Below are 56,507 nucleotides of genomic sequence, written 5' to 3'. Positions count from 1 at the left end.
AACGCCTCGGGCTCCCGTGCGGCGGCCAGCACGCCCATCATCCCGCTCACCGAATGCCCCACGAAATAGACCGGGCCCAGCGCGATCTCCCGGCACAGTTCCAGCACGTCGTCGACGTACCCGTCCAGTGACGAATACCGCTCCCGGCTCCACGCCGACAGCGCAGAGTTCCCCGAGCCCACATGGTCGAAGAGGACCACGGTGAAGTGGCGCTCCAGCGCGGGCACCACCAGACGCCACATGTTCTGGTCGCACCCGAAGCCATGCGCCAGCACCACCACCGGCGCGCCGGGACGCCCGGTCACCGTCACGTGGTTCCTGCTCCGCACGTCCATGCGGAACATCCTCGCAGACCAGCTCCCGACCGCCAGCCCGTCGAGGTTTCCCGAACGTGCCGCGGGTAGAAGAGCAGCGGTCGGGGAGCTGACGTGGTCAGGCGAAGGGGTGCGGCGCGATGCCACGGCGGAACGGGGTGCCGACGCCGTCACCCGCGACCACGGCGCGCGGCCGGGACGCCGCCTCCGCCTGTCAAGGGCATGGGGTCGGTACCGCACGACGCCCACCTGGGGTCGTCGTAATCCGTCCGGAATCCCACGATTCACCGCTGACAAGCCTCTGCCATGGCGAGGACTTGCCGTGGTGAGGCCTTCACGACGCCGTTCGCCGGTCGATAGACCCATGGCATGTACTCCCCCTCTCATGCATCCGCCTTCTGGCGCAGGCGCCGGCGGCTGATCTCGGCGGCCACCGCAGTGCCCCTGCTGGCGTCGGGCCTCGCAGTTCTGCAGGCACCCGCACAAGCCGCTCCGAGCAAGCCCACCGTTGCCGCCAAGCCCCCGCCGACCCACAAGGTCACCCTGGTCACCGGTGATGTCGTCACGGTCACCACGACGGCCGACGGCAAGCAGGTCGCCGACGTCGACCGGCCGGACAGCGCCGTCGGCGGCGTGAAGTTCCAGGAGATCAAGGGTGACTTGTTCGTCATCCCGGACGAGGCCGCGCCGCTGCTGGGGGCGGACAGGCTGGACCGGCGGCTGTTCAACGTCACCGACCTGATCGAGATGGGGTACGACGACGCGAAGTCGGCCGCGGTACCGCTCATCGCGACGTACGCCGAGCCGACGTCCCGCGCGGCCGCCGAGCCGACGGCTCCCCGCGGCAGCAAGCTGACCCGCAAGCTCAAGGGCATCCGAGGCGCGGTGCTCAGCACGGAGAAGCGGCAGGCCCGCACCTTCTGGACCTCCGTCGCGCCGCACGGCAGCGCCACGCTGGGCGCGGGTGTCGAAAAGCTGTGGCTCGACGGTCGTGTGAAGGCCAGCCTGAAGGAGAGCGTGCCGCTGATCGGCGCGCCCGAGGCCTGGGCGGCCGGGTACGACGGCAAGGGCGTCAAGGTCGCGGTGCTCGACACCGGGATCGACGTCAACCACCCCGACCTCGCCGGCCTGATCGACGGCACGGCGAGCTTCGTGCCGGGTGAGGGCATCACCGACGTCAACGGGCACGGCACTCATGTGGCCGGCACGATCGTCGGTTCGGGCGCTGCCTCCGGAGGGGACGAGAAGGGGGTCGCACCCGGCGCCGACCTGTACGTCGGCAAGGTGCTCGGCGGCGCGGAGGGCTCCGGCCAGGACTCCTGGGTCATGGCCGGCATGCAGTGGGCCGCCGAGTCCGGTGCGGACGTCGTCAACATGAGCCTCGGCGATTCCTACCCCACGGACGGCAGCGACCCGATGTCGCAGACCGTCGACGCGCTCTCCGCCCAGTACGGCACCCTGTTCGTCATAGCCGCCGGCAACTCCGGGCCAGAGAGCATCTCAGCCCCGGGTGCGGCTGCCTCCGCGCTGACCGTGGCCGCCACGGACAAGCAGGACCGGCTCGCGTCCTTCTCCAGTACAGGCCCGCTGGCCCACTCCGGTGGCATGAAGCCGGACATCGCCGCGCCGGGCGTGGACATCACCGCTGCCCGCTCGCAGGAGATGACTGGTGGTGAGGGCCTCTACCGCACCATCAGCGGCACCTCGATGGCCACCCCGCACGTGGCCGGCGCGGCGGCGATCCTGGCCCAGCAGCACCCGGACTGGACCGGCGCGCAGCTCAAGGAACACCTGATGAGCACCGCGAAGGGCCTGGAGGGCGGGTACTCGCCGTACGAGGTCGGCACCGGCCGCCTCGACGTGGCCGCCGCAGTGCGCAGCACGGTCCGCGGCACCGGATCGCTCTTCTTCGGCCACCACACATGGCCGCACGAGCCGAGCGACGGCGCCGTCACCAAGGATCTGACCTTCACCAACACCGGTTCCGCGGACGTCACGCTCGACCTGTCGCTGACCGGCGACGGCGGCCCGTTCACGCTGGGAGCGACCGCGGTCACCGTCCCGGCGGGCGGCACCGCCGCCGTCCCGGTGACCGGTGACCCGAAAGCCGCCTCCGCCGGCCGGCACGTCGGCTACGTGACCGCCACCGACGCTGCCACCGGGCAGCCCGTGACCCGCACGTCCGTGGCGCTGCTCAAGGAGGAGGAGCGGTACGACCTGAACATCAAGCTGGTCGACCGGAACGGCAAGCCCGCCACCGGCTCCGTCACGATCAACATGGCCGGCGACTTCTGGCCGTGGCAGGTCCACGTCCAGGGCTCGACCACCATGCGCATGGCACCCGGTCACTACACCGTCGCGGCGTACCTCGACGTGGACGGCGAGAAGGCGGACCGCTCGGGTCTGGCCGTGCTGGTCGATCCGGAGACGGTGCTCAAGGACGGCGCCGCAGACGTGGTTCTCGACGCGAGCAAGGCACGACTGCTGCAGACCGAGGCACCACAGCGCACCGAGGACCGCCAGCGCAAGGTTGATTTCAACGTCCACTACAAGGGCCTCGACCCGTTCATGGACTATCGCAGCGCGTACGTGCTGCCGCCGACGTACGACGACGTCTACGTCGCGCCGACGGAGCCGATGAAGCAGGGCGAGTTCATCCTGACCACCCGCTGGCGCAAGGGCGAGCCGCAGCTCGGCCTGAGCACACCGGGCGGCCGGCTCCGGTTCGATGCAATGGTGCAGGCAGGCAGCGCCCTGGGCACCGCCACGGACAGGCTGGACGCCGTCCACGCGGGCAACGGTGCGCCCGCCGCCTACGAGAAGGTCAGGGCCAGGGGCAAGGTCGTCGTCATCGAGCGCAGCGACGAGGTCTCGCCACAGGAGCGCACCGAGGCCGCGGTCGCGGCCGGTGCGAAGGCGCTGATCGTGGTCAACGACGGCGTCGGTGGCCTGATGGAGTACGTCGGCGAGTCGGCCATCCCGGTGGCCACCGTGCATCGCGACGCGGGCAAGTCCCTCGTCTCGATGGCCAAGGCCGGCATCCTGAAGCTGACCGTGGAGCAGACCGAGCACACGCCGTTCGTCTACGACCTCACCCGGGAGTACCCGGGCCAGGTTCCGGACCGTGCCCTGGTCTACAAGCCGACCAAGGGTGACCTCGCCCGGATCGATGCCCGCTACTACTCGGCCGCGGGCGGCGCGATGGCGGAAGGCTACCGGTCCGACTTCACCCTCAGCCCGTCGTTCAACTTCCCCGAGGCCGAGTGGCACCCGGGCACCCGCACCGAATGGGTGACGCCGGGCCAGGTCTGGAGGGAGTTCCACGCGCAGGGTGTCGACGGACCCCTGCCGTGGGTGATGGTGTCGGGCGACAACACGTACGCCAAGGGCAGCACCACCCGGCTGGACTGGTTCGCTCCGGCGACCCGCCCCGGCCAGAGCGAGTCCTTCGGCGTGTACAACTCCCGATGGCAGAACCACATGACCTGGAACGTGCAGGCGTGGGCATCGGCCAGCGACACCATGCGGCTGGGCGGGTTCCTGCCGTGGGGTGAGACGCCGACCCACCTGCAGGTCTTCCAGGGCGAGAAGCTGATCCACGACAACCCGCAGAGCACGGACATGCAGTGGGTGGAGGTACCGGCGGGCAACCTGCCCTACCGCGCCGTCCTCGACGCCGAGCGCCCCGGTGATCACTTCCGGCTGTCGACGCGCACCCGAACCGAGTGGACGTTCATGTCCGACACCGTCGACTCGGACTTCTTCGAGCCGTTCTCGGTGCTGAACCTGGACTACAAGCTGGAGTCGGACCTGCACGGCGACGTGAAGGCCAACTCGACCCAGGAGATCGCGCTCAAGCCGGTGCCGATGGGCCGCGGCACCCTGCCGGGCACCGTCACCACGGTGAAGCTGGACGTCTCGTACGACGATGGCACGACCTGGCAGAAGGTGGCCCTGACCAAGGGCACCGACGGCTCCTGGACGGGTTCGTTCAGGACGGCCAAGAAGCCCGGCGGCTTCATCTCGGTCCGCGCGAGCGCCGGGACGGACAGCGGTTACAGCGTCAAGAACGAGATCATCCGGGCGTACGGCCTGCGATGAACCGCTCTGTCGGGTCCCGGGGAGGCGACTCCCCGGGCCCCTTCCCCCCGCACCAGCTCCCACCAGGGACTATTCAGGGTCTGCCGCCATGGCGCATACTCTCCCCGCTGCGGCAAGCGGAAGAGAGTCGGTCGCCGATGCTGGATGTTCTGGGCCTTGAACCCGATGACGAGCGGGTCTACCGGGCGCTGCTCGGACGGCCGGACTCCACCGCGGACCTGCTCTCCGACCACGTCGTCCTCCCGTATGCCCACGTCGACAAGGCCTTGTCCCGTCTGGTCGGGTGGGGACTGGTGACGAGGTCGGCGGACGACCGGTTCACCGCCGCGCCGCCGGCCATGGCGCTCGGCGCTCTCATCAGCCAGCGCCGGGACGGGCTGCGTATGGCCGAGCACGCCCTCGTGACCTTCGCCGAGGAACACCGAGCGGCGATGACCGGGAGCAGCATCAGCGATCTGATCGAGGTCGTCTCGGGCGTCGACGCCATCCGCCATCGCTTCCTGCAGGTGCAGCAGGCGGCACGTACGCAGGTCCGATCCTTCATCACCGCACCGTTCGTCGCCCTGCCGCCCGACGAGAACACCGCCGAACCCGTGGCCATCGGCCGAGGCGTGCAGTTCCGGGCGGTGCTGGACCAGGCCGTGCTGGCAGAGCCGGGCATCATCGACGACGCGATCGATTCGCTCCGCAAGGGCGTGCAACTCCGTGTCGCCGACCAGCTGCCGATGAAACTCGTGCTGGCCGACGCCGATCTCGGTCTTGTCCCGCTCGCGGTCACACCGGACGGGGAGCCCGGCGCCGTGCTGCTGCACCGCAGCGGTCTGCTGGACGCGCTGGACGCTCTGTTCGAGACGGTATGGCACTCCGCGCACCCGCTCGCGCTGTCGGCCGCGGCCGGAGAGTCCGAATCCACCGTCGCGGTCGGTCCGCAAGGCCCGACCGAGCTCGACCGCAGGATGCTCGCGCTGCTCCTGGCCGGCATGACGGACCTGACGGCCGCGACCCAACTCGGCCTGTCACCGCGCACGCTGCACCGGCGGCTGCGTCGTCTCATGGACATGGCCGGAGTCCGGACCCGCATGCAGCTCGGCGCCTTCGCGGTGCGAAACGGCTGGGCGGAGCCTCTCGGAACGTGACCGGCACGTGGTCAGACCCTCCAGCGCCACACCGAGGGCCGCGGCAGCATCCCGCTCGACAGACGGGAAAAGCCGGGTCGGACGGCGCCGTGGCTGCGACCGCCGTCCGACCCGGAGTCTTCAGGCGGCGGCGCTCACGGCCTGCCCGTTCTCGTGCTCGCAGGCGTCGTCGATTCCGTACGTCTCCCAGTCCGGGAACTCGTCCACGGCGGGCACGTCTTCGCCCGGCCCGAGGAGGCAGGCTTCGAGAGCGGCCCGCAGAGCGTCGGCGCGCAGGCCGGTGCCGATGAAGACGAGCTCCTGGCCCTGCGTGGTGTCCGGTCCGCGGGCGCCCGAAGGTTCGAAGCGGGCGACGGCGCCGGCCTGGGACCAGAGGCCGGTCACGCGAGGGCGGCTGGCGAGCCAGAAGAAACCCTTGGAGCGCAGGATCTGTCCGAACGTGCCGCTGTCGAGGCCCTTGGTGACGAAGGTCCACAGCCGGCCGGGGTGAAAGGGGGCGTCGGCGCGGAAGACGAGCGAGGAGATTCCGTACTCCTCGGTCTCCGGGACGTGGTCGCCGTTGAGCTCCTTGACCCAGCCCGGGGCCTGCTGAGCACGTTCGACGTCGAACAGGCCGGTGCCCAGAACCTGTTCGAGGGCCACCTGGCCGCGGACGGCGGGAACGAGCCTCGCCTCAGGGTTCAGTCGCGAGAGCGTCGCGCGGAGCCCGGCGACCTCGGTCGGCCCGACCAGGTCGAGCTTGTTGAGGACGATGACGTCCGCGAACTCGATCTGGTCCATGAGGAGGTCGCTGACGGTGCGCTCGTCGTCCTCGTACTGGTCGAGGCCGCGGGCGGTGAGTTCGTCGCCGCCGGCGAGCTCCGGCAGGAAGTTCGCCGCGTCCACGACGGTGACCATGGTGTCGAGGCGTGCGAGGTCCCCCAGGGTGGCACCGTCGTCGCGCGGGAACGAGAACGTGGCCGCCACGGGCATCGGCTCGGAAATCCCGCTGGACTCGATGAGGAGGTAGTCGAAGCGCCCTTCGCGGGCCAGCCGGTCGACCTCCTCCAGTAGATCGTCGCGCAAGGTGCAGCAGATGCACCCGTTGGTCATTTCGACCAGTCGCTCCTCGGTGCGGGACAGTGCGGCCTCTCCGCCGCGCACGAGCGCGGCGTCGATGTTGACCTCGCTCATGTCGTTGACGATGACCGCGACGCGCAGGCCCTCGCGGTTGCCCAGGACGTGGTTGAGCAGGGTGGTCTTGCCGGCTCCGAGGAATCCGGACAGGACGGTGACCGGGAGTGGTGTGTCGGCCGGGCGTGCCATCGGCTCAGCCCTCGGGGCGCAGCAGGCCGCGTTCGTACGCCTTCACCAGTCGCTGCGGGACCTGGTACACGGAGCCGTCGACCGTGACCGGGACGAGCTGCGGCGTTGTGGCCTTCCACTGGGCCCGGCGGTGGCGGGTGTTGCTGCGGGACATCTTCCGCTTGGGGACGGCCATCGGGATCTCCTGTGAGGTGTCGAAGGTGCTCGCCGCGAGCTTATATGAAAACGACGACCGTTTTCAATTACGGCCTGACAATGCGGCGTGGGGGAGCAGCGCGGAATCCAGCGCGTGATGTCGTTGCGTCGCTCGCCGTGCTCACGGATCTGGCCGCAGTCCGGCCGGGCACCGCCCCGCACTTTCGGCCAACACTCCGGTCGATCATGGGATTTGACGCGTCGTCCTGCTAGCTTCGGCCTCAGTCTGACGGAGTCGGGGGGGACTCATGGGACGGGAACGGGGCACAGGTGCGTACGCGCACCCCTGCGCGGCGAGCGCCGCGTGGGGAACGGGTGGCACGGGCGGGACGCGCCGGTGAGTACGCCCACGCCGAGCCCGAGCCCGACCGCCACGGCGTCGCCGAGTCCCAGCCCGAGCCCGCAGCCCACCGCGACACCGACACCCGGCACGACGCATCCGCCGTCGCCGGGGCAGCCTTCGGGCACGCCCAGCCCCGAGCCGACACCGTCGCCGAGCCCGAACGCGCCGCCGACCCCTCCGGTCTCCGGCCCGCCGCCCCAGCTTCCTCCGTCCCCCGCGCCCCCGGTGACCAGCCCCTGGACGGGCCCCGGCGGCTTCGACGTCCAGCCGCTTCACCTGTACCAGGTGTCGACGGCCCTCGCCGTGGAGCAGCAGTCGTTCCACAAGGCGCTCGTACAGTTCCTCGACGTCCACGCCGGCTACTCCAAGGTCGGCGGATCCGGCACCGTCACAGCCGAGTTCGCCACCCAGTACGCCGCGGTCGTCGCCCTGCTCATGGAGGTGCACGGCAAGGCCGTGGTCGCCGTCGGCGGCGCGGCGGTCGGCTTCACCACCACGGCCAACAACTTCCGGCAGGCGGACGCGGCCACCCACCCGCTCAATCCACCCTTCACGCCACAGCCGCCGCCGCAGGTCATCACCGCCCCGCCGGGGTACACGGCTCCGCCGCCGTTCGGCGTGCGCGACGGCAACCCCGTCGACGACTTCGCCGACGTCTTCGACGGCGACATCCCCGGCTCCCTGATGCGTACGGTCATCGAGGAGGCGCTGCGCAGCGGCCGCGCGCTGGAGATCCTGCCACTCCCGAACTACCTCAGGGTCAACGAGCTCTCGCAGGCCTGGCTGCCGTACCAGACGGGCATCGGCATCATCCAGGGACAGCTCACCGGCACCGTCGACGCCATCACGGACCATGCCAACGGGGACTGGCACGGGGCGATGCTGCAGTTCGTGTCGTCGGTCTGGGGCACGAAGGCGTGGGGCAAGAACACGGCCGGCTACGAATGGGCGCACAAGCCGCCGACCGGCGCGGGCACGAGCCTCCCGGTCTTCGGTGTCCTCAGCACCACGGCCCAGATCCTGGCCCAGGCCATCCGCTCGTACGCGGAGGCCGCGGAGAAGGTCCGCACCGAGCTGCGCGAGATCCTGTACCAGGCCTTCAAGGACGCCCTGGCTCTCCTCGACGTGACCGACCTCAAGAGCTTCTTCGGGGACTTCTTCGAACGCCTCAAGAAGTTGTGGAAGGGCCTGGGCGCCGCGGTGCTCCTCAGCATCGACACGGACGCCGTCAACAAGGCCGTCGACGCCTACGAGACCACGCTGCGGGCCCAGACGACAAAGGTGAAAGGCCTTCTCGAACCGCTGCGTGAGGCCTCGCGCGCCGTGCCGACCTTTCAGTCGCAGTCAGCCAGGGCGGAGGCGTTCGGCGCGCGCTCGCTCTTCGAGTTCGACCGGTCGATCGTCCCGCTCAACGAGCAGTCGCGGGACCCGAACAGCAGGTTCGGCATCGACCTCGCCTCGATGGAGTGGGAGCGCAACGACTTCCAGCCCCCACCCCCCGAGGCACTCAGGACCGGGAAGGAGGCCCACACGATCGACAAGCACATCGGACTCACCCCCCAGCAGCTGATGCACCGGCTGCGTGACCAGGGCGGCGCCGACGCGTCGACGTTCCGCGACCTTCCGTCCGCTGAGCAGTACGTGCAGAGCGCGGTGAACGACCCGGCGAGGAGGAGCGAGCTGGAAACCTGGATGCGCAACCAGGAGAGGAAGGTCGCCGACGGCACCTTCAAGCCCGGATCCGTCAAGGCCTGGGACTTCCCCGTCACGGACGCGAACGGGCAGCAGGTGGCCGTCGGGACCTCGGTGAGCCAGGCGGACTTCGCCTCGTCGGGATACTCGGCCCAGGCAAAGAACGTGCACACGGTGCACGTGGTCCTCGCCTACTCGCCCGAGTCGAAGTCCTTCTACGTGCTCACCGCCTATCCGAAGGCCCCTTAGCATGCCTCAGGTGACCGAACCGACTGACGCCGTACTCACCAGCGGGGTGCTGGCCCGCCTCGTCGACCTTGCCGTGGCCTCGCGGAACCCGGGGGCCGCCCCGTTGGAGGACGAGCTCCAGCGCTTCTCCCGGCTGATGCAGGACTCGCACACGATCGCCTGGGTGATGCCCTTCGACGCGGTGGCCTCGCTCCTCGACGGACTGGCGAGCGATTACGGCACGGAGCGGTTCAGCACCAGACCGGCCGATTTCCGTGAGCGGCTCGCCCGGGCGGCTGGCGACGACCCCGTCGACGCCTTCCTGCGTTCCCTGGCGGAACTCGTCCGCGACCCCTGGTTCGGCGTCTTCCCGGGCTACGACGAACTGCCGCTCTCCCAGTGGGAGGCGCTCGCCCGTTTCGACGTCGTCAACGAGTTCGCGTCACAACTGCCCACCGGTGAGTACGGCAGCGACCCGGAGGTGTCGGCACGTGAGCTGGTCGCCATGGATCACCCCGACTGCCACGGCAGAATCGCCGATCTGGCCGGCCAACTCCAGCGCGTCCTCTACATGTTCCGTTCGTCCGCCGAGCTCGACGAGGCTTTCGCGCCCGTCATGCCGTCGGTGACGAGCGCACGGCTGCGGCTGCTCCTCGACGCCGTCCACGCCCACTTCGCCGAGCAGCACTGACCCACCGACCCGCCAACCCACCACCCCCTCGCACCGGAAGGAGCCGCCGCCATGCCCATCGAGCCGAACCTCGCCGTGACGGACGAGGACCTGAAGCGTCTCGCGGACGACCTGGACGCCATGCGGACGCACATCGACGGCCAGGTGCGCCGGATGGACGCGCTCGTCGACCGGGCCGAGGCGCGATGGCGCAGCGAGGCGGCGACGGCGTACCGGAAGCTGCACCGCGAGGCCGGGGCCGACGCCGTGCGGGTCCGGGAGATCCTGGGAGTCCTGGCGCAAGCGGTCCGGATGAGCCGGGACGGGTTCACGCGCCAGGAGCTGGACCTCCTGCGGGAGTTCCGGGCGGGGATGAGGAAGGTCGACATCGACGCCGAGGTACGCGAACTGTCCGGTGAGGGGCCGGGGGGCGCGGGCCCCGGCGGCGCAGCGGCGCCGACCAGCAGGATCAACGACATCTGAACATGCATCTGAACGTCCGTACGGCAGGGGGAATCGTGAACGACGACGGCTCGATCACCGTCGACCTGGTCGCGCTGCGCGAGATAGCCGGCGACCTCGAGGACATCGTGAAGAGGCTCAACGAGCGCCTGAGCGCGCTGTACGACCGCACGGTGCCGGTCGTCCTCGCCTGGCAGGGCGAGGCCCGCGAGGCCTTCGTGGACGAACTCGACCGATGGGACCGGCAGATGGAGGACCTGCAGGCAGCGCAGAAGTGGCTGCACGCCGTCGTCACCACCGGGCACGCCAACTACTCCGCCGCTCAGCGGGCCACCCTGCGCGGCTGGGGCGGGGCCTGACATGACGACACCTCCCGCACCCTCCGCAGGACCCGTCCGCGCGCGTGCCGACCGCGCCGCGACCTTCCCGGACCGGGTGACCGCCCAGTGGGCCACCCAGCAGGTGATCTCGCTGAACGAGCAGGTCATCCACCGCTGGCTCGCCCAGTCCACCCGGCAGCGGCTCGTGATCGAGGCCGCCTGGCCCTCGCGGCCCGATCCGGTGGGCACTCTGCTCACCTCCGGGATGGAGCTGGCCGGCCAGGAGCCGATCCCGGTGCGCGCCGCCCGGGTCGTCCTGCGGCGGACCGGATCCGGAGGGCCCGGAACGTACCCCTTCACCGTGCACTCCTCCCTGCCTGTCGACCTGTAGAGGCTCCCGTGTCCCTGAACCCCGCCGAGCACGACCGCAAGTACGGCGAGCTCGACCAGGTCGTCCGCGCCCACCTGGGCCTCGGTCCGTACGCCCCCGAGGCGGTGGCCGGCTATCTGCGGCAGACCTGGCGCACCCGGCCCTGGGCCATCGCCGTCGCGGCCGAGCAGCTCCGCGTCTACGCCGCCAATCCGCCCGGGCGGCTGCGGCAGCGGCTGGGCGAGTACTACCGGCTGCCCGATGTGGGGCTGCCGCCCGAAGACATACGGGACTGGCTCACGGGCCTCGCCGACCGACTCGACGAGAGCCTGGCGAACGGCGAGGCGCCACCGCCCGCCGCGCCCACGACGCCATGGGAGTGGCGGGCCCGCTTCCCCGAGCTGGCGCAACTGCTCGGCGGATGGTTCTCGCAGGACATGCCGGACGAGTTCGGTGATCACGAGGCCGCACTCGCCGACTACCTGGAGGGCACCGACACGGGGCTCGTCGCCCAGCTGACGGGGGAGCTGCACGACCTCCTCGCCCTCGGCCTCGACGAGGACGGCCTGGCCCTGGCGCTGGTGACGCTCGGCGCGGAGGTCGAACCCCCGGCGCCGTTCACGCCCGGCGCCTGGCTCGCCACGCTCGCCGTACGGCTGCGCGGCTGACCGGCCGCTCGCACCTGCTCCAGAAGCCATGCCCCGGCCGTACCGGGTCGAAAAAATGGCTTGAGCCCGGGCGGCGGCGCCGACAGGATCGGGGGGACACCGATGAGTTCTTCCCGGCGCCGCGGTCTGTTGGTGTGACCTGCTATGTGCGGAGGACACTCACATGACGGAAGGCGCCATGCTCGCACCACACGCAACACCCACCCTCTCGCCCGACCGTGTCACCGCCGTGCTGCGGATCCTCGTGCTGTCCACGTTCGTCGTTCTCCTCAACGAAACGATCATGGTGAACGCGATCCCGCGACTCATGCGCGAGTTCGAGGTCACCGCGGCAGCCGCAGGGTGGCTGTCCACGGCCTTCATGCTCACCATGGCCGTCGTCATCCCGGTGACCGGGTGGTTCCTCCAGCGCGTGACGACCCGGACCGCCTTCGGCCTGGCCATGGCGCTGTTCCTCGCCGGCACGGCGCTGGCCGCGGCCGCGCCCGCCTTCCCCGTGCTCCTGGTCGCCCGCGTCATCCAGGCCAGTGGCACCGCCGTCATGATGCCGCTGCTCATGACGACGCTGATGACCCTCGTGCCCCCGCACGACCGCGGCCGCGTCATGGGCAACATCACCCTCGTCATCTCCGTCGCCCCCGCCCTCGGCCCCGCGGTCTCCGGCGTGCTGCTCCAGCTGGGAACGTGGCGCCTGCTGTTCCTGGCGGTACTGCCCATCGCCGGAGCCATGGCGATAGTCGGTCAGCGCAGACTGATCAACATCGGCGAGCCGCAGGCCGGCCCGATCGACTGGTTGTCCGTCCCTCTGGCGGCAGCGGGCTTCGGCGCCCTGGTCTACGGCCTGAGCGGCCTCGGCGCCGGGGACGAAGCCCCGGCGGTCGTGCCCCCGGAGGCCACGACCCTGGTCGGTGCCGTGCTCGTAGGCCTGTTCATCTGGCGGCAGCTTGCACTGCAGCGCTCGTCCACGCCGCTGCTGGACCTCCGCGCCCTGACGTTTCGGCACTTCTCCGTGGCCCTCGGCCTGATGTGCCTGTCTTTCATGGCGCTCATGGGTGCGTTCATCCTGCTGCCGATCTACTTGCAGGAGGTGTGCGGCCTGACCTCACTGCAGACCGGGCTGCTCCTCATCCCCGGCGGCCTGACCATGGGCCTGCTCGGACCGCAGGTCGGAAAGCTCTACGACCGGCTCGGCGCACCACGACTGGTCGTCCCCGGAGCCGTACTCACAGCGCTCTGCCTCGCGCTGTTCGCCCTCACGGGCGCACAGACCTCGCCGTGGCTGGTGCTCGCCCTGCACGTGGCACTGAGCGTCGGCATGGCGTTCGTCTTCACGCCCGTCTTCACCTCCGGCCTGTCCGTGCTTCCGCCGCACCTCTACCCCCACGGCTCCGCCATCCTGGGCTCGCTCCAGCAGGTTGCGGCCGCCGCCGGCACCGCCCTGGTCATCAGCGTCATGTCGGGACGCGCCGCCACGGCGGCAGCCGATGGCGCCGACCCCACGGAGGCCCTGGCCACGGGCATCCGGTGGGGATTCGGTATCGGCGCCGTGCTCGGAGGGCTGACGGTGCTGGTCGCGCTGCTGGTCCGTACTCCGCCCGTTCCGCAACAACCCGATGCGCCAGAGGTTCAGGACGAAGACGGCACCACGACGAAGAAGACCGCCCGTACACCCACCTAGCGGCCTGGAGGTCATCGGTGAGGGGGCCGGCGTGGTCGACGTCGGCACCGGGGGCCACGACAGCCAGATGGGAACACCGGCGGTCCGAGCCCACGGCTGCGGCCGACCAGGTGCTGCCCGGCCTTCGTCCGAACGGAGAGGCCGGGCAGCGCGGCAGGCGTTCCTCAGACCACGGAGAGCAGGTCCACCACGAAGACGAGTGTGGAACCCGCCGGGATCAGCGGCGAGGGGGACTGGTTGCCGTAACCGAGGCGTGGGGGCACGATGATCTCGCGCCGGCCACCGACCTTCATCCCCCTGATCCCCCGGTCCCAGCCCTTGATGACCCTGCCGCCACCCACGGCGAACTTGAAGGGCCGGCCCTGGTCCCAAGAGGCGTCGAACTCCCTTCCGGACTCGAAGGTGACCCCGACGTAGTGAACCTGGACGACCCTGCCCGGCTTCGCCTCAGGCCCGTCCCCGACGACGAGGTCCCGGATGGTCAGCTCGGGGGGAGCGTCGCCCTCCGGAAGGTCGATCTTGGGCTTCGTCGGTTCACTCATTCTTGCCGCCTCATTCCTCTCCGCCGGAAGCCCTCGTACGGGCCGGCCGGGCGCATGGTCGGTCCCATGCGGCAGGTGGAGACGCTACCGAGAACGCTGATCGGCTGAAGCGCATCACGTCGTCGACGGCGCTGCCACAGGCCCCGGGGCCGCGTCCAGCCTCCGCGGACACTCCTCGGAAGGGACCATTTAGGATGACGACCGCGCGTTGATGACGCATGCGGTTGACGTCACACGCGGTCGTGCCGGTTGTTCGGTCTTTCGTCCGTGAGACGTCCGGCCGGATGCGTCCGGGTAGCTGTTCTACGGGGGAGAGTTTCGGTGTTCGGAATCATCAGGCCATGCCGTCATCGGCTGGGCGACGGCTTGCGTACCGAGTGGATGGCGCACTTGTGCGGGCTGTGCCTGACGTTGCGCGGAGAGTACGGGCAGTTCGCGAGGGTGGCCACCAACTACGACGGCCTGATCGTCTCCGTACTGACCGAGGCGCAGTCGGAGCGCACCGGCGACTGGCGGCGAGGGGCGGGTCCGTGCCCGCTGCGCGGGATGCGATCGGCGGACGTGGCGCAGGGCGAGGGCGCGCGGCTGGCGGCGACGGTGTCGCTTGTGCTGGCTGCCGCGAAGATACGTGACCATGTGGCCGACGGCGACGGCCTGTTGGGACGCCGCCCGGTGGCACTGGCGGCACGCCGGATCGCCCACGGCTGGGACCGTGCGGGGGCCGCGGGCGGCGAACGGCTCGGTTTCGACACCGCGGTGCTGCTCGAGGCTGTCGAGCGCCAGCCGCAGATCGAGCGGTCGACCGGCCGAGGCAGCTCGCTGCTGACGGTCACGGAGCCCACGGAGACGGCGACCGCCGCCGCCTTCGCGTACACCGCCGTACTCACCGACCGCCCGGACAATGCGGAACCGCTGGCGGAAGCCGGCCGTCTGTTCGGTCGACTGGCGCATCTGTTGGACGCGGTGGAGGATCTGGACGCGGACGCCGAGTCGGGCGCGTGGAACCCGATCGCCGTGACCGGCGCGGACCGCGCCGAGGTGCGCAGGCTCTGCGACGACGCCGTTCGTGGAATCCGGCTTGCCCTGTCCGACGCCGTGTTCGTCGACGGGCGGCTCGTACAGGCGCTTCTGGGCGGCGAGTTGGAGCGTGCCGTCGATCGAGTCTTCGACCCCCGGCATCGCCACCACCGGCACGGCCGCCAGGAGCGGGGCCTGCGCATGCTGCCTTGGCTGGGTCGCCGCACGGCGACGGAAGAGCTTTCGGAGACCGGCACGGGTGCGGCTTGCGGCGTGGGCGCGCTCGAGGGTGCGGCCCCGGAGGGTGCGCCGACGGCGTCGGGCCGGCCGCCGGAGGGGCAGTGTCGGCGGTGTCGCGAGTACCGCCGACTGTGCGGCGATTGCAGGCTGTGCTCGAACTGCTGCCGCTGCGACGACGACGCGGACCCGGGTGAGGGAGAGTCCTGGCAGTTCGGCGAGGGCAACGGCAGCGGCGGCTCGAGCCGCGATGCTTCCGGCAGGGACGGTTCCAGCAGGGACGGTTCCGGCAGGGACGGTTCCGGGGGTGACGGCTGGTTCGGCGGGCATGGCGGCGGCAACTCGGGCGGCTCCTCCGGCGGTTCGGGCGGAGGCCACGGGTCCGGTGGTTCCGGCGGGGGCTCGGGTGACGGCTGCGGCGGGGGCTGCTGCAACCCGTGCAAGTGCTGCTGCGACTGCTGCGACTGAACAACGGATGCGGGGGCGGTCAGGAGCCTCGGGTCTGCGACGAAGCGCACGCAGGTCGGGCCCATGGACGCGTGCATCCTGAAAGCGCCTGACCCGGAGACGGCTCCTCACCGGCGAGCGGCCCACCAGGCTTCCTGGTGGGCCGCGTCGTTCGTGGGGTGCGCACTCGTGTCCATGCCGCCGTTTGCGTCAACATCAGGCTGATTCCATTCGAAAACCTTCGCACGGCACGGGTGTTGCGGAGTGCTGTTCACTTGGGCGTATTACTCTTCCTTGACTCGTCCATGGGCTTGCTTTGGTGAAGCTCATGGTGGTTCGACCGGAGGGAGGAGAGCGCCGATATGTCGTCCGTCCGTGTGTCCGCGGCCCTGCGCACGGCCCTCCTCCTTGTCCTCGCCCTCGTCTGCGCCGGCCTCCAACTCACCCCCGTCGGGCCCGCGACACAGCTTCACCGGCCCTCCCCCCAGCATGTCGCTCCGGCCGCGGCATTCGAATCCGCACACGCAGGGGGCGGCGAGGCCGACATCCCCAGCGGCTCCGTGCTCCACCGTGACCGGCGGCGGCCCGTCACCGCGACCGCGGGCCTTTCCGGTCCGGCGCTCGTCGCTCGCGCCGCCCCCCTCGCGGATCCGCCGGCCTCCCGCCCCGGTGGCTGGGACACCCGTCCGAGACCGCTCGACTCCCACGACTCCTCCGCCCTGCAGGTGTTCCTCTGCTGACGGACGGCACCACCCTGCGCCGACCTGTCAGCCCGACGCGCCCCACGGCGCGCCAGGAGGAAACATTCATGCAGCCCCTCATCGACAACGCCCGCCGATTCGGACAGCGCCCTGAGGAGTTCGCCCCGCACGCCGCGGGCCAGTCCCCGGCCGTCCTGTTCATCACCTGCTCCGACTCCAGGGTCGTACCCGCCCTGATCACCGGCGCCCGGCCCGGCCAGCTCTTCGAGCTGCGCACGGCGGGCGGCATCGTGCCCCCGTACGGCACCGGCCACCCCAGCGGGGAGGCCGCCACCATCGAGTACGCCGTCGAGGCACTCGGTGTCGAGGACGTGGTCGTCTGCGGGCACTCCCACTGCGGCGCGGTGGGCGCCCTCGTCCGCGGCGACGACCTGAGCGCCGTGCCTGCCGTACGGGACTGGCTCGCCCACGCCGCCCCGGACGGCGCCCCGGGGCGCGCCGACGACCCGGCCGTCACCGACGCCGTGCACGGCCACGTCCTCGCCCAACTGCTCCGCCTGCGCTCCTATCCGTGCGTGGAACGGCGGCTGTCGGACGGCCGGCTCCGCCTCCGCGGCTGGTACTACGAGGTGCACACCGGTGCCGTCCTGGAGTACCGCTCCGGAGCCGATGCCTTCGAGGCGCTGTGAAAAGGGGGCTCCGGATGCTGCGTTCCTTCCCTTTCCTGCGGCAGGACGTCGCCGCCTCGCTCGTCGTCTTCCTCGTCGCCCTCCCGCTCTGCCTCGGCGTCGCCGTCGCCTCGGGCGTCCCGGCCGAACTGGGCCTCATCACCGGCATCGTCGGCGGTGTCGTCACCGGCCTGATGCGGGGCAGCAGCCTCCAGGTCTCCGGTCCGGCGGCCGGCCTCACCGTCCTCGTCCTCGAGGCGGTCCGCTCCTTCGGCCTGGCCGCGCTCGGAGTCATCGTGCTGGTGGCCGGCCTGCTGCAGATCGCCATGGGCCTCCTCCGGTGGGGCCGCTGGTTCCGTGCGATCTCGCTCTCCGTCGTCGAGGGCATGCTCGCGGGCATCGGCCTGGTCATCATCGCCGGGCAGCTCTACGCCGCGGCGGGCATCCCCGCCCCGGACTCCGGACTCGACAAGCTCACCGGTCTGCCGGGAGCCCTGGCCGAGGCCCTGGGCAGCCCGACGGCCCTCGCGTCGCTCGCCGTCGGGGCCGGCACCGTCCTCCTCATCGTCGGCTGGCGGCGTGTGCCGCACCGGGCCCGGGCGGTTCCCGGCGCCCTGGTGGCGGTACTGCTGGCAGCCCTCGCGACCGCCCTGTTCGGCCTTCCGGTGGAGACCGTGCGGGTCAGCGGCGTGCTGGAGGCGGTCCATCTGCCGGGCTCGGAAGCCCTCTCCTCCCTGGCCGACCCGGCCCTCCTCGGCACGGTCGTCGCGTTCGCCCTGATCGCCTCCGCCGAATCGCTGTTCAGCGCGGCGGCGGTCGACCGGCTCCACTCGGGACCGCGCACGGACTACGACAAGGAACTCGTCGCACAGGGCGCGGGCAACACGCTGTGCGGTCTGCTCGGCGCCCTGCCGCTCACCGCGGTCATCGTGCGCAGCTCGGCCAACGTCGAGGCCGGAGCCCGGACGAAGGCGTCCCGGATCCTGCACGGTGTCTGGCTGCTGCTCTTCGTCGCCCTGCTGCCCGCCGTTCTCGCGTACATCCCGCTGGCGGCGCTGGCCGGGATCCTCGTGCACGCCGGCTGGAAGCTCATCCCCTTCAAGGGCGTCATGAGGCTGTGGCGACGTCACCGGGGCGAGGCCTTCGTCCTCGTGGCGACGGCGGCGGCGATCGTCTCGGTCGGCATGTTCGAAGGAGTCCTGATCGGCCTCGTCCTGTCGGTCGGGAAGGCCGCCTGGGAGGCGTCGCACCTGCGGATCGAACAGAGCGACGACGGGCGCGACGCGGTCCGTGTGCGGCTCCAGGGGACGGTCACCTTCCTCCGGCTGCCCCAGATACTCGACAGCCTGGAAGCCCTGCCGAGCGACCGACGGGTGGTCCTGGACCTCTCCGGTGTCCACCACCTCGACCACGCCTGCCGGGCCGCGCTGGAGGCGTGGGCCGAACGGCACAGCGGCGCCGACGCCGAAGCCGTACGCGCCGACACGGCCCCGAACCGCCGCGAGGACGCGACCGCAGCCTCGGTGAGCAGCTCGCACTGACCGCGTCCACCGAGGCGGGACTCGGGGACTCCCGACAGTGGACCGAGCCTGGCTGTCAAGAGGCGCCTGACGGGCAGAAGCCCAGGTCAGGCGCCTCTTGGCGTGCCCATGGAGGAAGCCGAGCTTCTTCGGTGAGCAGCTCACCAGGAAGGTGTTCCTACACGGCAGGCCATGGAAGCCCGGGGGAATGGCTGCCCTCGGGCGCCGAGCCGAGATCCGCCACGATCACCCTCGCCCACCCGGAGGCCCCCTGACGGCGCAACAGATCCGCGACTACGGGCGCGAATCACGGCTGCGCCGGTACGCGGCGCGGGCTCAGAGCTCCGGAGGATGTGTGGTCAGCCAGTGCCGCGCGATCTGTTCCCGCGTCGCGATCCACGCTCCGCCGCGTTGCGTGACGTGCCGCAAGAAGCCGTCAAGCGCGCGAATGCGGCCGGGACGCCCGATGATGCGGCCGTGCAGGCCGACACTCATCATGCGGGGGCGTTCGGCGCCCTCCGCGTGCAGAACGTCGAAGGTGTCGACGAGGTACGTGAGCATGTCGTCCGCTGTCGTGAACCCATGGACGATCAGGAACTTGAAGTCGTTCGCGTCGAGGCTGTACGGCACCACGAGGTGCGGCCGGCCGGATGCCTCCACGTAGAAGGGCAGATCGTCCGAGTAGTCATCGGAGTCGTAGAGGAAACCGCCTTCCTCGACGACGAGGCGCCGTGTCGCGGAACTTGTCCGGCCGGTGTACCAGCCGACGGGCCGGCGTCCGACGAGTCGCTCGATCGTCGCGGTCGTGCGCGCGATATCGGCGCGCTCGACGTCCTCGGGCACGGCGCGGTAGTCGATCCAGCGCCAGCCGTGCCCTGCCACCTCCCAGCCGGCGGCTCCCATCGCCCGCGCGGCATCCGGATTGCGCTCCAGGGCCAGTCCGACGGCGTGGACGGTGAGTGGCACACGGTAGGCACCGAGCGTGCGATGAATGCGCCAGAACCCGGAGCGAGCGCCGTAGGCGAACATCGCCTCGACGTTCAGATCACGGTCGCCGACCACCGGCGGCGCACCGACGACCTCGTGCAGGAACCCCTCTGAGGCCGGGTCGCCGTCAAGGACGTTGCGCTCGCCGCCCTCCTCGAAGTTGAGAACAAGACTGACGGCGACGCGAGCGCCCCCGGGCCAGGCGGCATGCGGCGGCTCGGCGCCGTAGCCGACGAGGTCGCGCTGGTGCTCGGACACGGGCGGCACGCTACCGGTGATCGACGACCGTCCGGGCGACGCGCTGCGACGCCATTCCGGGGATCCACGCGTCTGTCGCAGCACGGTCCGCCATGGGCAGCCCGGCTCCGGTGTGCTGTCCATGGCGTGCCGGCCGGACCTTGCTCGGTCGGGCACGACGCCGTATGCCGACCGGACGGGCTACCGGAACTCACGGACCGTCCGATTCCTACCACTACGCACCTATGATGCCCGCACCATCTCATCGTCCCGAAGGAGTAACTCGTGGCATCTCGTCTCAACCCGTACATCAGCTTCACCGGCGACGCGCGGCAGGCCATGGAGTTCTACAAGAGTGTCCTGGGCGGCGATCTCAGGCTCAGCGGTTACGGCGAGTTCGGCTCCGAGGTGCCGCCTGGATACGACGACAAGATCATGCACGCCATGCTCGAGACCTCCGGCGGAATGACGCTGATGGGCGCCGACGTGCCGCCGGGCATGGAGCACAAGACCGGGACCAACTTCGCGGTGAGTCTGAGCGGCGACGACGCGGACGAGCTCAGAGGCTACTGGGAGAAGCTGTCCGCCGAGGGCGCCGTCTCCGTGCCCCTGGAGAAGCAGATGTGGGGCGACGTGTTCGGCATGTGCACGGACAAGTTCGGCATCACGTGGATGGTCAACATCAGCGAGCAGGGCTGACCGCGACCACGAACCACAGCGTCACCGCAGCGCCCTGACCCGAGCGGGGACGGCAAGCCGCAGCCCGAGGAGCGGGTGCCACCGCCGGGTCCCGGGCGGTAGTCAGGCACGTCAGGCAGCCGTGTTCAGCGCCCGCCAGTCGGGAGGACAGTTCGAGATGAATGACAGGTGGTCGGTCGCGGCGGCTTGAAACAGTTCACGGCGGTGGGCCCGAAGGTCCACCGCCGGATCAGGAGACGCCTCCGGGCACTGACGGGATCCAATCCCGACCGGGCTGCTGTCCATAGGTCCGGAGGTGAGCGCACGGGGAGCGGGTGCTCGCCGTTGCCCTGCACCCCCACCTGATGCCGGGCAGGTCACTGCGTGGGCGGTCCTCACGTCGGGTCCGGCCCGGTGCGCCCACGGGGCGGCGCAGCGCACGCTGGACACGCCTCACCTCCAGTCTCCGAACCTCTCGAAGAACGCCTCCGCGGAGCGCACACTCGCTGCCGCGACGGCGCCCCGTTGCGCCTCCCAGTCGCCGGCGAACGCCTCGACCAGCACCTCCGCAGCCCTGGGCGTACCGATCACCTTGCGCAGGCACTCCTCGCGGCGCGAGCCGTCGAAATGGACGAGCGCCACCCGTGCCACGTTGTACGCGCGGCTCGCGGAGCTCAGACGGTAGGGCGGGTACGGGCGGAACCGGTGCTCCAGCCGTGCCGACGGGACGGCCAGCACGTCGATCCCGGCGCGCCAGGCCCGCAGGCTGAAGTCGACGTCCTCAAGCCCCAGCTCGCGAAAGGTCCCGAAGCCGCCGAGCCGCTCGAACACCGCCCGCCGCACCGCCAGGCAGCCGCCCGGCGCGATGGGCACCGGGTACAGGGCGCCGTCCGGCCGCGGAGGCAGCCAGCGCACCCGCAGGTCGGCGTCGATCAGGCGGGCGCCGCAGCCCAGCGCCGATCCGCCGAAGTCGCGCAGGGCCGGTGCGAGGACGGCATCGGGTCCGGCGGCCAGCGCGGCCCGCAGCCGGCCGAGGCAGTCCCGCTCCAGCCGGCAGTGCGCGTCCAGGAACAGCAGGTGCGTGCCCCGGGCGAGCCGGGCGCCCGCGTTGCGGGCCGCTGCGACGCCGCTGCGCGGGATGCGGCGTACCACGACCCCTCGCGCGCGCCACTCCTCCACCTCCAAGGCGGCACAACTGCCGTCGGTGCCGCCGTCGTCGATGATGATGGTCTCGTCGGCGACGTCCGACCCGGCGAACACGGACCTCAGGGTCTCGTGCAGCTCCGCGCCCTCGTCCAGGCTCGCGATCACCAGCGAAACGGTCACCGACCCCCCAACAGGCCCCCGCTCCGCCCCGGACGCCGTGCGGGTCATTCCAGCGGGGGGCCGGGCGTGCCGGGCGGAACTCCCCCGGGAGGAGAGGTGGCGACCAGGTCGATCAGCCCGGGCAGCATGGCCGCGTACCGGATCGAGTCCTGCAGGTAGGCCGTGAGCCCGGCGCTCAGCGCGAAGTGGTAGGAGCTCAGCCGGTCGAGCTCGCCGCCGTCCAGGCCGAGTGCCAGCAGGTCGCCGAGCCTCAGCCGGCCCAGGCTGAGCGCGTCGAGCACCTTCTGCGGCGCCGCGGAGAATTCCAGGTAGTCGGCGAAGTCGGTGGACGACTGGAAGTCGGCCTCGGCGAAACCGGCCTGCTCGAGCGCGCGCTCGAGAGCTCGGTCGCCCTGGCGGACCAGATATCCGGCCGACGGCACGTTCGCCGCGCGCAGGTGCTCCAGCAGTTGCTTCGTCACGGCACCGACGAGGCCGATGTTGGTGGCGTTCCGCAGGTCCGTCAGGACGGGGGTGAGATGGGCCCGGTTCTCGCTGCCGATCAATGCGATGCCCACGGCCTCGACGGTCTGCGACCCGATGCCCTTGGGCGGCCACGGCCGCTCCGTCGTGGCCAGCGCCAGCACCAGGCCGCTCCGGGACAACAGCGGCTCGAGGACCTCGGAATAGAGGTACGGATACCGGTTGCGGCGACAGAACGCGGCGAGCGCGGTCCGCGTTTCGACATCGGTCTCCTTCGTCACCGTCAACCGGACCGACTCGTTCGCGGGGGAGTGCTGGGTCATCGCGGGCCTCCAAGAGCGGGGGAGTCTGCACTGGACATCCACCCCGCGACCGCGTACCGCGTGCCGTCGCGCACGGTCGCCACCTCGTGCATCAGGGAGGACCGGAACAACAGCAGCATGCCGGGCTCCGGCACCACGACCACCCGGCGGTCGCGCAGGCCCGGGTCGGTCTCGTACACGGTGAGCGCGCCGCCGTCGAACGTCGGCAGGGCCTCGCTGCCGTCGCGCCCGTTGAGGTAGAGCAGCAGCGACCACCGGTGGGCGGCCAGCCGGGGCGGATCGTCCTTGTGATTGGCCACATCCCGGTGCGCGCGGAAGTAGCTGCCCTTCTCGTACGACATGAAGTACGGACCGTACAAATAGTCCGCATCCGAGTCGAACTCCGCGCGGTGGTCGACGAAATAGGACGCCATGCGTTCGCCGATGCGGCGCTTGAAGTCCTCCGGGAAGTGGTGGTCGAAGCACAGGCGCAGCGACTCGTCCAGGATCGATTCGCCCGCACGCACGATCTGGGCCGGCTCCCGCGGCGCCTGCGCCATGGCCCGGATGACGTCATCGCATTCGTCGACCGAAAGGAATCCACTGGTCGACGCGATGTTCTGCGTCCTGAACTGGGGCTGCATGTCGTGGCGCCTCCCGGTCGCGTACGTCTCATGGGGTGGCACGAGACGCCTCCAGACAAGCGCCGGCGACGGCGACCCGCACGCCGGATTAGCCCGACCGGCCGACACATGGGTACGCCGGACCTGCACCGCCCAGCGACTCGGCCAGTTCGGCGACGCCCGTGCGCAGCCGGGTCGACCGGAGCGACTGGCCGATCTTGAAGCCGGTGAGATACACGTCCGCCCAAGCCACGAAGGGCAGTGCGCGTACGGCGTCCAGATCGCTCGGCCGGTAGCCGCACAGATAGGTGTCGTCCGGAACGTATTCCTGGATCACCACGCCGAGCGCCGAGAGCTGTTCCTTCTCGTCGGCTGTTGGTGGGTGTGTGGTCTGCACGAGCAGATAGTTGGACGCGGAGGCGTCCTCGGACACCAGCGATGCGGCGGCCAGCTCCTCGGACTGGACCAGCGGGTCCACCGTCACGCCGTTGATGGTGATACGGGCCATGCCGAACTCCCGGAGGGTGTGGGGGATGCTGAAGGGCGCGCACCGGGTAGCCATGGGCCCGCCCCGGCGCTGCCAGCGCCGGGGCGGGCCCATGGCCGAAGGCCGTCTGGACCGGTGGCACCCCGGGCTGCGTGGTTCTTCCGTTCGGCGATCACGCTAGGCGGGCGGCCGTCCCCCTGCACTCCGAGTCCGGTCGGAGGCCCCCATCCGGGCTCGGCATTGCTCCGGGAGGGCGCTCGACAGCAGCGCCGGCCCTCGTGTCGCGCTGCCCGCAGTTCGCGCACGATCCTCCGGTCCCGGGTCCGGCTCGCACCTGCCGGCAGCTCCTTCTTTTACGGGGCACGTTCGCCCGACGCGTGTGGACCGGACGGGGCGCCGAGTGGCCGCCCACCGGCCTGCTAACCGCGTCCGGCACCGCCGCAGACGGGAGCCAATCCAGGTGGCCGAGGAGCTGATGACCAGGGTGAGTCCCAGAACGGGGATGAGGGAGGCCAGGGCGATCGGACCGGGCCCGATGCCGTCGGCGAGTGCGATCCGCGCGGGTCCCGAGATGCGTAAACAATGCTCAGATCGCTGGCTCGTGGAACTTCTTGATGAGTTCGAGTTCGACCGCCGATGCTGTCCTCGACCCAGTGACCCTGGACCCGCTCAACACCTGCGCCGTGTAAACGGACGGCAGCCTGCCACTCTTGCCGGACTACGTTCTGGCGGGCCTCGGATTCCCTCGCGAGACATTCCTCTCCAGCAGCGACGGCAAAGCCACAACGCGGAACCTCACCGTCACCGACCTCTTCGCCTACGTGTACCGGGAAGCCCGCAACATCGACCGCGAAGTCGTGGGACACCTCGACACGGGGTTCAGGACCGAGCGCACCGCGGGTTCCGGCCGACCGGGGCACGCGGCCCGGCAGCGGTCGGGCCAGGGAGGGGTTTCTCCTGCTGCTCACCGAGGCTGCCGAGGCGTGCCACGGGCAGGGCCTCCGGGCACCCGCCGAGCCCTCACAGATCCACGAAGGCACGTTCGCCGGGGGCGACCAGCCGGGACAGGAACATGCCGATGCCCGCCGAGCCGGTCGCGTAGTCGTGGGCGATTCGGTTCAGCCAACGGCCAGGGAACGCGATCCCGCCCTCCTCCTCGACCCGGAACCACAGGACGGTCCTGGCGACGGCGTAGGCCCTGTCCCGGTACTCCTCATCGCCGGTGCAGCGGTACATGTCCAGCATGAACTCGCCGATCCCCGCCAGGCCTTCGAACAGACCGGGCGCATAGGAGTACGTGACGAAGGTGTCGTCAGCCACCCGCCGGGCGAGCTCGCCGTACCGCTCGTCGCCGAGCAGCCGGTGGAACCGGACCAGCACACTGCCGACCCCCGCGCCTCCGTGGATCCAGTACGGGTACACCACGGGGTCGCCCTCGACCCGCTGCCACTGCAGGCCGAGGCCGCTCTCGGTCGCACGTCCCAGGTCGAACTCCAGACCCCGTACGGCGTACGAACGGAAGCGCTCCTCGCCGGTAGCCAGGTGCAGATGGAGGAGGAAGAGGGCGATGCCGCTCGCCCCGTAGCCGTACCCGTAATGGACGAGACCGTCGAGAGAGGACCGCCACGAGCAGGTGTCGCCCTCGTGCCTGGCCGTTCTGAGGAGGTGCTCGCCCGCCTGCACGGCACGGTCGAGATGGAGCTGCCGCCCGGTCCGCGCGTGGAAGCGCAGCGAGGCGAGTCCCCATCCGGCGACGCCGAGGAACACACCCGGATCGTCGTACAGCAGGGAAGAGGAGCGCATCAGGGTCATCGCGGCCTCGCCCCGAACCTGCACCCCGCCGCTGGCGCCCGCACCGTCCACCATCGCGCCGAGGTCGCTGCTCAGAAGAAGCCGAGCTTCTTCGGGGAGTAGCTCGCCAGGAGGTTCTTCGAGTGCTGGTGGTACACGGCCCATACTCGTGATGACCAGCCAAAACGATTGCCTTGGTGATCTTTGGTTGGGACTTGGCCCGGGTATGGCCCGGATCTTGGACCAACGGAATGTGGGGAAGTGATCCTTGCTCACGAAGAAGATGACAACGAAGAAGCGGGGGGGGGCTGGGGCACCGCCGTCAGCGTGTACGCGCCACGTGGACGGGGGGCTGGGCGCATGGAGCCGGCGGGGCTGCTCTGGTGGCGGGAGGCGGGCCGGTGACAGGCGCAGGAGGTCGGCGGCCGCGCTGGCGGCAGCAGAACTTCCGCCGGCCCTCGAGGATTCTGCGGACCCCTTACCGACCACCGAGACTGACACCTCGCGCAGCAGCCGCTTGTGGCGCCGGTGCCGAGTCTGCACTCCTGAGGTCCGGTTCCTGAGCCGCCCGGCTGCCGTGTCCGCAGCTGACCGCCGCCTTGCCCAAGACGTTGCGCTTGCTCGCCGAACGTGTCGTCCAGCCGCGCATTGCCGCGCTCGTGGACGTCGTCCGTCCCCAAGAGCATCGGCGCTTCTCGGGTGTGATTCGGCGCGAGCACCTCGACCGGAAGGGCGCCTTGTTGTTTCGGTTGCTCGGCTGCCGCTACGGGGACCAGCGGGATTGGGCGGCGATCGACGCCTGGCGGACGACATCGCCCGGGAGCTCGACGCGTGACGAGGTGGCCGTGCGCGGGGAAGTGGATCTCGCGACGACGGTGCCTCACCACCAGGGTTGGCGTTGGGCCCTCCTGGGCTGCTCGTCATTCGGTGACGCGGACCGCGAGTGCCGGGCGGATGGCGGCTGCGCGCCGGGCCGGCCCGATCGTGGCCAGGAGCGACGCGGCGAAGGTGGCTGCCGCCAGGCCGCCGATGCTCGTCCATTCGACCGGGAAACCTCCTTCGAGGCCCTCGAATGCGGCGCTGTTGCTGTACATCAGCCAGGTGGTGAGCACGCCCAGCAGTGAGCCGAGCACGATTCCTTCCACGGCGACGAAGCTGCTCTCCCAAAGGAAGGACCGTTGGACGGTTCGTGCCCGGAAGCCGAGGGCCCGCAGGATGCCGATGGTGCGTCGGCGTTCTCGTACGGCTCGGACCATGACGACTCCGAGGCCGGTGATGCCCACGCCGAGGCCCAGGGCGAGGAAGCCCTGCATGAGGCGGAAGAAGGCGGTGCTGGAGTCGAACTGTTGGCGGATGTCCGACTCGATGGGCGTGGCTACCAGGCTGGACGAGAGCTGCTCGCCCTGCAGTTGGGTGGCCAGGGCGTCGGGGGAGGTGCCGGGGCTGGTTCGCACCAGTGCGGAGGCGTTCTGTGCCTGGGGGCCGAAGAGCTCGCGCGTGGCCTGCTCGCTCAACACCACGGGGTACGTGGTCGAACTGGCGCCGGTGCCCGGGTAGAAGACCAACCCGTTGCTGAGCACACCCGCGATGACCTTCTCTTCGCTGCGGCCCGTCCGGGGATCGGTCAGGGTGAGGGTGTCGCCGGGGTCGTAGTAGTCGCCGGCCGGGCCGCCGGTGCTGCCGAAGAAGCCGTCGAGCACGACGTAGCCGGGGTCGGAGGCGAGAGCACGCCATACCGCGGCGTCGTCTGTCAGGCCGGGCAGCCGCTCCCGGAACGTGATGCCGGTGATCGCTCCGCCGGGCACCCCGACGGCCGCGATGTCGAGAGGCTGGGCGCTGCGGTGCCCCGGGTCGGTGGCCCTGCCCGTGGCGTTGATCAGCGGTGTCACGGCGGAGATCCGGGCAGCCGAGGGACCGGCCCGCAGCTCGGCGACGAGTCGGTCGCCGGCGACCTGGGGGTTGTAGTCCAGCCGCAGGGAGTATCCGGCGGTGGCGTCGGCGACGACTCCATCGACTCCGGCGCGCAGAGTGCCCGAGATCTCCGTCAAGAGCACGAGGACGAAGACGATCAGGGTGTACATCACCAGCGTCGCGCCGGTCCTGAATCGCTTGGCCAAGGGATACGCGACCGCGAGCCGCGCCGCCAGGCCACCCTCCGTGGGGCGCTGGAGGAATCGCCGTACGGGCCGAAGCAGCGTTTTCTGGTTGTCGCTGACGAGAACCACCGCGGAGAAGGCGGCCAGGGCGCCTTGGATGACGTACACGGACATGGACGGCGTGTCGAAGATCCGCGGGCGTATGACGGGTGCCAGGAGCGTCCAGGCGAGAACAGTTCCCGCGACCAGGGTGGTGACCGTGTGTCGGGGGAGGACGCGCAGCAGTGCCGGAGTCGCGAAGGCGAGCGCGAGTGCCGGCATGAGGTACGTCGCGTCGGGCTGGCTGCGTGCGACGGCCGGGACGGCCGCGAACCCGCACAGGACTGCCAGGGTGGTGGAGACCGCGAGCACACGGCGGCGTGGCCCCTGTCCGGGTGTGGTGGGGAGGTCGCGGATGGCGGCGATGATGTTGAACCTGCTGATGCGCACGCTGGTCGCGAGGATCGCGGCGAAGGCGATGAGCAGGCCCATGGCCAGTCCGTTGAGGACGCTGGTGGGGGTGATGGCGAACGCGATACGGAGGCTGCTTCCGCCGACCGACCAGCCCTGGAAGATCTGCGCCGCCACCACGGCGACGCCCCAGCCGACGGCGACGCCGATCGCCACGCCCGGCAACGCGGACAGCAGCGCGTACGTGGCCCCTTCGAGGGTGAAGGACCCGACGAGCCGCGAGCGCTTCATCCCCACGGCTCGCACCATGCCCATCTGGGACTTCCGCTCCTCGCCGAGCATCACGAAGATGTTCACCAGCAGCAGTGCGCCCGCGATGATGCTGAAACTGCCGATCATGAGGAACAGGGCTCCGAGGGAGTCCCCGGCCTGTTTGGCGTCCCGCAGGACCGTGTGCTTCGGCGTCTCGACCGCTGTCTGGCCGGCGAGCGGACCCAGAGCCTGCCGGATGTCGGCGGTCACCCGGTCGGTCAGGGCTTCGCCGCTTTCGACGCCGCCTCGATTGGACACGAAGGTGACCGAGCGCGGCTCCGCACCTGCGCGCCGGGCGGCGGAGTCCAGGGCTCCCGGTGCCAGGAACACGTCGCGGTTCAGCCGGCCGCCCAGTCCCACACCAGCGAGACCCTGCTCCGGCACCACACGCTCGACCCGGTACGCCTGCGGTGTCCCGAACAGATACAACGTGATCGGATCGCCGGCGCCCACGCTCAGGGACCGGGCCAGCGGCTCGTTGACGACGACCTGGCCGGGTTTCGGGTTCGGTCCGCCGAGACCGGAGTCGCCACCGGATGCGCCGAAGCGCGATGCCTCGTCGAAGTCCATCTGCCAGGCCAGGACGCGCGGTTCGGCGGCCGTGCGGTCGTCGGCGGTGCTGACGGCCGATGCCTGGGTGGCCTGGGCGTTCAGGACTCCGTCGACGTCGGGATCGCCCGCCAGGGCGGCCAGCCGATCGGTGACGGCGCGCCCGGTCGGCCCAGGGGGTGCGATGACGCGCTCGTCCACCGGTCCCAGGGTGCGGTACGCCTCCTGTCGTACGGAGAAGTTCAGGGTGTCGCCGACGACCAGGGCTCCGATGACGATGGCCGTTCCGAGCATCGATCCGCCGATCACCAGTGCTGCCTCGGTGCGCCGTCGGGCGACCTGCCGAAAGGCCAGGCGCCGTGACACCGGCTGCCGGACGGCGACCAGCACGAGCGCCGCGAGCGCGACCGCGAGGGCGGTGAGCAGCGGGATGAGGAGGTTCGGGTACATGGTCAGCCCATAGGGACGTCGCGTGTTGCGGCTGGGGCGGTGACGGTCTGGCGGACGTCGTCGACCAGTTGCCCGTCGCGCATCCGGATCAGTCGGGGGACGCGGGCGCCGATGGCGCTGTCATGGGTGACCAGGACGATCGTCTGGCCCTCGTCCTGGTTGAGTTCGCACAGCAGGTCCATGACCTGGTCGGCCATCGCGCTGTCGAGGTTGCCGGTGGGTTCGTCCGCCCACACGATGGCCGGGCGTCCGGCCAGGGCGCGGGCGATGGTCACCCGCTGCTGTTCACCGCCGGACATCTCGCTCGGCCGGTGCTCTACCCGGTGGCCGAGGCCCACTCGGTCGAGCATGTCCAGCGCTCTTCGGCGTGCTTCACGCGGCCGCGTGCCCACGAGCAACAGGGGGAGTTCGACGTTCTCCACCGCGGAGAAGACGGGGATGAGGTTGAACGCCTGGAAGACGAAGCCCATGGTGTGGGCCCGGTGCTCCGTGCGCGCCGCGTCCGACATGGCGAACAGGTCGTGGCCGTCGACCTCCACCCGGCCGCCGTCGATGTCGTCGAGCCCCGACAGACAGTTCAACAGCGTGGTCTTTCCGGAGCCGGACGGTCCCATGACACCCACCATCTCCCCGTGGCGCACGAGGAGATCCAGGTCGAGCAGGGCGGTGACCTCCACGGAGCCCGTCCGGTAGATCTTCCGTACCCCGGTGGCGACAAGGAGTGCCCGGTCGGTGTTCATGCTTTCCATACCAACCCCCGGAAGGAACGGGAGGCTACGGCCATCCAGGCCCGGAAGAGGGGGCCGAAGGGCCCAATCGCCGGGTCACCGAGAGGCCCCGCTCGAGCGGCTTCGCCGTCGTAGTCAGGGGTCCGTGGGCGCCCGGGCGCGTCGCCGGACGGCGGTGGCGGCGAGGGTTCCTGCGCCCGTGGCGGTGACCGCGAGGAGGATGAATCCCCACGTGTAGTCGTGCGCGACGCTGTCGACCGCGCCCATCACCAGGGGTGGGAAGAAGCCTCCGAGACCGCCCGCCGCCCCGACCACTCCCGTCACCGACCCGACCCGCTCGGCCGGAACCAGACGTGCGACGAGCGCGAAGACCGCCCCGGACCCGGCACCCAGGCCGGCGGCCATGCCGAAGAAGGCCGCTGTTCCCACGGGGACCAGGTCCGCCTCGAACGCCGCGACCAGGGCGCACACCGAAACGAGCCCGTACGAAACCGTCAGTACGGGTACGGGATGGGTGCGGTCCGACAGCCAGCCGCCCACAGGCCGCGTCGCCACGGCGAGGACGACGAACCCCGCGGTCCGCAGTGCCGCGTCGGAGCGTCCCAGCTCGTAGGCCCGGGTGAGATAGGTCGGCAGGTAGACGCTGAACGCGACGAACCCGCCGAAGGACACGGCGTACAGGAACGCCAGCTGCCAGGTGGCCGGCGTACGCACGGCCAGGGCGGTGCGCGAGAACAGCGACCCCGCCGCCGTCGCCCGTCCCGGCCTGTCGCGCAGGAGGAACCAGGCCACTGCGGCGTACACCGCGAGGCCGGCGGCCACGAGATCGAAGGGGAAGGCCCGTCCGACGGCGTCGGCGAGCTGGACGGTGGTGAACGCAGACAGGGCCGTTCCACCGGTGCCGATGCCGAAGATCCCGAGGGCGACGCCCCGCCGTGCGGGTGGGTACCAGGCGTTGACGAACGGCACACCGACTGCGAAGGCCGTTCCCCCGAGCCCGAGCATGAAACCGCCCGCGAGCACCTCGGCCAACGAGTCGGCCAGGTGACCCAGGTACAGCACGGGGAGGATCGTCAGGGCCGCGACGAGCGGGAAGACACGGCGTGCGCCCCAGCGGTCCGTCAGCGCCCCCGCCGGGATCCGGCCGAGCGCGCCGACCACCACGGGCACGGCGACCACCAGCGACTGCTCGAAGGAGCTGAGGCCGAGGTCGTCCCGGAGCCGCGGGCCAAGGGGGGCCAAGAGCGCCCATGCCCAGAAGCAGAGCGCGAACCCGATGGTGGCGAGGACCAGCATCTGCCACGGTCGCGGCGCATCCACGACCGGCCGGCTCCCCGTGTTCCGGGCCATGGTGGCCTCCCGGCAGTGATCCGCGTGGACGGCGCGAGCCGTGCTGTTCCCCACTCTCCGGCCGCCGGGACCCCGGCTACAGGGGCCGCTCGTTCCCTTCCGCGACCGACCGGCCCCCCGCCAGGGGCCCGGTCGGCCCTGTGCGGGTGCGTCCTGGCCGGGCACGGTGGGGGTGTCGGACAGACCGGAGGCAGGGGTGTTCCACTCCTGCAGGCCAGGCCGCCGAGAGTGTGAGTGGCGATGATGTTCTGGTACGGCGACGGCATGAACGTATGGGGCTGGTTCGCCATGTCAGCCGGGATGGTGCTGTTCTGGGGCCTTCTCATCACCGTCGCGGTGATGCTCTTCCGCACACTGGACCGCGCCGCGGAACGGCCTCGGGGTTTCGGCCCAGCCACCTCGGCCGAGGAGATCCTGGGCGAGCGACTGGCGCGCGGTGAGATCGGCGAGAAGGAGTACCGTCGGCGCCTGGCCGCCCTGCGCAACGCGAAACCGTGAAGCCCGTGACCGGCCGGGATGCGGGCGGCGGCGCGGCCGGTCACGCTGGGAGCATGACCGGTCGGATGCCCGAGGAGCCGGGCCGACGCCCAGACGCGCTCCGCGAGCTGACCGCTCGGCACGGAGGGCGCGGGGGGCTGTTGCCGGCCGCGCTGGAGCGTGCCAGGTCGGGTACCGCCGAAGGGCCGGAGGCATGGGCACCCCAAGCCGCGGAGGCAGCCGGACTCCCGGCCGCCGCGGGGCTCGGCCCCGCCACCTTCTTCGCCGACCTCGCCGCCCCGCGCGGCGAGCGGCATGTGCGGGTGTGCACCGCGACGGCGTGCTTCGCAGCGCGGGGCGGGGAGCATCTGGCGGAGGTCGAGCGCGCTCTCGGCGTGGTGGCGGGCACGGTCGACGAGGCGGGTTCGACCTCGCTGCAGACCGTGCACTGCCTCGGCTACTGCTACGCGGGCCCCGCCGCCCTCGACGGCACCCTGCCCCGCACGGGCCCGGACCTGGCCGACCAGCTCGGCGGGCGGGCGGAACCGCGCGCGTCGGGCATCCCGGCAGCCGACACCACCGGTACGCCCGTCCTGCTCGCCGGGATCGTGGGAGGGCACTCCGCCTGGGACGTGTGGCGCGAGGCGGTAGCCGGGATGCGACCTGAGGACGTACGGGAGGAGACCGCCGTCTCAGGACTGCGCGGGCGCGGCGGCGCCGGATTTCCGGTGGCCGACAAGTGGGCCGCAGCGACGGGAAAGCCCGACACGGTCGTCGTCGCCAACGGGGACGAGGGCGACCCCGGCTCGTACGCCGACCGGCTGCTCATGGAGGAGGACCCCGAGCGTGTCCTCGCGGGACTCGCGCTCGCCTGCTTCGCCTGCGGCGCCCGGCGTGGGACGGTCCTGGTGCGCTCCGAGTATCCGAGAGCCATGGCACGGCTGCTGCGGGCGGTGGAACGCGCCACGCAGGCGGGGGACCTGGCCCCGTCGGTCGAGACAGCCGGTCCGCAGCCGTTCGTCGAGATCGTCGAAGGAGCCGGCTCCTATGTTTCCGGCGAGGAGACCGCCCTGATCGCCCGCCTCGAGGGCGCTCGCGGCTGTGCGCGCCCACGGCCCCCGTACCCCACGGACCACGGCCTGTGGGACGCGCCGACCGTGGTCAACAACGTGGAGACCCTGGCGGCAGTGCCCTGGATCGTCGCCCACGGCGGAGCGTCCTACGCCCGACGCGGCGTACCGGACGAGACCGGCACCAAACTGGTCTGCCTGTCCGAGCGCTTCACCCGGCCCGGTGCCTACGAGGTCGAGCTCGGTACCCCCGTGGAACAGATCGTCACCCGGTTCGGCGGCGGCCTCAAGGACGGCCGCGAGCTCGTCGCCCTCCAAATAGGCGGCCCCCTGGGCGGCTTCCTCGCCGGGAAAGCGCTCGACGTCCCCCTCACCACGGCAGCGCTCGCCGAGCACGGCGCCGCGCTCGGTCACGCCGGCATGGTCGCTTTCGACGCCGACACCGATCCAAACGAACTCCTTCGGCACGTCTGGGAGTTCGCCGCCGATGAGAGCTGCGGAGCCTGCTCGCCCTGCCGGGTCGGCACCCGGCGAGGGCTCGAACTCGCCCGGGGCCGGCGCGGGCCGGGGGAGACCTACGAACGACTGGCACGGCTGATGGGCGAGGCGAGTCTCTGCGCCTTCGGCCGCCGTGTCCCCGCCGCCGTCCGCAGCCTGGCCCGCGCCTACGGGCAGGCCCTGGAAGGATGGGACCGATGACCCGGCTCCAGGTCGACGGCGTGTCGGTCGAACTGCCCGTGGGGGCCTCACTGCTCGACGCGGTACGTGCCGCCGGAGCCGACCTGCCCACCCTCTGCCACGACGACCGTCTCCGGCCGGTCGGCTCCTGCCGGACCTGCCTGGTCCGCGCCGGCGGGCGGACCGTCGCCGCGTGCGTCACCCCCGCGACGTCGGACCTCACCGTCGACACGGCCGACGAGAACGTGCGTAACCTGCGCCGGGACGCGGTCGCCCTGATCGCCTCGGCGCTCCCACCGCACGCGCTCGCCGACAGCGCACACAGTGAACTGGCCCAGGCGTGCCGGGCCTTGGGGATCCCGCTGGAGAATGCGGCCGGTGCTTCTACGCGCGGAAGCGACGAGAGCCACCCGTACGTCCATCTCGACCGGGACCTGTGCATCGCGTGCGGGCGCTGTGTCCGCATGTGTGCGGACGTCCAGGGCACCTTCGCGCTCACCCTCACAGGGCGCGGTGCCGACACGGTCGTCGCACCGGGAACCGGCGGCCACTGGGCCGGTTCCGACTGTGTGTCCTGCGGCGGCTGCGTCGACACCTGCCCGACGGGGGCGATCACCCAGCCCGGACCCGGTCAGGGCCTCACGTCGCGGCAGACCCCCCATGACCGCGTACGCACCACCTGCGGCTACTGCGGAGTCGGCTGCACCCTCGACGTCGTCGTCCGCGAGGACCGTGTCGCCGCTGTGCTCCCCGCCCGGGACGGGCCCGTCAACCGGGGCCACGCGTGCGTCAAGGGCCGTTTCGCGTACGGATATCTCAGCTCCGCCGAACGTCTCACCGAGCCCCTGATCCGGGAGGACGGCGAACTGCGACCGGCGACATGGGACGAGGCGGTGACCCGGATCGCCGACGGCCTGCGCGCGGCCGTCCTTGACGGCGGCCCCGACTCGGTGGCCGCGATCTCCTCCGCCCGTGCCACGAACGAGGAGAACTACCTCGTCCAGAAGTTCCTGCGGACCGTCATCGGCACCAACAACGTCGACAACTGCTCCCGCCTCTGCCACGCCCCGTCAGCCGCAGGACTCACCGCCTCCTTCGGACGCGCCGGCGGCACCGACCCCTTCGACGACGTCGAGACCGCCGACTGCCTCCTGGTCGTCGGCGCCAATCCCGTCGAGGCCCACCCCGTCGTCGGTGCCCGCCTCCTTCAGCGGGCACTCGCAGGGGCCGCCCTGATCGTGGCCGACCCCCGCGCCGTGGGCCTCGCGCACCATGCCGACGTGCACCTGCGTCCGCGCCCCGGCACCAACGTCGCCCTCTTCCACGGCCTCGCCCACGTTCTCCTCGTCGAGGGCATGACCGATTCGGGCTTCCTCCGCGATCGCGCGACCGGGCTGGACGAACTCTCCGACCTGCTGGCCGAATACCCGCCCGAGCGGGTCGCCGAAATCACCGGCGTCCCCGCCGAGGACATCAGGACGGCCGCCCGGCTCTACGGCCGCGCGGAGCGGCCGGCCGTCCTGTACGGACTCGGGGTCACCGAGCACCTGCACGGCACCGACGGGGTGCGGACCCTGGCGAACCTTCCCATCCTGCGCGGTGCCGTCGGCGCCACCGGCCGCGGGTTCGGCATCAGCCCCCTGCGCGGCCAGAACAACGTCCAGGGCGCCTCCGATATGGGCGCCCTGCCCGATCTGCTTCCGGGCTACGGCCGTGTCACCGACGCGGAGGCCCGTGCTCGCGCCGAGGCGGTGTGGGGCCGGCCGGTACCCGAGCGGCCCGGCATGCGCATCCCCGAGATGTTCGCGGCCGCTCGGGAGGGACGGCTGCGGGCGCTGTGGATCATCGGTGAGGACGTGTGCGCGACCGATCCCGACAGCCGACGTGTCGCGGAGGCTCTCGACGCCTGCCCGCTCGTCGTGGTCAACGAGCTCTTCCTCGGCGAGACCGCCCACCACGCTGATGTCGTCCTGCCCGTGGCCTCCTGGCTGGAGAAGGACGGGACGTTCGTCAACTTCGACCGCCGCTTCCAGCGCGTACGACCCGCGGTGGCTCCGCCCGGTGCGGCGCGCTCCGACTTCGAGGTCGTGCATGCCGTCGCCGACGCCCTCGGTGCCGACCTGGACTGTCCCACCCCAGCGGCGGCTCTCGCAGAGTGCGGACGTGTGACTCCCCTCTTCGCCGGTCTCTCACATGAGCGGATCGACCAGGAGGGGGCTGTGCCCTGGCCCTGCCCCGCGCCGGACCGGCCTGGCGAACGCACTTTGTACGCTGAAGAGTTCGCCACGCCCAACGGGCGCGCCCACTTGTCGGCGGCTCCTTATCTGCCGCCCGGCGAGGAACCTGACCAGGACTATCCGCTGGTGCTCGTCACGGGGCGCCGGTGGGCCCACTACAACTCCGGGAGCATGACCCGGCGCGGCGGCAACCTTCTTCTCGACGCCTCCGACCGTCTGGACCTGCACCCCGAGGACGCCGCCCGGTTCGGTGTTCGGGACGGCGCCCAGGTCACCGTCGAGAGCCGCCACGGACAGGCGCGACTCGTCGCCCGCGTCGGGACGGAACCCGCTCCCGGGCAGGTCTTCTGCGCGTTCCACTTCCCGGCCAGCGGCGTCAACTCTCTCACGTCGGAGCACGCCGACACCGTGACCTCGTGTCCGGAGTACAAGGTCACGGCGGTACGGCTGTGTCCGACGGCGTCCGACGGCTGACCGGCACCGATCAGCTGTGGGGAACGACGGCCACGGGCACCGGGCTGTGGTGCAGGACGGCGTGGGCCACGCTGCCGATGTGCGCGCCGAGCGTCGAATGGCGGGTCCGCCGCCCCACCACCACGAGGGAGGACTCCTTGGCGACCGCCACCAGTTCCAGTCCGGCCGATCCGACCGCCACACGGGCGACCGCCTCGACGTCGGGATACTTCGCCCGCCACGGTTCCAGCATGACCTCCACCGAACGCTTGATCTCCGGCACCATGGAAAGCCTGAAGTCCGGGACCATCGCGGGCCCCATCCCCGCGTGCAGCGGGAGCTGCTGTACGTACACGACGAGGACCTGGGTGCGCCGTCGCGCGGCCTCCTCGAAGGCGAAGCCCAGCACGGAGTCCACGGGCTGCCGCACGTCGGCCCCGACCAGAACGGGGCCCCGTGGAGTGCTCGCCGCGCCGGCGGCCCTCACGAGTACGACGGGTCGCTCGACGGCACCGGCGACCGTCAGGCCGACTGAGCCCAGAAGGTAGCCGGCCACGCTGCCGAGCGCCCGGGATCCGAGGACCAGCAGCTCGCCTTCCTCGGCAGCGGCGAGGAGACCCGGCACGGGGCTCGCGGGGAGCACCCGGGAGGTCACCGACAGGCCGGGATGGCGCTCGCGCAGGCCACCGGCCGTGCGGGCCATCATCTCCCTGACCCACGGCTCCTCGGACTCCCGCTCCACGAGAGACAGAGCGGACCCCGGTGCCGGATCCTTCGCATACACCAGATGCACGTCTGTGCCGCGCAGCAGCGCCTCCTCGGCCGCCCACTCCGCAGCTGCCTCGGCCTGCTCTGTGCCGTCCAGGCCGACCACGATGCTCCGCGTCATGATCGTCCACCTCCTCGATCGGTGTCGTCGACGTCGTACGTGAGACGGGTGCAGGAGACCGAGACGACGCCGTCCACCGTCGCGCACATGCGCTCGATCGCCGGGATCATGCCGCGGAACGCCAGCCTGCCGCTGAGCTCCACCCGCCCGTCGTGCACTTCGACGGCGAGGGAGGTCGGTGCGAGACGCAGCGTGTCACCGAGAACGTCCTCGACGATCTCCCGGCGGATGTCGTCGTCCTCGCGGAGGTAGATGGCCAAGAGGTCGCGACGGCTCACGATGCCCAGCAGCAGGTCGTCGCCGTCGACGACGACGAGCCGCTTGACCTTCTGGACCTCCATGAGCCGTGCCGCCTCGGCCACGGTCCACTCCGGGCGGGCGCACACGGCGGGTGCGGACATCAGCTCCTCGGCCCGCGTCCCCTCGGCCTTCGCCCGCTCCCACGCCTCCAGGGCCGGAACGGCCGGCGGGTCACCCGGGGCGGCGGCTTGGTCCGCGGTCTTGCGCAGCAGATCCCCTTCCGACACCACCCCGACCACCCGGCCCTCGCCGTCCACCACGGGAACAGCGGTCACGTGGTGTTGCGAGAGCGTGCGGGCGATCTCCTTGAACGGGGCGTCGCCGCGGACGCTCACCACTTCACGGGCCATCAGCCGGCCGATCCTGCGGTGACGCATCATTTGCTCCTTCCCTGTGCGGACGCACTGGCCCCGCCCATCAGGCGAGCGGCGCAGCCGTCCCAGGAGTCGAGGGCCGGATAGTCGTCCTCGGTGAGTTCCGTGCCGCTGAGTTCGGCGAGCGCCTCGACGAACTCGAGGAAGTCCAGCGAATCCATCTCGAACGTGTCCCGCAGGGACACGCCGGGATCGAGCCCGGTGAACTCGGCGCCGGGGACGACACGCTGCACGGATTGCCGAACGAACGCCTTTGCCTGGTCGTGGTTCACAGTTCCTCCGGTCGTTGCAGGAGCCGGTCCATGGCGATCAGGAGGCGTGCGCCGGTGGCGCCGTCGGCGGCTCGGTGATCGGCGGACAACGTCGCCGTCAGCACGGGACGCACTCCCAGTAGGCCGTTCACGGCAACCGGCCGCTCGACGACCCTGCCGAGGCCGACGAGCGCGACCTGCGGAGGGTAGACGACCCCGAACACGGCCTCGACGCCCTGGTCGCCGAGGTTCGTGACGGTGAGACTGGGATCGGCAGTCTGCGACGCTCGGAGCCGACCGCCCCGTGCCCGTGCCACCAGGTCCTTGAGCGCGGCCATGACTTCGGCCACGGAGAGTGTGTCGGCGTGGGCGAGGGCGGGGGCGACAAGGCCACCGCCCCGCAGGGAGACGGCAACGCCCAGCCGTACCTCCTCCGCCGGGACGAAGCCGTCGTCGACCCAGTGCCCGTTGAGCTCGGGCACGTCGTGAGCTGCCATCGCGACGGCCTTGAGCGTGAGTGCGGCGGGTACCAGGCGGGCGGACAGCGGAAGTTCGCGGTTGCGGGCGTGCATCCACTCGAGGGCCGCTGCCATGTCCACGGTGGTGGAGAGGTAGAAGTGCGGGATCTCCCGCTTGGATCGACTCATGAGCCGGGCTGTGGCCGCCCGCGCCAGGTCTGGGCCGGCCGGCCGCGGTGCGCCCTCGGTGGCTGCGGCGGAACGGACATCCTCCGCACGGACTGTGCCGCCCCGGCCCGTGCCGGTCACCTCGGCGAGGTCGACGCCGAGTTCCGTGGCCAGCCTCCGCGCGAGCGGTGAGGACCGCACGCGCACCGGAGCGGGACGCTCCCCGGACGAGTTGTCGCTGCGCACCGGCTTCACCGGCCGTGGCGTCGGCGAGGTCTCGTCGCGCTCCGGTGCTGGTGCTGATTCCGGCTCCGGTTCCGCGTGCTCCACGTCTGCGCGTGTGATCCTCCCTCCCGGGCCCGAACCATGGACGGCGGCGAGGTGGACGTGCCGGTCCTCGGCGAGTCTGCGGACCAGGGGCGTCGACGTCGGCGGGCTTTCGGCGGGCGGGCTTTCGGCGGGCCGGCTTTCGGCGGGCCGGCTTCCGACGGTCGTGCCGATACGTGCCAGCGGGGTGCCCACCGGCACGGTGGTGCCCTCGTCGACGAGGAGGGCATCGACCGTACCGCTCTGGAAGCACTCCACCTCGATCGCGGACTTGTCGGTCTCGACCACTGCGATGACGTCGCCCCGCGTCACCTCGTCCCCCGGGCGCACCAGCCACTGGGAGAGCGTGCCCTCGTCCATGTCGGCGCCGAGCGACGGCATCGTGAACTCGGCCATCTCAGCTCACCACCCGGCGCGCCGCCGCCACGATTCCGGGCGGCTGGGGGAGTGCCGCCTCCTCCAGGCGACGGGCATAGGGGATCGGGACCTCGGCGCTGCACACGCGTTCGACAGGCGCGTCGAGGTCGAAGAACGCCTGCTCGTAGATGCGCGACTCGACCTCGGCGGACAGACTGCCACTGCGCCAGCCCTCGTCGACGACGACGGCCCGGTGAGTCCGCCGGACCGAGCCGACGATCGTCGTGTCGTCCAGGGGCCGCAGTGTCCGCAGGTCGACGACCTCCGCGCTGATCCCTTCCCCAGCCAGTGCCTCTGCGGCTTCGAGGGCCTTGGACATACAACCGCCGTATGCGACGACCGTGACGTCGGTGCCCTCACGGCGGACGACCGCTCGGTCCAGGTCGACCTCCTGGACCGTCGGATCGAGCGTGCCGGCCGCGTTGTAGAGGCTGCCGTGCTCGAAGAGCAGCACCGGGTCGGGGTCGGCCAACGCGGCGGACAGCACATGGCGGGCGTCGTCGACCGTGGCCGGCGCCAGGACACGGAGGCCGGGTATGTGCGCGTACCAGCCTTCGAGGCTGTGGGAGTGCTGGGCAGCCAGCTGCCGTCCCGCGCCCGTCGTCATGCGGATCACCAGCGGCACACCGAGCTGTCCGCCGGACATGTGCCGAAGGGTGGCGGCGTTGTTGAGGATCTGGTCGAGGGCCAGCAGGCTGAAGTTGACCGTCATGATCTCGACGACCGGCCTCATCCCGGCCAGGGCGGCGCCGATACCGGCTCCGACGAACGCGGACTCCGAAAGGGGTGTGTCCCGGACACGATCCGGGCCGAACTCCTCCAGCAGACCGAGACTCACCCCGAAGCAGCCGCCGTAGCGGCCCACGTCCTCGCCCATCAGGAAGACCCGGTCGTCCGAGGCCAACGCCTCGCGCAGGCCCTCCCGCAGGGCCTCCCTGTATGTGGTGGTGCCGTCGTCGGGATGCGCCCGCGGCCGCGTACGCATGCTCATGACGGAACCTCCTCGCGTCGGCCGGTGACATGGAGCAGCAGATCTCCGGCCGGCTCCTCGGGAGCCTGCTCGGCCTCCCGGACGGCTCGGTCGATTGCCTCCATGACCTCGTGATCCAGGGCCTCTTGGGCGACCGCGTCGAGGAAGCCGGCCGCACGCATGCCATCGGCGAGGCCTGTGACGGGATCGTGCCGCTTCCACTCCTCGATCTCGTCCTTCGGCCGGTACCGGTCCGGGTCGTACATCGAGTGCGCTCGGAACCGATACGTCCGCATCTCCAGGAAGTGCGGTCCGCTGCCGGCCCGGATGGACTCGACCGCGCCGCGCGCCGCCTTCTCCACGGCGTGTACGTCCATGCCGTCGACGGCCCAGGCCGCCATGCCGTACGACGCCGCCCGCATCGCCAAGTCCGTCTGGGCGTGCTCGCGGGCGAGGGCCGTCCCCATCGCGTACAGGTTGTTCTCGCAGACGAAGAGCACGGGCAGCCCCCAGAGCGCCGCCAGGTTGGCAGTCTCGTGGAACTCGCCCTCGGCGAAGGCTCCGTCACCGAAGAAGCAGCAGGTCACGCGGGACTCGCCGCGCATTCGGTCGGCGAGCGCCAGGCCCGCAGCGAGCGGCAGTCCGCCGCCCACGATCGCGTTGCCGCCGTAGAAGCGGCGGCCGGCGTCGAAGAGATGCATGGAGCCGCCGCGACCGTGGCTGCACCCGGTGGTCTTCCCGTACATCTCCGCCATCACGGCCTCGGGCGGTACCCCACGGGCCAGCGCGTGGCCGTGTTCGCGGTACGTGGAGACGACCGCGTCCCGCTCGTCGAGCGCCTGGTGGACGCCGACCGCCACCGCCTCCTCGCCGATGTACAGGTGGACGAAGCCCCGTATCGCCGCCGTGCTGTACAGCTCTACGCACCGTTCCTCGAACCGCCGGATGAGCAGCATCTGGTGCAGGAGGTCCATGTCGTGGGCCGCCGCAGGAGTGCGGGAGGGCGTCGCGGGTCCATGAGCGCGACGGGGGCGCTTCGTTCGCGATGTCTTGGCGGACGTGCCGCCGTGTGCGGTGGCCATCACGGCTCCTTGTCGGACATGTCGGCCGTCCAGGCCGGTTCGGGTGTCTCCAGCGTCGACACATCTCCCTCGGGCAGGCCCAGCTCGCGGGCCCGTAGCAGGCGGCGCATCACTTTGCCGCTGCGGGTGTGGGGCAGATCCTCGACGAACTCGATCTCCCTGGGGGCGACGGCCGGGCCGAGGCGCCGACGGGCGAACGCCATGACGTCGCGCCGCAGTTCGGTGTCGGGCGGGTACTCGGGGCGCGGCAGCACGAACGCCTTGACGATCGCGCCGGCCAGCGCGTCGGGGCGTCCGATGACACCGGCCTCGGCGACCGCCGGATGCTCCATGAGCGCGCTCTCCACCTCGAACGGCCCGATGAGGTGCCCCGCGGACTTGATGACGTCGTCGGCCCGGCCCACGAACCAGTACCAGCCGTCGGCGTCGCAGCTGACGAGGTCGCCGGTCAGGTACCACCCGTCCGCGAAGCACGCCTCGTAACGACTCGGCTCGTGGAGGTAGCCCCGGAACATCGACGGCCAGCCCGCCCGCAGGGCGAGCTCGCCCTGGGCACCTGGCTCCTGGAGGATCCGGATGTGCCCGCCGGTGACCGCGGCACGGCCGTCCTCGCCGCACGCCAGCACAGCTGCCTCCACGCCGGGAAGCGGTCGTCCCATCGAACCGGCCCGCACCGGATCGGCCGCGAAGTTGGCGATCATGATCGCCCCCGTCTCGGTCTGCCACCAGGTGTCGTGGACCGGCAGCCCGAGTGCCTCCCGGCCCCAGTGCACGGCCTCGGGATTGAGTGGCTCGCCGACACTCGCGACGAATCGGAGCGACGACAGGTCGTGGCGCGCTGCGGGCGCCGGGTCGCCGCCGCGCGGAGCGGCCCGCATGAGCATGCGGAGCGCGGTGGGGGCCGTGTACCAGACGGTGACGTGCTGGTCGGCGAGGATCCCGTACCAACGAGCGGGGGCGAAGTCCCCTTCGTCGACGACCGTCGTCACCCCGTGGGTGAGCGGGGCGATGATGCCGTACGACATGCCGGTGACCCAGCCGGGGTCGGCGCTGCACCAGAAGACGTCGCCCTCGTGCAGGTCCAGGGCGTAGGCGGCGGTGACGTGATGGGCGAGGACCGCCTCGTGCACGTGGATCGCGCCCTTGGGGGTGCCTGTGGTGCCGCTGGTGAAGTGCAGCAGCGCCGGCTCTGCCGGATCGGTCGGTCCCACGGTGTACTCGTCCGGAACGGCGGACGTGAGCGCGGGGAAGGAGAGGGTGTCCGGGGGTGGGTCGGCCCCGGGGTCGAGGAGCAGGACGTGCCGTAGGTGCGGAAGCCGGGACCGTACCGGGGCCACCTTGCGCTCGTACAGCTCCCGGGTCGAGACCAGCGCCCGGGCGTTGCCCAGCTCCATGCGCAGTGCGACGGGTTCGGGACCGAAGGCGGTGAACAGGGGGCACAGGACTCGTCCGGCACGCAGTGTGCCGAGGACGGTGCTGTACAGCTCGAACCGGCGGCCGAGCAGGGTGAATACCCGCTCGCCGCGTTCCAGGCCCAGCGTTTCCAGCACGTGCGCGAAGCGGGAGCTCTCGGCCGCGAGGCGGGCGAAGGTCACCGTCCGAATGGATCCGTCGCGGGCGACGCAACGCAGCGCGACGCGTTCGCCGTGGCCCTCGCGCAGGTGCCGGTCGACCGCCTCGTACCCGATGTTGATGCCGCCGTCTGGCAGCCCGGCGAGCCGGGACCGCTCGCGTCGCCAGGAGAACGTGGCCCGGGCGCTGTCGTAGTCGGGCATGACCGGTGCCACCCACAGGGCGTTCATCGCGGTGGCTCCACGTCGAGCGCGAGGTTGTCGTAGGAGTACTCGATCGTTTCGTGCAGGGCGACGACTCCGTCGACCGAGCGGCAGAGCCGAACTATCACCGGGATGTCGGCGCGCTCGTCGACCCGGCCTGTCAGCCTGACGACTCCGTCGTCGACGGCCACACGGATCGTGTCGGGGGCGAGGCGCAGAGTGCGGGCCAGGACGTCGTGCTCGATCTCGTCACGGATCGCGGTGTCACCGCGCAGGAAAGGCCGGAGCAGGTCGCTGCGGCTGATGATCCCCATGAGCCGACCGGTCTCGTCGGTGACGGGAAGCCGCTTCACCCCCTCGCGGTCCATCGTCCGGGCCGTCTCGACGAGATTCCAGTTCGGGTGTGCCGTGACGGCGGGCGAGGTCATCAGCTGGGCGGCCGTCTCCGCGTCGGGCAGCCCTTCCTCCTGGGACAGCAGTCGGACGTCTGCTGGGCGGCCCTCCAGGTCGGGGAGCTCGGCGGTGGTCCGCAGCAGGTCGGCCTCGGAGACCACGCCGAGCAGGCGTCGGTCCGGGTCGACGACCGGGACCGCCGAGACGTCGTTCTCGGCGAAGAGACGGGCTATCCCCTTGAACGAGGTCCCTGGGGCGGCGGTGACCACGTCGTGTGTCATCACCTCGAAAACCGTACGGTGCTGCATGACGGTCCTCCTTCACAGGACGCGACGGCCCCGGTAGATCTCACCCTGCTGCGCGAAGCCCACCCGCGTGCAGTGCCGAATGGTCCCCTTCCGGGACTGTTCGCCCCTATGACGGTCGGTCGGCCTGGACGCACGGTGGAAGCGAGAGCCCCGGTCCCGGGAGGGCCGCGACCGGGCGCGCGGGCCGGGAGGCGAGAACGATGACTGCGACCGGAACTCGGCAAGGCCAGGAGAAACCACGCGCGGGGCTGTGGGCTCGCGTCGGCGACCGGCTGATCGTGGGCGGTGCCACGGTCGGGGACGAGGGGCGTGACGGTGAGATCGTCGCGCTCCACCACGCCGACGGCACTCCCCCCTTCGACGTCCGATGGTCGGACACGGGCCGGGTCACTCTGGTGTTCCCGGGCCCGGACGCGCGGGTCCAGCACTTCCCGCCGCATGACACGAAGGCCGCTACGCGGTCGTGAACTCCGCCGCCGCGTCGACCACGCCGGGCACAGCCCGGGTCAGCCGCAGGGCCACATCCGAAGGCACGGACCGGGGCAGGCGTCCGGTGAGCGTCACCGCGCCATCTGCGACTCGTACGGTGAGTGCGGCGTCGCCTTCAGGAATCAGATGCGTGAGGAGTTCGTGCCTCACGTCCTCGGCGAGTTCGGCGTCGGAGCGTAGATAGACCTTGAGCAGGTCGCCCCGGCTGACGACGCCGACCGGGCGGCCGTCCTCGTCCACCACGGGGAGCCGCTTGAGATGGCCTCGCCCCATGAGCCGCGCGGCCCCCGCGATCGTGGCACCGCGCGGCACGGTGACGGCCGGCGACGACATCAAGGTGCCCGCCGTCACCGACCCCGCGCTGTCCCGAGTACGTCCGCCTCGGACACCACGCCGACCACCCGCCCCTCGGCAGACAGCACGGGAACCGCGCTGATGCCCCAGCGCCGCATGGACCGGACGATCTCCTTGACCGGTGCGTCGAGCCTGGCGGAGACCACCGCATGGGTCATCACGTCGTCGACGGTACGTGGGTGCTTCATGACCGGCCTCCGGTACGTCCGCGCCCCGAGTCCTGTTGCCGCGAGGGTGTCGCCACCCGGCGGCGGACGACAAGGGCCGAAAGGGGCACGGCGGGACCCGTGCAGCCCTGGCACGGGCCGTCGACCGGTGCTTTCCTGAAAGTGAGGAGGGGCCCGCCCCAGGGACGCGGGGAAGCAGCTTCGAGCCGCGCACCGCGCGATCAGGATCCGCGAGAAGCGGATGGGCCCCTCCTCCCGTGGTGTCTCCAGCAGCGCCGCCACTCGTGGTCCGGGCGGACCGCGCCCGGGACCGACCGGCCCTACCCAGCCCCTGCAGCCCGGTGCGAGCGTGGCAGCAGGCCACCACACGACCCGGAAGGCGGTGGGCACGATGGAATCGCCCCTGGTGGTAGGAGTCGACGGGTCCGACGCCAGTCTCACGGCCGTGGACTGGGCCGTCGACGAAGCGGTACGGCACGGGCTCCCCCTACGGATCGTCCACGCCTCGATGTGGGAACGGTACGAAGGAGTCGTCCCCACCTGGGCCACGGACCGTTCCTCGGGCCAGGTTTTCGCCGAGAACATCGCCGGCACTGCGGCCGAACGCGCCCGACGCCGCGCACCCGACCTCCCCCTCAGCACGGACGTCCTCGCTGAGGACGCCTCCACCGGGCTGCTCAGGGAGGGGCAGGAGGGCGCGATCCTGGTCGTCGGGTCCCGGGGGCGCGGCGAGTTCGCCGACCTTCTGCTCGGATCCGTCAGTCTCATCGTGGCCGCCCGGGCCCATTGCCCGGTCGTCGTCGTCCGTGGAGACCGACAGGCCCTGGAGGCACGCCACGGGCGCGTTCTGCTCGGCGTAGGAGAACACGACGTGGACTCTCCGGCTGTGCGGTTCGCGTTCCGTGAGGCGGCTGTCCGGGATGCGGAACTCGACGTCGTCCGAGCCTGGCGACGGCCGGCCCATGAACCGGTCGACCACCTGCTGCTGACCGGCGACGGGGGAGCCTACTTCGCGGAAAGGTCCTCGGAACTGCTCGACAAGGCCCTTGAGGCCGCAGCGTCCGCGCATCCCCGGGTGCGCCTGCGCAGGACCACGGTCGAGGGTGCCGCGCACAGAGTGCTGACCGAGCGTTCCGCCGCCGCCGACCTGCTGGTCGTCGGGGCACCACGCCGTGACAGGCTCGTCGGCCTGGAACTCGGCAGGGTCGCCCACCGCGCCCTGCACCACGCCTCGTGTCCGGTCGCCGTGGTACCCCAGCGGAACCCGGAGCCCCCGGAAGGAGACCGGTGATGAGCACGGCCGATGACCGGCACGCGCCGCACGTCACGAGCGACCTGGGACGCCGCGTCGCGGCACGGCGCACGCAGCTCGGCTTGTCCCGGGAGGAAGTGGCCGAACGAGCCGGCTCTGCACCCGGCTTCATCGCCTACGTCGAAGAGCGTGTGCCGACCCCGGGGATCGAATTCCTGGTCCGGCTCGCCAACGCCTTGGAGACCACCGTCCAGGATCTCACCGGGTACAGGTCGGACCTCGCGCCCGGAGAGGCCCACGCCGGGCACCAGGCACGGATGGAGGAGATCGGCGAGGCCGAGTGCTGGAAGCTGCTCGACGGCCACGGCGTCGGCCGGGTCGCCGTCGAGGGACGGGACGGGCTGGCGGTGTTCCCTCTCAACTACCAGGTCGTCGACGGGGAGATCGTCTTCATGACCGGTGCGGATTCGTCCCTCGCGCGCGCCGCGGCGTCCGGCGCGGAGGTCGCCTTCGAGGAGGACCGTCTGGACGAGGCCTTCAGCCAGGGCTGGAGCGTGCTCCTTGTCGGTCCGGTACGCACGGTGTCGGACGAGACCTCGGTAGAGAGGATCAACGACGCCGGCCGCCCGGAGCCGTGGGCCGGGGATGGGCGCGACACCAAGGTGACGCTCTCGCCGCGCCGGGTGACCGGCCGCCGAATCCGCGTACCGGGCGCGCCCGGCACTTCGAACGGGTCTGCCGGCCAGGCGTGATCGATGAGATCACCGGAAACCGGACCGGCTCTCCGCGGGTGGATCCAACGACGAAGCCGTCGCCCGCGTCGGCTCCTTAGCTCGATGCCACAGACGACCGACCGATACACGCCTTCCACAGGGCACCGGCACCCGCAGAACACCGAGCGAGGAACGCGCCGCGCCGACGACGGTGAGGGAGACCGAGCCGACGATGAAGCCCTGAACGCCACCGAGCCCGCGCGCAGCCGAGCACCGTCAGATCCGCCTCGTTCGCGGCGGCCGTCAGTTCCTCGGCAGCCCGGCCACGCACCCGCTCAGTGAGCACCTCGAGGCCGGGATGGTCCTTCCGCGCGCGGTTCGACTCCTTTCGGGAGGGACCCTCGGCCCGTTCGGCCAGGGTGCGGGCGTGCGGCAAGGGCACCTCCGGGGTTGTTCGTCCACTCCTCGACGTGCACCGGCCGGAGGGGCACGTCGCGCAGCACCGCTTCCGATGCCGCCCACCCCACCGCAGCGAGATTTCCTCCGAGCGCCCAGACCGACGGTGACCTGGGCTGTCATGACGTGCCTCCTCAGCCGAGTCCGCTCCGCTCCGTCCGCGGTCGGACCGCACAGGACATCCCCAACTTCAGGCTGGTGGTCCCGTGGCTCCCGACAGCAGGGCCGGGCGGGTCTCGATCGGGGCCGAACGGCCCATGCATGGGAAGCCCGGCACGGTGTCAGCGTGGGAGGTGTCGCCCCCTCGGGACGTGCTCCCGAGCGCCGGGCGTATCCCGGAGGAGGAGCCATGACCAGCGAGATCCCCGCTCGACCGGAGCTGGGCGACGTCGTCGTGGGAGTCGACGGGTCCCCCTCCGGGCGCACGGCCGCGCTCTGGGCCGCCACGGAGGCGGACCGACGGGGGCGGCCTCTGCATCTCGTGCACGCCGCCGATACCGACCGCCGGGCCCTCTTCGCCAATGCCGAGACAATCCAGGCGGTACGCGAAGCGGGCCGTGAACTGCTGATCGATACCGCGAACACGGTTCAAGAGCGTTTTCCGGACCTTGCCATCACGAAGGAACTGAGCCGCCAGGAGCCGGTTGCCGGTCTCCGGGCTTCCGCCGGCGACCGCGGGACGATCGTGGTGGGCAACCGGGGGCTCGGCGGCTTCTCGGCCCTCATGCTCGGCTCCGTCGGTCTGGGTGTGGCAGCCCGCGCCGAGGCGCCCGTGATCGTCGTCCGCGGTGAAGGCGACCGTCCCGAGTCGGGATCGGTGACGGCGGCCGTGCACGGTGCTTCGGATCGCGGCTGGCTGCTCGTCGCGGCTGCCGAAGCGGATGCCCGCAAGGCGGTGTTGCGTCTGGTGAGCGTCTGGAACGTGCTCACCCACGTCGGCAGCGTCGCGACCATGCTGGACGACCTCGATGAGATCGCGCGGCAGCGCGTGCACGAGATCAAGGCGCTCGCCGACCTCGTGCGTGAGTACTATCCCGGGCTCATCGTCAGCCATCACGTCGAGACGGGCACGAGCACGCCCGGGATCCTGGTGGAGGCGAGTGCCCACACCGATCTGCTCGTGATGGGAAGGGAACACCGAACGCTGGGCGTCGGTCCGTCCCTGGGACGCGTCGCCCACACCCTGCTCCACCACGCCCACTGCCCGGTGCAGATCGTCCCACCCGCCTTCGCCACCCGGGTCGAGGAGACGTGAACGAGATACTGCTCGGAATCGACCCCCGGGAGCAGTCGATCCCCGCTCTCGTCTGGGCCGCCGATGAGGCCGTACGAAGAGGACTGGCGCTCCGACTGGTCGTCGCAGTACCGCCCGCCCATGACGGGCTCCGGTACGACGCCTTCGCGCACCAGAGCGCCCTGCTACTCCGCGCGGAGTCGGCGATAGCCAACGCGGAGGACCTCGTCCGAGAACTGCATGGCGGGCTGCGGATCGCGACGGAACGCGTGAACGGCGTGCCGGCGACCGTGCTGCGTGACATGGCGGAGCACGCCGCACTCGTCGTCGTGGGCTCCCGGCGTCTCGGCAGGGCGGCCGAGATGTTCAGCGAGAGCTCCGTTGTCGTCCCGCTCACCGCGCGGGCCGACTGCCCCGTCGTCGTGGTCCGTGCACCTGAGCACTCCGCCGTGCACCCACCCACGCTCGTCGTCGGCGTGGACGGAAGCGAGTCCTCACGGGCCGCCGTCGCCTTTGCCGTCGAGGAGGCGAGCGTGCGCGAGGCACGGCTGCGGGTCGTCTGGGTCTGGCCCCGTTCCTTCCTCGCCCACGACGACGAGGAGAAGGGGCTGGTCGAGCGGCGTCGGCTGCTCACCGAATCGGTGGCGGGCTGGGCGGAGAGGTATCCGGATGTCGCCATCTCCGAGGAGGTCCTTCGAGGGCACCCGGTTGAGCAACTCGCCCTGGCGTCCCAGGAATCCCTCGCCCTGATCGTCGGCCGCAGAGGCCGCGGCGGCTACTCCGGCATGCGGCTGGGTTCGACGGTCCACGGCCTGCTGCACCGCGCCATGTGTCCCGTGATCACCGTCCCCCTCCCACAGCGTGAGGGGCGCGTCGGCGATCCGGCATGGGCCGACCGGTCCCGTTCCAGGCCGACCGACCGGCCCCGGCCGGCTGACCCGCTCGGCACTGGGGAGCGGAGACCTCCACGCGGGACGGTGAGGCGAGAGGACGAATCCGGTCCGTCCGCCGGTTTCACGGAGAGGTGAGCACCATGCAGCGCATCCGCATCCGCATCAGCTCCCGGCCCCGTCAGCCCCACAGGCCGAGCCCCCTCGATCGGCGCACCCCGTCCGGCAGTCCGCTTCCGTACTGAGGGCGCCAGAGAGTCTCGGAGGATGCCATGGGACCGACGCGACGCGTCGTACCGTTCGCGGAGCTGGGCCGGTCGGATGTCGGCCGGGTGGGAGGCAACAGCGCCTCGCCGGGAGAGATGGCCAACCGGCTCGGCGCCGCGGGCATACGCGTACCGACGGGCTTCGCCACCACTGCTGAGGCGTACGAGGAACTTCTCTCCTGCCGCGGACTGCGGGACTCCGTCCAGGAGCACGACCACCTGCACCAAGGGGCCCCGCTCGACGAGGTCGGGGCGGGCATCCGTTCGTTCTTCCTCGCGCAGCCACTGCCTCCACCGCTGCGAGACGCCATTCTGGCCGCGTACGAGCTGCTGGCCGAGGAGAGCGGTGGGGAGGCGCCCGAGGTGGTAGCAGCGGCGGTCAAGCGGCACGTGGCCCGCGCCGAGACGGCGCTCGGAGCGGCACGGGACGAAGGGAGCGGTGACCATGCCCAGGAACACACGGCACCGAGTCGCCCGAAACAGCGAGCCGCCGGTCCAGCTCGGGCCGCAGGCGGCCAGGGGGGACGCGCGGCGCGGTCGCCCCAGGAACCACCAGGTGCCGGCGGAGGGGGCGAACGGGCCTCCCAAACGCCCGGTACACACCATCAGGGTGTCGACGCTCTTCCTCTGAACCGGTGGAGAACCGGCCGGATCGCGAGCAGGGGGATGGAAAGGAGGACGCGGCCATGACGACCGCAAGGGAAATCATGCACACCGGTGCGAGCTGCGTGCAGGAGAACGAGAGCCTCGTGGACGCCGCGCGCCGCATGAGCGAGCTGGATGTCGGCGCGCTGCCCATCTGCGGGCCGGACAATCGGCTGCACGGCATCATCACAGACCGGGACATCGTGGTGAAGTGCCTTGCCAAGGGCAAGGATCCCCAACGGATGACGGCCGGGGACCTCGCCCAGGGCAAGCCGGTCACCGTGGACGCGGGCGCCGACGGCGAAGAGGTGCTCCGCACGATGCAGGATCACCGCATCCGCCGCGTGCCCGTGATCGACGATCACCGCCTGATCGGCATGATCAGTGAGGCGGACCTGGCACGGCACCTGCCGGAGGAACGGGTTGGCCACTTCGTCGAGGAGGTCTGCCGCTGACAGCACCGGAGCCGCGGCGCCATGGGCCGGTCGGTCCTTCCCGCTGCGGCCCGTTCGGCCCCGTCGGACAGCCCTCTTGGACGCTGCGCCACATGACCCTGCGGGCGGACGATGGGGTTAGCGAGTCGGACCGGGCCCCGGAACCCGATCCGCCGCCTGTCCGAACCGACTCGGGTCCACGGCGACCGTCCTGGACCCCGTACACGAGGAGCAGACAATGGCCGGAGGCAAGGTGGAACGCAGGCACAGCCACTTCCCCGACTTCAACGACTGGTTCAACCGGGAGTTTCCGGGGCTGCCGGGCTGGCGCCCCGGCTCCGCCGCCCATTCCATCCCGGTCGAGATGACCAGCGGGGACGGCGAGTACGTCCTGAAGGCAGAACTGCCGGGCATGGACCCGGACAAGGACATCAGCATCAGGGTCGATGACAACCTCATCACCGTCAGCGCGGAGCACAGCGAGAGCACGGAGGACAAGCAGCACTCGGAGTTCCGCTACGGATCGTTCCGCAGGACACTGCGCCTCCCGGGCACCATCCCGGTCGACGACGTCGACGCCTCGTACGCGGACGGCATTCTCACCGTCCGCATCCCGATGCCCGTCGAGGAGACACCTACCGGGCGGACCATTCCGGTGAAGCGGGCCGACACCAAGGCCGGGGGAGAGGAGCCATGAACGCCAAGCGTGTCCTGGTCGCCTACGGCAGCAAGGCCGGCGCGACCGCCGGAATCGCCGAAGCGATCGGCCAGACGCTCCGGGACGACGGCTTCGACGCCGTCGTCCTGCCGGCCGACACCGTCACCGACGTCAGCGGTTACGACGGAGTCGTCCTCGGCGGAGCCCTCTACGCCGGGCACTGGAACGGCAAGGCCCGGCGTTGCGCCCGGCGCAACGCCGAACAACTGCGGCACCGTCCTGTCTGGCTCTTCAGCAGCGGTCCGGTCGACCGTTCCGCGGATGACCATGACATCCCGCCCGTACGCGGGGTTGCCCGGCGGATGGAGAAGCTCGGAGCCCGTGAGCACATCACCTTCGGTGGCGCCGTGACCGCCGAGACATCGGACCCGGTCGCCCGGCACATGGTCAGCAGGGGCAAAGGCGGCGACTTCCGCAATCCGGAACGGATCCAGGCATGGGCCCACCACATCGGAGCGGAACTCGGCGCCAACCCCTGACCGGTGCTGCGGATCCACTGACCGGCCACCCCCCGACGGGAGGTGCGGCATGTCCCACCAGGAGTCGCTGGGCAGCGGGGCCGCAGCCTTGCCATCGAAAGGACCCTTCGGGCGCGCAGTCCTGGTCTTCGTTCTGATGACCCCTGAGAACGCTCGCCCGTCCGGGACCATCCATGTCCCGCCTCGAACGCCGCAGGGCCGAAGGGTGACGATCTGGGTGGACGACGCAGGGGCCCCCGCCCAACCTCCAGGCAGCGCCGCGGACCGGGCGTTGGCCTCCCTCTCAGGCGGTACGGCGACGGCAGGAGTCATCGGGGCTACCGGCGCCGGTGTGGTCCTCCTTGTACGACGGCGGACCGAAGGTCACCGGCTCGCTGCGTGGGAACGCGAGTGGGAGCAGGTGGAACCCCTGTGGTCCGGGCCGACACCGCCGGGCCAGCGATGCAGGGAGCGGCGATGACTGACCGTGCAGGCCGCCGTACCGCACCGGAGCGGACGACCTCGCACACTCGGACGCTGCCCTTCGACCCCAGCGAGCCCCTACCCAGGCTGCGCCGGGAACTTGCCACCGGACCGGATGGACTGTCCAACCGCGAAGCCGCCCGCCGCCTCGCCGTGCACGGCCCGAACGAGGTGCGGCGCAAGGCGCGCTCCTCCTTCGCGCGGGAGCTCGTCAGGCAGCTGATCCATCCGCTCGCCCTTCTGCTGTGGGCCGCCGCGGCTCTTGCCTTCGTCGCGGACCTCGCTGTACTCGGCTGGGCGATCCTGGCGGTCATCGCTGTCAACGCGGCGTTCGCGCTGCTCCAGGAACGCCAGGCCGAGCGTGCGGTGGAGACCCTCGCTCGTTATCTGCCCGAGCACGCCTTCGCCGTACGTGACGGCCGGCCCCTCACCGTGGAGGCACGGGACCTGGTGCCTGGCGACGTGATCGTGCTGGAAGAGGGCGACAAGGTACCTGCCGACGCACGCGTCACCGAAGGCGGAGTGGAAGTCGATCTGTCGATGCTCACAGGCGAGTCCGTACCCGCCGAACGCATCGCCGCGGCCGGGCTCCTCGGCGCCCCCCTGCTTGAGGAGCCGAACCTCGTCTTCAGCGGCACGACCTGCGTCGAGGGGCAGGCCCGGGCCATCGTGTTCGCCACCGGCGACCACACCGAGCTCGGCCGGATCGCGGCCCTGAGCCAGCGGACGCGGCGCGAGGCGAGCCCGTTGGAACGACAGGTCAAGAAGGTCGCCTGGCTCATCGCCGGGGTCGCCACCGGCATGGGCGCCCTGTTCCTGGTCCTGGGCGTGGCTGTCGGACTGCCGGTGACCGACTCCCTCATGTTCGCCATCGGGCTCCTCGTCGCCAACGTTCCCGAGGGACTGCTTCCGACGATCACGCTGGCCCTCGCCGTCGGCGTCCGCGCACTGGCCCGTGAGGGCGCCCTGGTGAAGCGGCTCAGCGCCGTGGAGACGCTCGGTTCCACGAACGTCATCTGCACGGACAAGACAGGCACACTGACTCGCAACAGCATGCGTCTGAGGGCTCTCTGGACTGCGGGTCATGGAGCGGAGCCCGGCCCCTGGGCGCAGGAGCTGGTGCGGGCGAGCGCCCTGTGCACCACCGTCACCCGTGATGAGGACGGTGAGCTGCACGGCGATCCGACGGAGGCTGCCCTCGTCACCGGGGCCTCCGACCGCGAGGTGCCGGTGGACCTCGCCCGGCGCGACGAGGGACGGCGCAGACTGTTCCGCTTCGATCCCCGGCTGCGGCTGATGTCGGTCGTGCAGGAAGACGAGGCGAAAGGTCGCGTGCGGACCGTCACCAAAGGAGCGCCCGAGGCGGTCCTGGCCCGTGTCCGTCCTGGCTCCGCCACGGACGCCGCCCGCTCGGCGGCGGAGGAGCTGGCTCGGGGCGGCATGCGGGTCCTGGCCGTCGCCGTACGCGATCTGCCGCCGGGCGCGGAGCCGCCGTCACGCCGTCAGGACGCCGAGTCGGCACTGACGCTGCTCGGTCTGGTCGGGCTGTACGACCCGCCGCGCCCCGAGGTGGCGGAGGCCGTACGCCGCTGCCACGAGGCCGGGCTGCGCGTGCACATCGTGACGGGGGACAGCGGAGCCACCGCCGCGGCCGTCGCCCGGGAGGTCGGAATCGGAGTACCCCGTCTGCACGTGGTCGCGGCTTCGGAGTCTTTGGGCGACGACGAGCTGGACCGGCTCCTCGTGGAGGGCGACGCCGAGATCGTCTTCGCCCGCTCCTCACCCGAGACGAAGCTCAAGGTGGCCGACACCCTGCGGGCGCACGGCCGGATCGTCGCCATGACGGGTGACGGCGTCAATGACGCCCCCGCGCTGCACCGCGCCCACATCGGGGTCGCCATGGGACGGTCTGGCACAGATGTGGCCCGCGAGGCTGCCACCATGGTGCTCACCGACGACGACTTCGCCACCATCGTGACCGCGGTCGAATCCGGACGACGTGTCTACGACAACGTGCGCAAGTTCATCGTCTACATCTTCGCTCACGCGACCCCGGAGATCGTTCCCTTCCTCGTCTTCGCGCTCTCCGCCGGCACGGTACCGCTTCCCCTCACCGTTCTGCAGATCCTCGCCATCGACCTGGGAACGGAGACCCTGCCCGCCCTCGCACTCGGCCGGGAACGCTCCGAGCCCGGCATCATGCAGCGGCCGCCTCGGCCGCGGCATCAAGGCGTGATCTCCCGCGACATGCTCGTCAGGAGCTGGGGCTACCTCGGGTTGGTCTCCGCGGTGTTGGTCATGGCGGGCTACTTCTACGTGCTCTGGCGGGCGGGGTGGCAGCCGGGTGACCCCACGGGCACGGGCAGCCCCTTGCACCACGCCTATGTGACGGCTACGACGGCCACCTTCGCCGGCATCGTCACCTGCCAGGTCGGCACGGCGTTCGCGGCCCGCACCGATCACGCGGCGCTGCGCGACATCGGGGTGTTCACGAACCCGCTGCTGCTCGCCGGCGTCGCCTTCGAGCTCGCGTTCACGGCCGCTCTCGTCTACGCGCCCCCGCTCCAGAATCTCTTCGGCACGGCCGCCCTGCCTCTGGACATCGTCCTCCTCGTCGCGACGTTCCCGGTCCTGGTGTGGGGAACGGACGAGGTGCGGCGCGCCAGGCGGCGCCGTCAGCTGCCGTCCGCGGCGCGCTCGGTCCCGGCCGGCTCCGTACCGCCCTGGTCGAGTCGGAAGGGCGGGTAGGCGTCCGTCATCAGGCTCGCGTAGGCGGCGACGCGCAGGACCCAGCGGTTCAGTCCGACGATCAGGACGAAGAGGTCGCGCGGATAGCGCTCGGTGAAGGCGAGGGCGAACGCCGCGATGAGCGCGAGCAGGGTGATCAGCCCGCCGCTCCACCATCCTGCGTGCATGCCGCTGGTGAAGAAGGCGATCACGAGGTAGTGGGGGATGGCGAGCAGCCACCACTTGACCAGCACCATCGAGCGCGAGAGCCGCTCCGGGTAGGCGATGTCGAGCCGGGCCGGGTAGTCGGGTTCAGGGCCCAGGCTGAAGGGCGGGTAGCGGTCGGTGCCCAGTGCGCCGTACGAGTAGTACGACACGCGCCAGGACCAGCGGAGCACGCCGAGGTTGAAGTCGAACAGGCCCCGGGGGAAGCGTTCGGTGAAGAGGATGGCGAAGAACGCGATCATCGTCACGACGAGGAAGGCGATCCAGAGGAAGAACAGCACGATCCAGTGGGGGATCACCAAAATCCACTTGACCAGCCACAGCCAGCGGGACAGCTGGCTGTCGAGTTCGGCGGATACCGCCACGGGACCGTGCGGGGCGCTAGGGGTGCCCATGATCGTCACTTCCTCGACAGGTCGTCGTCTTCGTGCTGGAGCCGGTCGACGGCCCCCACGACACCGTCGACGCAGGCCCGGTCCATCACGCGGGCGGCCCGCACCACGCTCCATTCGGGTCGGGCGACGACTGCGGGACTCGACATGAGAGTGCCCGCGGTGTCGAGCCCGGCCCGGGCGGTGCGGTGGCGTACCAGGTCCGCCTCCGAGACACGCCCAGTGGCCGGTCCGACGCGTCCACGACGCACACCGCAGTGATGTCGAACTCGTCCAGAAGCCGTGCGATTTCCTTGAACGTCGTGCCCGGAACGACGCTGACATCCGCGACACTGCGGTGCCTCGCTCGTCACCTTCTCACGCGTTCGACCGGCGGCCCCCCCGTTCAGGATCGCCCGCTGCCGCCGTCGTGGGGAGGGCCGTCCGGCCCATGGGGTTGCCCGTGGTCGTCGGCGTAGGCCGCAAAGACCCGCTCGGGTCCCTCGCCCGTGCGCAGGAAGCGCTCGTCGAGCACGACGGCCAGGTCTTCCAGTGC

At 71.0% G+C, this 56,507-nt stretch carries 52 protein-coding genes and 1 pseudogene (2 of these 53 running past the window's edge); 27 read left to right on the top strand and 26 right to left on the bottom strand.

Annotated elements, in window-relative coordinates:
• A protein-coding gene (locus ACFY8U_RS08860) for an alpha/beta fold hydrolase (protein ID WP_389567567.1) crosses the window boundary here: on the bottom strand, window positions 1-335 show its 5' end (the start). 475 nt of this gene lie to the left of the window's left edge; only the first 335 of its 810 coding nucleotides appear in the window; its start codon is at window positions 333-335; its stop codon lies off the left edge, out of view.
• A 348-nt stretch (window positions 336-683) separates the two neighbouring features.
• On the opposite strand from ACFY8U_RS08860, the gene ACFY8U_RS08855 reads away from it, so the two are divergent.
• Window positions 684-4,415, top strand: coding sequence for a S8 family serine peptidase (locus ACFY8U_RS08855; RefSeq protein ID WP_389567564.1), 3,732 nt, complete (start codon window positions 684-686; stop codon window positions 4,413-4,415).
• 137 nt (window positions 4,416-4,552) lie between these two features.
• A complete protein-coding gene (locus tag ACFY8U_RS08850) occupies window positions 4,553-5,551 on the top strand; it encodes a TrmB family transcriptional regulator (protein WP_389567562.1) in 999 nt (332 codons plus the stop codon).
• Between the two features lie 120 nt (window positions 5,552-5,671).
• Here ACFY8U_RS08850 and ACFY8U_RS08845 read toward each other — a convergent pair whose 3' ends face one another.
• Window positions 5,672-6,856, bottom strand: a complete 1,185-nt coding sequence (locus tag ACFY8U_RS08845) for a GTP-binding protein (protein ID WP_389567559.1) — start codon at window positions 6,854-6,856, stop codon at window positions 5,672-5,674.
• A gap of 4 nt (window positions 6,857-6,860) precedes the next feature.
• Complete coding sequence (rpmF, locus tag ACFY8U_RS08840) at window positions 6,861-7,031, bottom strand: 50S ribosomal protein L32 (protein ID WP_030223410.1); 171 nt, start codon at window positions 7,029-7,031, stop codon at window positions 6,861-6,863.
• Window positions 7,032-7,619: 588 nt separating this feature from the next.
• Here rpmF and ACFY8U_RS08835 point away from each other — a divergent pair.
• From ACFY8U_RS08835 to ACFY8U_RS08805, 7 genes are all read left to right on the top strand, one after another.
• Window positions 7,620-9,335 (top strand): RNase A-like domain-containing protein, encoded by a 1,716-nt coding sequence (locus ACFY8U_RS08835; protein ID WP_389567556.1) that lies wholly within the window; start codon window positions 7,620-7,622, stop codon window positions 9,333-9,335.
• A gap of 10 nt (window positions 9,336-9,345) precedes the next feature.
• Window positions 9,346-10,005 (top strand): hypothetical protein, encoded by a 660-nt coding sequence (locus tag ACFY8U_RS08830; protein WP_389567553.1) that lies wholly within the window; start codon window positions 9,346-9,348, stop codon window positions 10,003-10,005.
• 51 nt (window positions 10,006-10,056) lie between these two features.
• Window positions 10,057-10,467 (top strand): WXG100 family type VII secretion target, encoded by a 411-nt coding sequence (locus tag ACFY8U_RS08825; RefSeq protein ID WP_389567550.1) that lies wholly within the window; start codon window positions 10,057-10,059, stop codon window positions 10,465-10,467.
• A gap of 2 nt (window positions 10,468-10,469) precedes the next feature.
• Window positions 10,470-10,805 carry a WXG100 family type VII secretion target gene (locus ACFY8U_RS08820; protein ID WP_389567548.1) on the top strand — a complete coding sequence of 112 codons (336 nt, stop codon included), beginning with the start codon at window positions 10,470-10,472 and terminating at the stop codon, window positions 10,803-10,805.
• A gap of 1 nt (window position 10,806) precedes the next feature.
• Window positions 10,807-11,157 (top strand): RNase A-like domain-containing protein, encoded by a 351-nt coding sequence (locus ACFY8U_RS08815; RefSeq protein ID WP_389567545.1) that lies wholly within the window; start codon window positions 10,807-10,809, stop codon window positions 11,155-11,157.
• Window positions 11,158-11,165: 8 nt separating this feature from the next.
• Window positions 11,166-11,804, top strand: a complete 639-nt coding sequence (locus ACFY8U_RS08810) for a contact-dependent growth inhibition system immunity protein (protein ID WP_389567542.1) — start codon at window positions 11,166-11,168, stop codon at window positions 11,802-11,804.
• Between the two features lie 163 nt (window positions 11,805-11,967).
• Window positions 11,968-13,482 (top strand): DHA2 family efflux MFS transporter permease subunit, encoded by a 1,515-nt coding sequence (locus ACFY8U_RS08805; RefSeq protein ID WP_389567540.1) that lies wholly within the window; start codon window positions 11,968-11,970, stop codon window positions 13,480-13,482.
• A gap of 164 nt (window positions 13,483-13,646) precedes the next feature.
• Here ACFY8U_RS08805 and ACFY8U_RS08800 read toward each other — a convergent pair whose 3' ends face one another.
• A complete protein-coding gene (locus tag ACFY8U_RS08800; protein WP_389567537.1) occupies window positions 13,647-14,024 on the bottom strand; it encodes an FKBP-type peptidyl-prolyl cis-trans isomerase in 378 nt (125 codons plus the stop codon).
• A gap of 321 nt (window positions 14,025-14,345) precedes the next feature.
• Between ACFY8U_RS08800 and ACFY8U_RS08795 the strand changes: the two genes are divergently transcribed.
• The 4 genes from ACFY8U_RS08795 (at window position 14,346) to ACFY8U_RS08780 (ending at window position 18,635) form a co-directional block, all read left to right on the top strand.
• Window positions 14,346-15,746 carry a DUF5685 family protein gene (locus tag ACFY8U_RS08795; protein WP_389567534.1) on the top strand — a complete coding sequence of 467 codons (1,401 nt, stop codon included), beginning with the start codon at window positions 14,346-14,348 and terminating at the stop codon, window positions 15,744-15,746.
• A gap of 341 nt (window positions 15,747-16,087) precedes the next feature.
• Window positions 16,088-16,465: a hypothetical protein gene (locus ACFY8U_RS08790; RefSeq protein ID WP_389567531.1), complete on the top strand. Its 378-nt coding sequence runs from the start codon at window positions 16,088-16,090 to the stop codon at window positions 16,463-16,465.
• Window positions 16,466-16,533: 68 nt separating this feature from the next.
• Window positions 16,534-17,115, top strand: a complete 582-nt coding sequence (locus tag ACFY8U_RS08785) for a carbonic anhydrase (protein ID WP_389567528.1) — start codon at window positions 16,534-16,536, stop codon at window positions 17,113-17,115.
• A gap of 14 nt (window positions 17,116-17,129) precedes the next feature.
• On the top strand, window positions 17,130-18,635 hold the full coding sequence (locus tag ACFY8U_RS08780) for a SulP family inorganic anion transporter (RefSeq protein ID WP_389567527.1): 1,506 nt from the start codon (window positions 17,130-17,132) through the stop codon (window positions 18,633-18,635).
• A 315-nt stretch (window positions 18,636-18,950) separates the two neighbouring features.
• Here the strand turns inward: ACFY8U_RS08780 and puuE are convergent, their stop codons facing one another.
• Window positions 18,951-19,859 (bottom strand): allantoinase PuuE, encoded by a 909-nt coding sequence (gene puuE / locus ACFY8U_RS08775; RefSeq protein WP_389568277.1) that lies wholly within the window; start codon window positions 19,857-19,859, stop codon window positions 18,951-18,953.
• Between the two features lie 264 nt (window positions 19,860-20,123).
• Here puuE and ACFY8U_RS08770 point away from each other — a divergent pair, with 264 nt between their 5' ends.
• On the top strand, window positions 20,124-20,537 hold the full coding sequence (locus ACFY8U_RS08770) for a VOC family protein (protein WP_389567524.1): 414 nt from the start codon (window positions 20,124-20,126) through the stop codon (window positions 20,535-20,537).
• Window positions 20,538-20,969: 432 nt separating this feature from the next.
• On the opposite strand, the gene ACFY8U_RS08765 is transcribed toward ACFY8U_RS08770, so the two are convergent.
• From ACFY8U_RS08765 to ACFY8U_RS08730, 8 genes are all read right to left on the bottom strand, one after another.
• Window positions 20,970-21,842, bottom strand: coding sequence for a glycosyltransferase family 2 protein (locus ACFY8U_RS08765; protein ID WP_389567521.1), 873 nt, complete (start codon window positions 21,840-21,842; stop codon window positions 20,970-20,972).
• Window positions 21,843-21,886: 44 nt separating this feature from the next.
• Complete coding sequence (locus ACFY8U_RS08760) at window positions 21,887-22,627, bottom strand: hypothetical protein (protein WP_389567518.1); 741 nt, start codon at window positions 22,625-22,627, stop codon at window positions 21,887-21,889.
• Window positions 22,624-23,250, bottom strand: a complete 627-nt coding sequence (locus ACFY8U_RS08755) for a 2OG-Fe(II) oxygenase (RefSeq protein WP_389567515.1) — start codon at window positions 23,248-23,250, stop codon at window positions 22,624-22,626. Before ACFY8U_RS08755 ends, ACFY8U_RS08760 begins: the two co-directional genes overlap by 4 nt.
• A gap of 88 nt (window positions 23,251-23,338) precedes the next feature.
• The gene (locus ACFY8U_RS08750) at window positions 23,339-23,737 is read right to left on the bottom strand and encodes a hypothetical protein (RefSeq protein ID WP_389567513.1); all 399 of its coding nucleotides are present in this window, start codon (window positions 23,735-23,737) and stop codon (window positions 23,339-23,341) included.
• Between the two features lie 999 nt (window positions 23,738-24,736).
• Window positions 24,737-25,519 (bottom strand): lanthionine synthetase C family protein, encoded by a 783-nt coding sequence (locus tag ACFY8U_RS08745; RefSeq protein ID WP_389567510.1) that lies wholly within the window; start codon window positions 25,517-25,519, stop codon window positions 24,737-24,739.
• 908 nt (window positions 25,520-26,427) lie between these two features.
• Window positions 26,428-29,364: an ABC transporter permease gene (locus ACFY8U_RS08740; RefSeq protein ID WP_389567507.1), complete on the bottom strand. Its 2,937-nt coding sequence runs from the start codon at window positions 29,362-29,364 to the stop codon at window positions 26,428-26,430.
• 2 nt (window positions 29,365-29,366) lie between these two features.
• Window positions 29,367-30,104, bottom strand: coding sequence for an ABC transporter ATP-binding protein (locus tag ACFY8U_RS08735; protein WP_389567504.1), 738 nt, complete (start codon window positions 30,102-30,104; stop codon window positions 29,367-29,369).
• Between the two features lie 123 nt (window positions 30,105-30,227).
• The gene (locus ACFY8U_RS08730) at window positions 30,228-31,442 is read right to left on the bottom strand and encodes a nitrate/nitrite transporter (protein WP_389567501.1); all 1,215 of its coding nucleotides are present in this window, start codon (window positions 31,440-31,442) and stop codon (window positions 30,228-30,230) included.
• Between the two features lie 240 nt (window positions 31,443-31,682).
• Between ACFY8U_RS08730 and ACFY8U_RS08725 the strand changes: the two genes are divergently transcribed.
• Genes ACFY8U_RS08725 through fdhF form a run of 3 tightly spaced genes read left to right on the top strand, consistent with a single transcriptional unit; the run spans window position 31,683 to window position 36,378 of the window.
• Entirely contained in the window at window positions 31,683-31,940 is a 258-nt protein-coding gene (locus tag ACFY8U_RS08725; RefSeq protein WP_389568274.1) for an SHOCT domain-containing protein, read from the top strand.
• Window positions 31,941-31,993: 53 nt separating this feature from the next.
• The gene (locus tag ACFY8U_RS08720; RefSeq protein WP_389567497.1) at window positions 31,994-33,688 is read left to right on the top strand and encodes an NADH-ubiquinone oxidoreductase-F iron-sulfur binding region domain-containing protein; all 1,695 of its coding nucleotides are present in this window, start codon (window positions 31,994-31,996) and stop codon (window positions 33,686-33,688) included.
• A complete protein-coding gene (gene fdhF, locus ACFY8U_RS08715) occupies window positions 33,685-36,378 on the top strand; it encodes a formate dehydrogenase subunit alpha (protein ID WP_389567494.1) in 2,694 nt (897 codons plus the stop codon). Before ACFY8U_RS08720 ends, fdhF begins: the two co-directional genes overlap by 4 nt.
• Window positions 36,379-36,388: 10 nt before the next feature.
• Here fdhF and ACFY8U_RS08710 read toward each other — a convergent pair whose 3' ends face one another.
• Genes ACFY8U_RS08710 through ACFY8U_RS08675 form a run of 8 tightly spaced genes read right to left on the bottom strand, consistent with a single transcriptional unit; the run spans window position 36,389 to window position 44,069 of the window.
• Window positions 36,389-37,246, bottom strand: coding sequence for a universal stress protein (locus ACFY8U_RS08710; protein WP_389567491.1), 858 nt, complete (start codon window positions 37,244-37,246; stop codon window positions 36,389-36,391).
• Window positions 37,243-37,923 carry a CBS domain-containing protein gene (locus ACFY8U_RS08705; protein WP_389567488.1) on the bottom strand — a complete coding sequence of 227 codons (681 nt, stop codon included), beginning with the start codon at window positions 37,921-37,923 and terminating at the stop codon, window positions 37,243-37,245. The genes ACFY8U_RS08710 and ACFY8U_RS08705 overlap by 4 nt, the downstream gene beginning before the upstream one ends.
• Window positions 37,923-38,153 (bottom strand): phosphopantetheine-binding protein, encoded by a 231-nt coding sequence (locus ACFY8U_RS08700; RefSeq protein WP_389567485.1) that lies wholly within the window; start codon window positions 38,151-38,153, stop codon window positions 37,923-37,925. Before ACFY8U_RS08700 ends, ACFY8U_RS08705 begins: the two co-directional genes overlap by 1 nt.
• Window positions 38,154-38,188: 35 nt before the next feature.
• A complete protein-coding gene (locus ACFY8U_RS08695; protein ID WP_389567482.1) occupies window positions 38,189-39,520 on the bottom strand; it encodes a dihydrolipoamide acetyltransferase family protein in 1,332 nt (443 codons plus the stop codon).
• Window position 39,521: 1 nt separating this feature from the next.
• On the bottom strand, window positions 39,522-40,532 hold the full coding sequence (locus ACFY8U_RS08690; RefSeq protein WP_389567479.1) for an alpha-ketoacid dehydrogenase subunit beta: 1,011 nt from the start codon (window positions 40,530-40,532) through the stop codon (window positions 39,522-39,524).
• Window positions 40,529-41,593 (bottom strand): pyruvate dehydrogenase (acetyl-transferring) E1 component subunit alpha, encoded by a 1,065-nt coding sequence (gene pdhA / locus ACFY8U_RS08685; RefSeq protein ID WP_389567476.1) that lies wholly within the window; start codon window positions 41,591-41,593, stop codon window positions 40,529-40,531. The genes ACFY8U_RS08690 and pdhA overlap by 4 nt, the downstream gene beginning before the upstream one ends.
• Window positions 41,593-43,395 carry an acetate--CoA ligase gene (gene acsA, locus ACFY8U_RS08680; RefSeq protein ID WP_389567474.1) on the bottom strand — a complete coding sequence of 601 codons (1,803 nt, stop codon included), beginning with the start codon at window positions 43,393-43,395 and terminating at the stop codon, window positions 41,593-41,595. Before acsA ends, pdhA begins: the two co-directional genes overlap by 1 nt.
• Complete coding sequence (locus ACFY8U_RS08675; protein WP_389567472.1) at window positions 43,392-44,069, bottom strand: CBS domain-containing protein; 678 nt, start codon at window positions 44,067-44,069, stop codon at window positions 43,392-43,394. Before ACFY8U_RS08675 ends, acsA begins: the two co-directional genes overlap by 4 nt.
• 200 nt (window positions 44,070-44,269) lie before the next feature.
• Here ACFY8U_RS08675 and ACFY8U_RS08670 point away from each other — a divergent pair, with 200 nt between their 5' ends.
• Complete coding sequence (locus tag ACFY8U_RS08670; protein WP_389567469.1) at window positions 44,270-44,536, top strand: DUF1918 domain-containing protein; 267 nt, start codon at window positions 44,270-44,272, stop codon at window positions 44,534-44,536.
• Here the strand turns inward: ACFY8U_RS08670 and ACFY8U_RS08665 are convergent.
• A complete protein-coding gene (locus ACFY8U_RS08665; protein WP_389567466.1) occupies window positions 44,523-44,891 on the bottom strand; it encodes a CBS domain-containing protein in 369 nt (122 codons plus the stop codon). The two genes, ACFY8U_RS08670 and ACFY8U_RS08665, sit on opposite strands and share 14 nt — an antisense overlap.
• Before the next feature lie 14 nt (window positions 44,892-44,905).
• Window positions 44,906-45,100 (bottom strand): CBS domain-containing protein, encoded by a 195-nt coding sequence (locus tag ACFY8U_RS08660; protein WP_389567463.1) that lies wholly within the window; start codon window positions 45,098-45,100, stop codon window positions 44,906-44,908.
• 370 nt (window positions 45,101-45,470) lie between these two features.
• Between ACFY8U_RS08660 and ACFY8U_RS08655 the strand changes: the two genes are divergently transcribed.
• The 9 genes from ACFY8U_RS08655 (at window position 45,471) to ACFY8U_RS08615 (ending at window position 55,376) form a co-directional block, all read left to right on the top strand.
• Entirely contained in the window at window positions 45,471-46,370 is a 900-nt protein-coding gene (locus ACFY8U_RS08655) for a universal stress protein (RefSeq protein WP_389567460.1), read from the top strand.
• A complete protein-coding gene (locus tag ACFY8U_RS08650) occupies window positions 46,370-47,083 on the top strand; it encodes a helix-turn-helix domain-containing protein (RefSeq protein ID WP_389567458.1) in 714 nt (237 codons plus the stop codon). Before ACFY8U_RS08655 ends, ACFY8U_RS08650 begins: the two co-directional genes overlap by 1 nt.
• 766 nt (window positions 47,084-47,849) lie before the next feature.
• A complete protein-coding gene (locus ACFY8U_RS08645) occupies window positions 47,850-48,755 on the top strand; it encodes a universal stress protein (RefSeq protein ID WP_389567455.1) in 906 nt (301 codons plus the stop codon).
• The gene (locus ACFY8U_RS08640; RefSeq protein WP_389567452.1) at window positions 48,752-49,762 is read left to right on the top strand and encodes a universal stress protein; all 1,011 of its coding nucleotides are present in this window, start codon (window positions 48,752-48,754) and stop codon (window positions 49,760-49,762) included. The genes ACFY8U_RS08645 and ACFY8U_RS08640 overlap by 4 nt, the downstream gene beginning before the upstream one ends.
• A gap of 134 nt (window positions 49,763-49,896) precedes the next feature.
• Window positions 49,897-50,580: a PEP/pyruvate-binding domain-containing protein gene (locus tag ACFY8U_RS08635; protein WP_389567449.1), complete on the top strand. Its 684-nt coding sequence runs from the start codon at window positions 49,897-49,899 to the stop codon at window positions 50,578-50,580.
• Entirely contained in the window at window positions 50,577-50,990 is a 414-nt protein-coding gene (locus ACFY8U_RS08630; RefSeq protein WP_389567445.1) for a CBS domain-containing protein, read from the top strand. Before ACFY8U_RS08635 ends, ACFY8U_RS08630 begins: the two co-directional genes overlap by 4 nt.
• Window positions 50,991-51,207: 217 nt before the next feature.
• Window positions 51,208-51,666, top strand: coding sequence for an Hsp20/alpha crystallin family protein (locus ACFY8U_RS08625; protein WP_389567442.1), 459 nt, complete (start codon window positions 51,208-51,210; stop codon window positions 51,664-51,666).
• Entirely contained in the window at window positions 51,663-52,166 is a 504-nt protein-coding gene (locus tag ACFY8U_RS08620; protein WP_389567439.1) for a flavodoxin domain-containing protein, read from the top strand. The genes ACFY8U_RS08625 and ACFY8U_RS08620 overlap by 4 nt, the downstream gene beginning before the upstream one ends.
• Before the next feature lie 456 nt (window positions 52,167-52,622).
• On the top strand, window positions 52,623-55,376 hold the full coding sequence (locus ACFY8U_RS08615) for a cation-translocating P-type ATPase (protein ID WP_389567437.1): 2,754 nt from the start codon (window positions 52,623-52,625) through the stop codon (window positions 55,374-55,376).
• On the opposite strand, the gene ACFY8U_RS08610 is transcribed toward ACFY8U_RS08615, so the two are convergent.
• The 3 genes and pseudogenes from ACFY8U_RS08610 to ACFY8U_RS08600 form a co-directional block, all read right to left on the bottom strand.
• Window positions 55,304-55,975 (bottom strand): DUF4389 domain-containing protein, encoded by a 672-nt coding sequence (locus tag ACFY8U_RS08610; protein WP_389567434.1) that lies wholly within the window; start codon window positions 55,973-55,975, stop codon window positions 55,304-55,306. The genes ACFY8U_RS08615 and ACFY8U_RS08610 overlap by 73 nt on opposite strands.
• Window positions 55,976-56,052: 77 nt before the next feature.
• Window positions 56,053-56,261: pseudogene (locus tag ACFY8U_RS08605) on the bottom strand (CBS domain-containing protein); the annotation flags it as partial.
• 96 nt (window positions 56,262-56,357) lie between these two features.
• Window positions 56,358-56,507, bottom strand: the 3' end of a protein-coding gene (locus ACFY8U_RS08600) for a potassium channel family protein (RefSeq protein ID WP_389567431.1). It continues 762 nt past the right edge of the window; only the last 150 of its 912 coding nucleotides appear in the window; its start codon lies off the right edge, out of view; it ends in the stop codon at window positions 56,358-56,360.

The organism is Streptomyces sp. NPDC012508 (genome assembly GCF_042902595.1).
Classification (GTDB): Bacteria; Actinomycetota; Actinomycetes; order Streptomycetales; family Streptomycetaceae; genus Streptomyces.
This window is presented reverse-complemented; position numbering and strand designations above follow the sequence as displayed.

Coding starts and splice junctions, on each gene's coding strand:
- ACFY8U_RS08645 (WP_389567455.1), top strand. CDS start 47,850: ATGACCAGCGAGATCCCCGCTCGACCGGAGCTGGGCGACGTCGTCGTG.
- ACFY8U_RS08635 (WP_389567449.1), top strand. CDS start 49,897: ATGGGACCGACGCGACGCGTCGTACCGTTCGCGGAGCTGGGCCGGTCG.
- ACFY8U_RS08855 (WP_389567564.1), top strand. CDS start 684: ATGTACTCCCCCTCTCATGCATCCGCCTTCTGGCGCAGGCGCCGGCGG.
- ACFY8U_RS08755 (WP_389567515.1), bottom strand. CDS start 23,250: ATGCAGCCCCAGTTCAGGACGCAGAACATCGCGTCGACCAGTGGATTC.
- ACFY8U_RS08705 (WP_389567488.1), bottom strand. CDS start 37,923: ATGCGTCACCGCAGGATCGGCCGGCTGATGGCCCGTGAAGTGGTGAGC.
- ACFY8U_RS08655 (WP_389567460.1), top strand. CDS start 45,471: ATGGAATCGCCCCTGGTGGTAGGAGTCGACGGGTCCGACGCCAGTCTC.
- ACFY8U_RS08665 (WP_389567466.1), bottom strand. CDS start 44,891: ATGTCGTCGCCGGCCGTCACCGTGCCGCGCGGTGCCACGATCGCGGGG.
- ACFY8U_RS08790 (WP_389567531.1), top strand. CDS start 16,088: ATGTCGTCCGTCCGTGTGTCCGCGGCCCTGCGCACGGCCCTCCTCCTT.
- ACFY8U_RS08850 (WP_389567562.1), top strand. CDS start 4,553: ATGCTGGATGTTCTGGGCCTTGAACCCGATGACGAGCGGGTCTACCGG.
- ACFY8U_RS08800 (WP_389567537.1), bottom strand. CDS start 14,024: ATGAGTGAACCGACGAAGCCCAAGATCGACCTTCCGGAGGGCGACGCT.
- ACFY8U_RS08745 (WP_389567510.1), bottom strand. CDS start 25,519: ATGCGCTCCTCTTCCCTGCTGTACGACGATCCGGGTGTGTTCCTCGGC.
- ACFY8U_RS08785 (WP_389567528.1), top strand. CDS start 16,534: ATGCAGCCCCTCATCGACAACGCCCGCCGATTCGGACAGCGCCCTGAG.
- ACFY8U_RS08695 (WP_389567482.1), bottom strand. CDS start 39,520: ATGGCCGAGTTCACGATGCCGTCGCTCGGCGCCGACATGGACGAGGGC.
- ACFY8U_RS08720 (WP_389567497.1), top strand. CDS start 31,994: ATGACCGGTCGGATGCCCGAGGAGCCGGGCCGACGCCCAGACGCGCTC.
- pdhA (WP_389567476.1), bottom strand. CDS start 41,593: ATGGCCACCGCACACGGCGGCACGTCCGCCAAGACATCGCGAACGAAG.
- ACFY8U_RS08750 (WP_389567513.1), bottom strand. CDS start 23,737: ATGGCCCGTATCACCATCAACGGCGTGACGGTGGACCCGCTGGTCCAG.
- ACFY8U_RS08780 (WP_389567527.1), top strand. CDS start 17,130: ATGCTGCGTTCCTTCCCTTTCCTGCGGCAGGACGTCGCCGCCTCGCTC.
- ACFY8U_RS08615 (WP_389567437.1), top strand. CDS start 52,623: ATGACTGACCGTGCAGGCCGCCGTACCGCACCGGAGCGGACGACCTCG.
- ACFY8U_RS08730 (WP_389567501.1), bottom strand. CDS start 31,442: ATGGCCCGGAACACGGGGAGCCGGCCGGTCGTGGATGCGCCGCGACCG.
- ACFY8U_RS08620 (WP_389567439.1), top strand. CDS start 51,663: ATGAACGCCAAGCGTGTCCTGGTCGCCTACGGCAGCAAGGCCGGCGCG.
- ACFY8U_RS08710 (WP_389567491.1), bottom strand. CDS start 37,246: ATGACGCGGAGCATCGTGGTCGGCCTGGACGGCACAGAGCAGGCCGAG.
- ACFY8U_RS08625 (WP_389567442.1), top strand. CDS start 51,208: ATGGCCGGAGGCAAGGTGGAACGCAGGCACAGCCACTTCCCCGACTTC.
- ACFY8U_RS08820 (WP_389567548.1), top strand. CDS start 10,470: ATGCATCTGAACGTCCGTACGGCAGGGGGAATCGTGAACGACGACGGC.
- ACFY8U_RS08735 (WP_389567504.1), bottom strand. CDS start 30,104: ATGAACACCGACCGGGCACTCCTTGTCGCCACCGGGGTACGGAAGATC.
- ACFY8U_RS08610 (WP_389567434.1), bottom strand. CDS start 55,975: ATGGGCACCCCTAGCGCCCCGCACGGTCCCGTGGCGGTATCCGCCGAA.
- ACFY8U_RS08690 (WP_389567479.1), bottom strand. CDS start 40,532: ATGAGCATGCGTACGCGGCCGCGGGCGCATCCCGACGACGGCACCACC.
- ACFY8U_RS08675 (WP_389567472.1), bottom strand. CDS start 44,069: ATGCAGCACCGTACGGTTTTCGAGGTGATGACACACGACGTGGTCACC.
- ACFY8U_RS08845 (WP_389567559.1), bottom strand. CDS start 6,856: ATGGCACGCCCGGCCGACACACCACTCCCGGTCACCGTCCTGTCCGGA.
- ACFY8U_RS08660 (WP_389567463.1), bottom strand. CDS start 45,100: ATGAAGCACCCACGTACCGTCGACGACGTGATGACCCATGCGGTGGTC.
- fdhF (WP_389567494.1), top strand. CDS start 33,685: ATGACCCGGCTCCAGGTCGACGGCGTGTCGGTCGAACTGCCCGTGGGG.
- ACFY8U_RS08740 (WP_389567507.1), bottom strand. CDS start 29,364: ATGTACCCGAACCTCCTCATCCCGCTGCTCACCGCCCTCGCGGTCGCG.
- ACFY8U_RS08630 (WP_389567445.1), top strand. CDS start 50,577: ATGACGACCGCAAGGGAAATCATGCACACCGGTGCGAGCTGCGTGCAG.
- ACFY8U_RS08805 (WP_389567540.1), top strand. CDS start 11,968: ATGACGGAAGGCGCCATGCTCGCACCACACGCAACACCCACCCTCTCG.
- ACFY8U_RS08670 (WP_389567469.1), top strand. CDS start 44,270: ATGACTGCGACCGGAACTCGGCAAGGCCAGGAGAAACCACGCGCGGGG.
- rpmF (WP_030223410.1), bottom strand. CDS start 7,031: ATGGCCGTCCCCAAGCGGAAGATGTCCCGCAGCAACACCCGCCACCGC.
- ACFY8U_RS08650 (WP_389567458.1), top strand. CDS start 46,370: ATGAGCACGGCCGATGACCGGCACGCGCCGCACGTCACGAGCGACCTG.
- ACFY8U_RS08760 (WP_389567518.1), bottom strand. CDS start 22,627: ATGACCCAGCACTCCCCCGCGAACGAGTCGGTCCGGTTGACGGTGACG.
- ACFY8U_RS08725 (WP_389568274.1), top strand. CDS start 31,683: ATGATGTTCTGGTACGGCGACGGCATGAACGTATGGGGCTGGTTCGCC.
- acsA (WP_389567474.1), bottom strand. CDS start 43,395: ATGAACGCCCTGTGGGTGGCACCGGTCATGCCCGACTACGACAGCGCC.
- ACFY8U_RS08815 (WP_389567545.1), top strand. CDS start 10,807: ATGACGACACCTCCCGCACCCTCCGCAGGACCCGTCCGCGCGCGTGCC.
- ACFY8U_RS08825 (WP_389567550.1), top strand. CDS start 10,057: ATGCCCATCGAGCCGAACCTCGCCGTGACGGACGAGGACCTGAAGCGT.